Origin of the sequence: Rubripirellula tenax (assembly GCF_007860125.1) — a bacterium.
Classification (GTDB): Bacteria; Planctomycetota; Planctomycetia; order Pirellulales; family Pirellulaceae; genus Rubripirellula; species Rubripirellula tenax.
This window is the reverse complement of record NZ_SJPW01000002.1, coordinates 746,363-804,033: the sequence shown is the minus strand read 5'-3', so window position 1 is coordinate 804,033 and position 57,671 is coordinate 746,363. Positions and strand designations below refer to the sequence as shown.

54 protein-coding genes, 2 tRNA genes and 2 rRNA genes (1 of these 58 cut by a window edge) are annotated in these 57,671 nt (G+C 56.3%); 17 read left to right on the top strand and 41 right to left on the bottom strand.

Going from position 1 to position 57,671, the window contains the following annotated elements:
• The 20 genes from rplO to rpsJ all read right to left on the bottom strand — a co-directional run.
• Positions 1–460, bottom strand: partial view of a 50S ribosomal protein L15 gene (rplO, locus tag Poly51_RS08805; RefSeq protein WP_146456380.1) — the 5' portion only. Its footprint begins 38 nt before the window's first position; the window shows 460 of its 498 coding nt (coding positions 1–460); it begins with the start codon at positions 458–460; its stop codon lies off the left edge, out of view.
• Positions 461–548: 88 nt separating this feature from the next.
• A complete protein-coding gene (gene rpsE / locus Poly51_RS08800; RefSeq protein ID WP_146456378.1) occupies positions 549–1,019 on the bottom strand; it encodes a 30S ribosomal protein S5 in 471 nt (156 codons plus the stop codon).
• A gap of 151 nt (positions 1,020–1,170) precedes the next feature.
• Entirely contained in the window at positions 1,171–1,533 is a 363-nt protein-coding gene (gene rplR / locus Poly51_RS08795) for a 50S ribosomal protein L18 (RefSeq protein ID WP_146456376.1), read from the bottom strand.
• A gap of 107 nt (positions 1,534–1,640) precedes the next feature.
• The gene (rplF, locus tag Poly51_RS08790; RefSeq protein WP_146456374.1) at positions 1,641–2,186 is read right to left on the bottom strand and encodes a 50S ribosomal protein L6; all 546 of its coding nucleotides are present in this window, start codon (positions 2,184–2,186) and stop codon (positions 1,641–1,643) included.
• Between the two features lie 96 nt (positions 2,187–2,282).
• Positions 2,283–2,681, bottom strand: coding sequence for a 30S ribosomal protein S8 (gene rpsH, locus Poly51_RS08785; RefSeq protein WP_146456372.1), 399 nt, complete (start codon positions 2,679–2,681; stop codon positions 2,283–2,285).
• Positions 2,682–2,708: 27 nt separating this feature from the next.
• Positions 2,709–2,894 carry a type Z 30S ribosomal protein S14 gene (locus Poly51_RS08780; RefSeq protein ID WP_146456370.1) on the bottom strand — a complete coding sequence of 62 codons (186 nt, stop codon included), beginning with the start codon at positions 2,892–2,894 and terminating at the stop codon, positions 2,709–2,711.
• A gap of 70 nt (positions 2,895–2,964) precedes the next feature.
• On the bottom strand, positions 2,965–3,540 hold the full coding sequence (rplE, locus tag Poly51_RS08775) for a 50S ribosomal protein L5 (RefSeq protein WP_146456368.1): 576 nt from the start codon (positions 3,538–3,540) through the stop codon (positions 2,965–2,967).
• Between the two features lie 84 nt (positions 3,541–3,624).
• Positions 3,625–3,975 (bottom strand): 50S ribosomal protein L24, encoded by a 351-nt coding sequence (rplX, locus tag Poly51_RS08770; protein WP_146456366.1) that lies wholly within the window; start codon positions 3,973–3,975, stop codon positions 3,625–3,627.
• 126 nt (positions 3,976–4,101) lie between these two features.
• Positions 4,102–4,470, bottom strand: coding sequence for a 50S ribosomal protein L14 (gene rplN / locus Poly51_RS08765; RefSeq protein WP_146456363.1), 369 nt, complete (start codon positions 4,468–4,470; stop codon positions 4,102–4,104).
• A gap of 63 nt (positions 4,471–4,533) precedes the next feature.
• Entirely contained in the window at positions 4,534–4,863 is a 330-nt protein-coding gene (gene rpsQ, locus Poly51_RS08760) for a 30S ribosomal protein S17 (RefSeq protein ID WP_146456361.1), read from the bottom strand.
• Positions 4,864–4,934: 71 nt separating this feature from the next.
• Positions 4,935–5,138, bottom strand: a complete 204-nt coding sequence (rpmC, locus tag Poly51_RS08755; protein WP_146456359.1) for a 50S ribosomal protein L29 — start codon at positions 5,136–5,138, stop codon at positions 4,935–4,937.
• Between the two features lie 114 nt (positions 5,139–5,252).
• Positions 5,253–5,660 carry a 50S ribosomal protein L16 gene (gene rplP, locus Poly51_RS08750; RefSeq protein WP_246114361.1) on the bottom strand — a complete coding sequence of 136 codons (408 nt, stop codon included), beginning with the start codon at positions 5,658–5,660 and terminating at the stop codon, positions 5,253–5,255.
• Positions 5,608–6,318: a 30S ribosomal protein S3 gene (gene rpsC, locus Poly51_RS08745; RefSeq protein ID WP_146456354.1), complete on the bottom strand. Its 711-nt coding sequence runs from the start codon at positions 6,316–6,318 to the stop codon at positions 5,608–5,610. The genes rplP and rpsC overlap by 53 nt, the downstream gene beginning before the upstream one ends.
• Positions 6,319–6,357: 39 nt before the next feature.
• Complete coding sequence (gene rplV, locus Poly51_RS08740) at positions 6,358–6,717, bottom strand: 50S ribosomal protein L22 (protein WP_146456352.1); 360 nt, start codon at positions 6,715–6,717, stop codon at positions 6,358–6,360.
• An 18-nt stretch (positions 6,718–6,735) separates the two neighbouring features.
• Entirely contained in the window at positions 6,736–7,008 is a 273-nt protein-coding gene (gene rpsS, locus Poly51_RS08735; protein WP_146456350.1) for a 30S ribosomal protein S19, read from the bottom strand.
• Between the two features lie 63 nt (positions 7,009–7,071).
• On the bottom strand, positions 7,072–7,929 hold the full coding sequence (gene rplB / locus Poly51_RS08730) for a 50S ribosomal protein L2 (RefSeq protein ID WP_146456348.1): 858 nt from the start codon (positions 7,927–7,929) through the stop codon (positions 7,072–7,074).
• 65 nt (positions 7,930–7,994) lie between these two features.
• Positions 7,995–8,339, bottom strand: a complete 345-nt coding sequence (gene rplW / locus Poly51_RS08725; protein ID WP_246114359.1) for a 50S ribosomal protein L23 — start codon at positions 8,337–8,339, stop codon at positions 7,995–7,997.
• Between the two features lie 22 nt (positions 8,340–8,361).
• On the bottom strand, positions 8,362–9,018 hold the full coding sequence (rplD, locus tag Poly51_RS08720; protein WP_146456346.1) for a 50S ribosomal protein L4: 657 nt from the start codon (positions 9,016–9,018) through the stop codon (positions 8,362–8,364).
• A 4-nt stretch (positions 9,019–9,022) separates the two neighbouring features.
• A complete protein-coding gene (gene rplC, locus Poly51_RS08715; protein WP_246114415.1) occupies positions 9,023–9,676 on the bottom strand; it encodes a 50S ribosomal protein L3 in 654 nt (217 codons plus the stop codon).
• 311 nt (positions 9,677–9,987) lie between these two features.
• A complete protein-coding gene (gene rpsJ, locus Poly51_RS08710; RefSeq protein ID WP_145173442.1) occupies positions 9,988–10,314 on the bottom strand; it encodes a 30S ribosomal protein S10 in 327 nt (108 codons plus the stop codon).
• Between the two features lie 231 nt (positions 10,315–10,545).
• On the opposite strand from rpsJ, the gene Poly51_RS08705 reads away from it, so the two are divergent.
• Both Poly51_RS08705 and Poly51_RS08700 read left to right on the top strand, forming a co-directional pair.
• Positions 10,546–11,007, top strand: a complete 462-nt coding sequence (locus tag Poly51_RS08705; protein ID WP_146456343.1) for a DUF2752 domain-containing protein — start codon at positions 10,546–10,548, stop codon at positions 11,005–11,007.
• Positions 11,008–11,188: 181 nt separating this feature from the next.
• The gene (locus Poly51_RS08700) at positions 11,189–11,875 is read left to right on the top strand and encodes a hypothetical protein (RefSeq protein WP_146456341.1); all 687 of its coding nucleotides are present in this window, start codon (positions 11,189–11,191) and stop codon (positions 11,873–11,875) included.
• A 26-nt stretch (positions 11,876–11,901) separates the two neighbouring features.
• Here the strand turns inward: Poly51_RS08700 and Poly51_RS31210 are convergent, their stop codons facing one another.
• Positions 11,902–13,611, bottom strand: a complete 1,710-nt coding sequence (locus Poly51_RS31210; protein WP_246114358.1) for a di-heme oxidoredictase family protein — start codon at positions 13,609–13,611, stop codon at positions 11,902–11,904.
• 153 nt (positions 13,612–13,764) lie between these two features.
• Between Poly51_RS31210 and Poly51_RS08690 the strand changes: the two genes are divergently transcribed.
• The 4 genes from Poly51_RS08690 to Poly51_RS08675 all read left to right on the top strand — a co-directional run bounded on the left by Poly51_RS08690 (position 13,765) and on the right by Poly51_RS08675 (position 16,296).
• A complete protein-coding gene (locus tag Poly51_RS08690; protein ID WP_146456339.1) occupies positions 13,765–14,058 on the top strand; it encodes a hypothetical protein in 294 nt (97 codons plus the stop codon).
• Positions 14,059–14,322: 264 nt separating this feature from the next.
• Entirely contained in the window at positions 14,323–14,616 is a 294-nt protein-coding gene (locus Poly51_RS08685) for a hypothetical protein (protein WP_146456337.1), read from the top strand.
• Positions 14,617–14,741: 125 nt separating this feature from the next.
• Positions 14,742–15,530, top strand: a complete 789-nt coding sequence (locus Poly51_RS08680) for a hypothetical protein (RefSeq protein ID WP_146456335.1) — start codon at positions 14,742–14,744, stop codon at positions 15,528–15,530.
• A 397-nt stretch (positions 15,531–15,927) separates the two neighbouring features.
• A complete protein-coding gene (locus tag Poly51_RS08675) occupies positions 15,928–16,296 on the top strand; it encodes an STAS domain-containing protein (protein WP_146456333.1) in 369 nt (122 codons plus the stop codon).
• An 11-nt stretch (positions 16,297–16,307) separates the two neighbouring features.
• Here the strand turns inward: Poly51_RS08675 and Poly51_RS08670 are convergent, their stop codons facing one another.
• The 5 genes from Poly51_RS08670 to Poly51_RS08650 all read right to left on the bottom strand — a co-directional run bounded on the left by Poly51_RS08670 (position 16,308) and on the right by Poly51_RS08650 (position 20,338).
• Positions 16,308–16,646, bottom strand: coding sequence for a hypothetical protein (locus Poly51_RS08670; protein WP_146456331.1), 339 nt, complete (start codon positions 16,644–16,646; stop codon positions 16,308–16,310).
• A gap of 75 nt (positions 16,647–16,721) precedes the next feature.
• The gene (locus tag Poly51_RS08665; RefSeq protein WP_146456329.1) at positions 16,722–17,696 is read right to left on the bottom strand and encodes an SGNH/GDSL hydrolase family protein; all 975 of its coding nucleotides are present in this window, start codon (positions 17,694–17,696) and stop codon (positions 16,722–16,724) included.
• A 34-nt stretch (positions 17,697–17,730) separates the two neighbouring features.
• Positions 17,731–19,179, bottom strand: a complete 1,449-nt coding sequence (locus tag Poly51_RS08660; RefSeq protein WP_146456328.1) for an anthranilate synthase component I family protein — start codon at positions 19,177–19,179, stop codon at positions 17,731–17,733.
• Positions 19,176–20,012, bottom strand: a complete 837-nt coding sequence (locus Poly51_RS08655; RefSeq protein ID WP_146456326.1) for a TatD family hydrolase — start codon at positions 20,010–20,012, stop codon at positions 19,176–19,178. The genes Poly51_RS08660 and Poly51_RS08655 overlap by 4 nt, the downstream gene beginning before the upstream one ends.
• A 62-nt stretch (positions 20,013–20,074) precedes the next feature.
• On the bottom strand, positions 20,075–20,338 hold the full coding sequence (locus tag Poly51_RS08650) for a hypothetical protein (protein ID WP_146456324.1): 264 nt from the start codon (positions 20,336–20,338) through the stop codon (positions 20,075–20,077).
• Positions 20,339–20,608: 270 nt separating this feature from the next.
• On the opposite strand from Poly51_RS08650, the gene Poly51_RS08645 reads away from it, so the two are divergent.
• Positions 20,609–22,147, top strand: coding sequence for a HEAT repeat domain-containing protein (locus Poly51_RS08645; RefSeq protein ID WP_146456322.1), 1,539 nt, complete (start codon positions 20,609–20,611; stop codon positions 22,145–22,147).
• Between the two features lie 22 nt (positions 22,148–22,169).
• Entirely contained in the window at positions 22,170–22,595 is a 426-nt protein-coding gene (locus Poly51_RS08640; RefSeq protein WP_146456320.1) for a hypothetical protein, read from the top strand.
• Between the two features lie 58 nt (positions 22,596–22,653).
• On the opposite strand, the gene Poly51_RS08635 is transcribed toward Poly51_RS08640, so the two are convergent.
• Positions 22,654–27,822, bottom strand: coding sequence for a DNA repair ATPase (locus tag Poly51_RS08635; protein ID WP_146456318.1), 5,169 nt, complete (start codon positions 27,820–27,822; stop codon positions 22,654–22,656).
• A 283-nt stretch (positions 27,823–28,105) separates the two neighbouring features.
• Here Poly51_RS08635 and tnpA point away from each other — a divergent pair, with 283 nt between their 5' ends.
• Complete coding sequence (tnpA, locus tag Poly51_RS08630; RefSeq protein ID WP_186775426.1) at positions 28,106–28,558, top strand: IS200/IS605 family transposase; 453 nt, start codon at positions 28,106–28,108, stop codon at positions 28,556–28,558.
• A gap of 19 nt (positions 28,559–28,577) precedes the next feature.
• Here the strand turns inward: tnpA and Poly51_RS08625 are convergent, their stop codons facing one another.
• The 5 genes from Poly51_RS08625 to Poly51_RS08605 form a co-directional block, all read right to left on the bottom strand.
• On the bottom strand, positions 28,578–30,557 hold the full coding sequence (locus Poly51_RS08625; protein ID WP_146457278.1) for a flotillin family protein: 1,980 nt from the start codon (positions 30,555–30,557) through the stop codon (positions 28,578–28,580).
• 41 nt (positions 30,558–30,598) lie between these two features.
• Positions 30,599–31,312 (bottom strand): OB-fold-containig protein, encoded by a 714-nt coding sequence (locus Poly51_RS08620; protein ID WP_146456314.1) that lies wholly within the window; start codon positions 31,310–31,312, stop codon positions 30,599–30,601.
• 129 nt (positions 31,313–31,441) lie between these two features.
• Entirely contained in the window at positions 31,442–32,968 is a 1,527-nt protein-coding gene (locus Poly51_RS08615) for a DUF1598 domain-containing protein (RefSeq protein WP_186775425.1), read from the bottom strand.
• Positions 32,969–32,997: 29 nt separating this feature from the next.
• Entirely contained in the window at positions 32,998–33,738 is a 741-nt protein-coding gene (locus Poly51_RS08610; protein ID WP_246114356.1) for an arginyltransferase, read from the bottom strand.
• 226 nt (positions 33,739–33,964) lie between these two features.
• Positions 33,965–35,374 (bottom strand): DUF1598 domain-containing protein, encoded by a 1,410-nt coding sequence (locus Poly51_RS08605; protein ID WP_246114355.1) that lies wholly within the window; start codon positions 35,372–35,374, stop codon positions 33,965–33,967.
• A 293-nt stretch (positions 35,375–35,667) separates the two neighbouring features.
• Between Poly51_RS08605 and gnd the strand changes: the two genes are divergently transcribed.
• Entirely contained in the window at positions 35,668–37,146 is a 1,479-nt protein-coding gene (gene gnd / locus Poly51_RS08600; RefSeq protein WP_146456308.1) for a decarboxylating NADP(+)-dependent phosphogluconate dehydrogenase, read from the top strand.
• Between the two features lie 215 nt (positions 37,147–37,361).
• On the opposite strand, the gene Poly51_RS08595 is transcribed toward gnd, so the two are convergent.
• Positions 37,362–38,060 carry a DNA alkylation repair protein gene (locus Poly51_RS08595; RefSeq protein WP_146456306.1) on the bottom strand — a complete coding sequence of 233 codons (699 nt, stop codon included), beginning with the start codon at positions 38,058–38,060 and terminating at the stop codon, positions 37,362–37,364.
• Between the two features lie 91 nt (positions 38,061–38,151).
• Between Poly51_RS08595 and Poly51_RS08590 the strand changes: the two genes are divergently transcribed.
• Positions 38,152–41,514 carry a DUF4347 domain-containing protein gene (locus Poly51_RS08590; protein WP_146456304.1) on the top strand — a complete coding sequence of 1,121 codons (3,363 nt, stop codon included), beginning with the start codon at positions 38,152–38,154 and terminating at the stop codon, positions 41,512–41,514.
• Positions 41,515–41,584: 70 nt separating this feature from the next.
• Here the strand turns inward: Poly51_RS08590 and Poly51_RS08585 are convergent, their stop codons facing one another.
• Positions 41,585–42,010, bottom strand: a complete 426-nt coding sequence (locus Poly51_RS08585; RefSeq protein WP_146456302.1) for a hypothetical protein — start codon at positions 42,008–42,010, stop codon at positions 41,585–41,587.
• Positions 42,011–42,405: 395 nt separating this feature from the next.
• Between Poly51_RS08585 and Poly51_RS08580 the strand changes: the two genes are divergently transcribed.
• The gene (locus tag Poly51_RS08580) at positions 42,406–42,621 is read left to right on the top strand and encodes a hypothetical protein (RefSeq protein WP_146456300.1); all 216 of its coding nucleotides are present in this window, start codon (positions 42,406–42,408) and stop codon (positions 42,619–42,621) included.
• A gap of 9 nt (positions 42,622–42,630) precedes the next feature.
• On the opposite strand, the gene Poly51_RS08575 is transcribed toward Poly51_RS08580, so the two are convergent.
• The 5 genes from Poly51_RS08575 to Poly51_RS08555 form a co-directional block, all read right to left on the bottom strand.
• The gene (locus tag Poly51_RS08575; protein WP_146456298.1) at positions 42,631–43,620 is read right to left on the bottom strand and encodes an SPFH domain-containing protein; all 990 of its coding nucleotides are present in this window, start codon (positions 43,618–43,620) and stop codon (positions 42,631–42,633) included.
• A gap of 138 nt (positions 43,621–43,758) precedes the next feature.
• The gene (locus tag Poly51_RS08570; protein ID WP_146456296.1) at positions 43,759–45,081 is read right to left on the bottom strand and encodes a diaminopimelate decarboxylase; all 1,323 of its coding nucleotides are present in this window, start codon (positions 45,079–45,081) and stop codon (positions 43,759–43,761) included.
• An 8-nt stretch (positions 45,082–45,089) separates the two neighbouring features.
• Positions 45,090–46,607, bottom strand: a complete 1,518-nt coding sequence (locus Poly51_RS08565) for a hypothetical protein (protein WP_146456294.1) — start codon at positions 46,605–46,607, stop codon at positions 45,090–45,092.
• Entirely contained in the window at positions 46,607–47,893 is a 1,287-nt protein-coding gene (locus Poly51_RS08560; RefSeq protein WP_186775424.1) for a sugar-transfer associated ATP-grasp domain-containing protein, read from the bottom strand. Before Poly51_RS08560 ends, Poly51_RS08565 begins: the two co-directional genes overlap by 1 nt.
• Before the next feature lie 174 nt (positions 47,894–48,067).
• Entirely contained in the window at positions 48,068–48,700 is a 633-nt protein-coding gene (locus Poly51_RS08555; protein WP_246114354.1) for a PEP-CTERM sorting domain-containing protein, read from the bottom strand.
• A gap of 475 nt (positions 48,701–49,175) precedes the next feature.
• On the opposite strand from Poly51_RS08555, the gene Poly51_RS08550 reads away from it, so the two are divergent.
• The gene (locus tag Poly51_RS08550) at positions 49,176–50,588 is read left to right on the top strand and encodes a PQQ-dependent sugar dehydrogenase (protein ID WP_146457272.1); all 1,413 of its coding nucleotides are present in this window, start codon (positions 49,176–49,178) and stop codon (positions 50,586–50,588) included.
• On the opposite strand, the gene Poly51_RS08545 is transcribed toward Poly51_RS08550, so the two are convergent.
• Both Poly51_RS08545 and Poly51_RS08540 read right to left on the bottom strand, forming a co-directional pair.
• On the bottom strand, positions 50,585–51,136 hold the full coding sequence (locus Poly51_RS08545; protein ID WP_146456290.1) for a Uma2 family endonuclease: 552 nt from the start codon (positions 51,134–51,136) through the stop codon (positions 50,585–50,587). The genes Poly51_RS08550 and Poly51_RS08545 overlap by 4 nt on opposite strands.
• 81 nt (positions 51,137–51,217) lie before the next feature.
• Positions 51,218–53,170, bottom strand: coding sequence for a redoxin domain-containing protein (locus Poly51_RS08540; RefSeq protein ID WP_146456288.1), 1,953 nt, complete (start codon positions 53,168–53,170; stop codon positions 51,218–51,220).
• Positions 53,171–53,525: 355 nt separating this feature from the next.
• On the opposite strand from Poly51_RS08540, the gene Poly51_RS08535 reads away from it, so the two are divergent.
• The 4 genes from Poly51_RS08535 to rrf all read left to right on the top strand — a co-directional run bounded on the left by Poly51_RS08535 (position 53,526) and on the right by rrf (position 57,648).
• Positions 53,526–53,599 (top strand) — tRNA-Ile (locus Poly51_RS08535).
• Between the two features lie 83 nt (positions 53,600–53,682).
• A tRNA-Ala gene (locus tag Poly51_RS08530) sits at positions 53,683–53,755 on the top strand.
• Positions 53,756–54,428: 673 nt separating this feature from the next.
• A 23S ribosomal RNA gene (locus Poly51_RS08525) occupies positions 54,429–57,340 on the top strand.
• Between the two features lie 199 nt (positions 57,341–57,539).
• Positions 57,540–57,648: ribosomal RNA gene (gene rrf / locus Poly51_RS08520) — 5S ribosomal RNA — on the top strand.
• Positions 57,649–57,671 lie beyond the last annotated feature (23 nt).

Sequence of the window (57,671 nt, the reverse complement as noted above, 5' to 3'; positions counted from 1 at the left end):
TCGGTGTTCGCTTGGCGACCAGCTTGTTGATCGTTCCGCCAGCGGCTTGAATCTTTTCTTCGGCCGACTTGCTGAACCGGTGAGCTGTGACGTTGAGCCTCTTGGTCAATTCACCATCGCCGAGAATCTTCACCTCGTCAAACGTACCTTTGGCAAGATCCTTGGCGGCGAGTGCTTCCAAGGTGACATTGTCACCGTCGTTGAACGCTTCGTTCAAACGGTCAACGTTCACCGCGAAGACGACTTGGGCCCAGCGATTGTTAAAACCACGCTTGGGAACACGACGGATCATCGGCATCGCACCACCTTGGAAGGTTGGCTTGCGGCTGTAACCGCTGCGGCTCTTGTGTCCGTTGTGACCACGTCCGGCTGTCTTGCCGGTACCACTGCCTACACCGCGACCGATGCGTTTGCGAGGGCGTTTCTTTTGAATGCCGCGGTGGACATCGTTAAGTTGCATGACGAAAACCGATAAAACGTTTGTCTGTGATTTCAGTGGCGAGTCATCAGAGGCGAGATGTTAACCGCCTCTTTTCGGACTCAGTGGATTAAGAAGTCAGTTCTTCGACGGTCAAACCACGAAGTGCGGCGACTTGGTCGACCGTACGCAGTTTTGATAGTGCGTCGACGGTCGCTTTGACCAAAGTGACAGGATTGTTGGTGCCGTACGACTTAGTCAGAATGTCGTGGATTCCGGTAGCTTCGCAGACCGCACGTACCGCTTGACCAGCGATGATACCGGTACCTGCACCCGCAGGCACCAGCAACACTTGTGCAGCACCGTACTTGCCGGTGACTTGGTGAGGAATCGTGCCTTTGACCAAAGGGACTTCGATCAAGCTACGGCTAGCTTGCTTCTGTGCCTTTTGAACACTTGGTGGAACTTCGTTGGCCTTGCCATAGCCCCAGCCCACACGTCCGCTGCCGTCACCGACGACGACCATAGCGGCGAAGCTGAAGCGACGACCACCTTTGACCACCGCAGCACAACGCTTGATTTTGACGACGCGATCGAGCATGCCGTCTGGAACGGCAGATTCTTCTTGCTTACGCTTTCCGCGTCCGCCGCCGCCACCACCGCCGCGATTTTGTGATGAATTACTGATGGTATTTATCCTCTTTCAGGACTTTTCTTGATCGTTGATGGGGAACGCGTGAATCTTCGGTGAGCTAAAACTGCAAGCCGCTTTCGCGGGCAGCCTCGGCGAACGCCTTGACGCGTCCGTGGTATTTGTTGTGACCGCGGTCCATCCGGACAGCAGTGATTCCGACGGCACTGGCTTTTTCAGCGATCATGCGACCAACCGCGGACGCACCATCGCAATTGCCGCCGACGGAAACCGAGGCACCCTTGTCGCGAGTGCTGGCGCTGGCAAGGGTCTTGCCGGCCAAGTCATCGATCAACTGAACACTGAAGTGTTTGAGCGATCGGTGAATACACATGCGAGGATGGTCGGCCGAGCCACGCAGTTTGTTGCGCACGTGGTTTCGTCGGCGGAGTCGTTTCTTTTGGATCTTTCGGTTCTTGTCCATTTTGTGTCCGATCGATTGTGGATCGGCCTAAGCAATGGTTCGTGGGGCGACTCGTTTTCTTGGCGAGCCGCGGAATTGTGTTTTTTCCGCCGCAATCGGTGGAACGCTTACTTGGTTGCCGACTTACCGGCCTTGATCTTGACTTGTTCGCCCTGATAGCGAACACCCTTGCCCTTGTAAGGCTCGGGTTTGCGGAGCGAACGCAATTCAGCGGCGAACTGGCCGACCGATTGCTTGTCGCATCCCTGAATCACGATGTGTGTTTGATCGGGACAGGTCACGTTCAAGTCGCTGGGGATTTTGCGATGCAACTCGTTTGCGTAACCGACCCGAAGTTGAATCGTATCACCTGAGATCGCAGCCAAATAGCCGACGCCTACAATCTCGAGCTTCTTTTCATAGCCCTTGGTCACGCCTTCGATCATGTTGGCGATCACTGCGCGGGTCAAACCGTGCAGCTCGCGTGATGTTCGTTCGTCATTCTGACGAGTGACGACAAGCGTGTTGTCATCTTCGTTGACCGCAACGGAGACTTCGGGGCGATGTTCGAAAGTCAGCTTGCCCTTGGCGCCTTCGACTTCGATCGTGTTGCCGGAGAACGATACTTTCGCACCATCCGTTACTGGCACCGGCTTATTTCCAACGCGACTCATGTCTAATGCTTTGTTTCAATCAGGTATTGATGGTCTTCAAATCGGCTCGCCGGATGTGCGGCAAGCATCACTTCAATGCGTCTAACGACTCGCCGACTAAGCGACTTCGCAAAGCACTTCGCCGCCCAGGTTGTCACGTCGAGCTTCCCGGTCGCTCAATACACCACGGCTGGTGCTGATGATCCGGATGCCGAGGCCACCAAGAACTGGCTTGAGTTCTTTGCCGCGGCTGTAAAGCCGACGACCGGGCGAACTCACCCGTTTGATCGTTTGGATGACGCGTTCACCGTTGGGGCCATACTTCAATTCAAGTCGAAGCGTTGCCGTCGGGTTTTCTTCGTCAATCTCTTTCCAGTCCCAAATGAAACCTTCGCGTTTAAGAACGTCGGCGATTCCCTTCTTGAACCGACTTGTCGGGATGTCCACGTAGGGCTTCTCGACGCGTACGGCGTTGCGGATTCGAGTCAGCATGTCGGCAATTGGATCAGTCATCATAATATTGTCAGCTCCCCTGTTGGACCTTTACCAGCTGGCCTTACGAACGCCTGGGATCAATCCCATGTTAGCGTTCTCACGGAAACAAATCCGACACAGCCCGAACTTCCGGTAAACCGATCGAGGACGCCCACAAAACTTGCAACGGTTCTCTTTACGAGAACTGAACTTTGGGGGACGCTTCGACTTCGCGATTTTCGATTTACTTGCCACAGGGTGACTCAGGTTTCTTGTTACAGGTCCAAAGAATATTGTTAAAATCAATCTGCAATGTGCAGTTCGATCAAGCGGCGTCAGTCGCCTTTTTCTCAGCCTTGAACGGCATGCCGAACAACGCCAACAGTTCACGAGCTTCGTCGTTCGTCTTTGCCGACGTGACGACCGTGATGTTCATGCCTTGAGGCCGCGTGAATTTGTCAGGGTTCAATTCGGGGAACACCAACAATTCGGTCAGACCGAGTGTGTAGTTGCCGCGACCGTCAAAGGCCTTGCGATTGATTCCGCGAAAGTCACGAACCCGAGGTAATACGATCGAGACCAAGCGGTCCATGAACTCATACATTCGTTGGCGACGGATGGTCACCATGCAACCGATCGGCATGCCTTCGCGAAGCCGAAAGTTCGCAATCGACTGGCGAGCGACTGTCATCACTGGTCTTTGACCAGCGATTTCCGTCATCGCTTCGAATGCAAGATCAAGAATCTTCTTGTCACCAATCGCTTGGCCGACACCCATGTTTAGGGAGACCTTTTCCAGCCGAGGAATTTGATGAGAATTTTTGTAGCCGAACTTCTCAGTCATCGCTTGGCGAATGACATCCTCGTAACGGACTTGCATGCGGGGTTTGTCGGACATCAGAAACAGTTTTCGGTTAGCAGTGTTCAGTGTTCAGTAAAACCGGAGTTCAGTAAAACCGGATGGCTTTGCCGTGAAGTCCGGCCTCTACGCCTTGGCGGCGTGTTGAGCTCGAGCCGGCGCGATTTTTCCGAGGCTGTTGCCACTCTTCTTTGCGAATCGTTCTTTGCTGCCGTCGGCAAGGAAACGAACACCGACTCGCGTCGGTTTGCCCGATTGTGGGTCGACCAACATCACGTTGCTCGCCGCAATCGGCATTTCTTTATTCAATCGTCCGCCTTGCGGATTCTTCTGGCTACGTCGCACGTGTTTCCAAACGCGACCCGCACCTTCGACGACGATCTTATTTGCTTTACGGTCGATCTTCAGGATCTTACCACGATGCCCTTTGTCGGCACCGGCGATCACTTCGACTTCGTCATCAATTCGGAAATTCATAGCGGGTGTGTATTAGGTAACAGGTTTCAGGTAACAGGTATCAGGTATCAGTTGAGGGAGCGAAGACAGGACCAGAGTGACCAGAGAAAAATGTTCTCTGCCACCTGTTCACTGCCGCCTTTTCACTCAGACCACTTCGTTGGCGAGCGAAACGATTTTCATAAAGCTTCGATCACGCAGTTCGCGGGCAACCGCCCCGAAAATTCGCGTCCCACGTGGGCCTTTGTCTTTGTCGATCAAAACGACTGCGTTACTGTCAAACTTAATGTAGCTGCCGTCGGGACGACGGGTCGGCTGTTTGGTTCGTACGATGACCGCACGAACGATCGCCTTCTTCTTCACTTCGCTGCCCGGAATCACGCTTTTGACGCTACAGACGATGATATCGCCCAGTCCGGCAACGCGGCGACGACTGCCACCGAGCACCTTGATGCACATGACTTGGCGTGCACCGGTGTTGTCGGCAACGTCGAGACGAGTTTCTTGTTGGATCATTTTCGTGTGTCTTGTTTAAACTTCGATGTTTCGAACGCAAGCATCGGCATTGGCCGACGATGACTACTCCGACGCTTCGCCACCAGCAGCTGCAACAGCTTCCAGTTCCGCCTGTTTACGAGCCGCACGAAGAGCGGCAACGTCAACTTCGGTGCTCTTTTCGAGCACACGAACCAAACGCCAACGCTTCAGCTTCGACAGCGGCTCGGATTCGATGATTTCAACGCGGTCACCAGTACCCGATTCGTTGTTCTCATCGTGTACATGGCACACGGTGCGGCGACGAACGTACTTTTTGTACTTCGGGTGTTTGACCAAACGGGCAATTTCGACACGACGAGTTTTGCTCATCTTGTCGCTGGTCACGATTCCGGAGACGACACGCTTAGGCATGGAACTTGAGTCCGAGGTTTCTTTATCTAACGGTTGATTTGATTACTTGGTTGTCTTTGCCAACCGTCGTGCTACTTCGTGGAAGCGGCAACGCGTTGGGTTTGGATCGTCTTGATCCGAGCGATCGTGCGCCGATTCTTCATGATCTCGCTGGGCGTGTTGAGACGCTCGGACTGAGATTGGAATCGCAAGCGAAACAACGTCTGGGCGGCTTCTTTCGAAGTCGCCTCGAGCTGCTCGTCGCTCATCTCGCGAAGTTCACTGATGTTGCTCATGGCAGGATAGGTATCAGGTTACAGGTATCAGGTTTCAGGAAAAAAATGACAGGTACGGCGGGAATCGGTCGGCTTGGCCTTCCATATGATCCCTGACGCCTGTTACCTATGCACTTAAGCCGGACGGCGTTCGACGAATCGAACTTTCACCGGCAACTTGCTCGCCAATCGAGCGAAACAGACCTTGGCCTGTTGTTCTGTCACACCACCGAGCTCATAAAGGATCGTTCCCGGCTTCACGACCGCGGCCCAGAAGTCAGGCTCACCCTTACCTTTACCCATCCGAGTTTCCAGCGGTGTGCTGGTCACGGATTTATCGGGAAAGACTCGAATGTAGAGCTTGCCTTCGCCACGGACGTATTGCTGGGCAGCAATCCGACCCGCTTCAATTGTTGTCGCTTTGATCCAGCCGGCGTCCATAGATTGGATACCATAGTCACCAAAGACGACCGTATTGCCGCGAGTCGCACTACCTTTTATGCGACCTCTTTGGCTTTTTCGATGCTTGACCCGTTTGGGCATCAACGCCATCGGTTTCGTCTCCGTAAGTTCCTTGGTTGATCCACACTTGAATCCCGATGTGCCCCTGTGGCGTCATCGCTTCGGTGAATCCGTAATCGATTTTTGCTTGCAGCGTGCTGAGCGGAATGGAGCCAGCAATCTGTTTTTCGCGACGGGCCATTTCTGCCCCGCCCAGTCGACCGGCCAACTGGACTTTGATGCCTTTGGCACCCGCATCCATGGTCGTTTCGAGTGTTCGTTTCATTGTCCGGCGGAAACTCGACCGCTTGGACAGTTGTTGAGCGACGTCGAGTGCCACCAACTGAGCTTGCAACTCAGGGCGTCCGACTTCCTCGACCTTCAAGTTGATTCGGCGGCCGATCAAGTTTTGCAGTTCAGCCTGCAGAATCTCAATCTCTTGGCCCTTCTTGCCGATGATCAAGCCCGGACGAGCAACGAACATCATCACGCGGACTTCGTCGCGAGTACGTTCGATCTCGATCCGGTCGATTCCGGCGCTCTTGTACTGGGTTTTCTTAGGGTGATTCGTAATGAAGTTTCGCAACTTGCGATCCTCCACCAACAAATCGGCGAAGTCTTTTTTCGACGCATACCAACGACTCGTCCACCCGCGAGTGACGCCGGTGCGGAAAGCGATTGGATGTACTTTTTGACCCATGGGGGACTCGTTGTCTTCGAAGGGGTTGGGTGCTTAGATTCAGACTTCGTCAATCGGCGTCAACGCGACGCGGATATGACTGCTTCGTTTTTTGATCATGAACGCGGTGCCGCGGGCTCGCGGACGGATCCGCTTGAACATCGGACCGGCGTCGACGCACACTTCGGTCAACACCAGTTCTTCAATGCGGTGGCTGCGTCCGCTGTTTTGATCAGGATCTTGTGCGTTACCAACAGCGCTTTGGATCACTTTTTCAAGCATGCGGGCGCCACGCTGCGGCTGATACTTGAGTGTATCAAGTGCTTCGTCTGCGTACATGCCACGGACCAGGTCCGCGACCAACCGGATTTTCTGGGCGCTCATTCGAGCGCCTTTATGGGATGCTTTGTAAGTTGCCATTTCTCTTCGATGCAAGAATTACTTCTTGCCTCCCTTGCCGCTGTGACCTTTGAACGTCCGAGTCGGGGCAAACTCACCTAGTTTGTGGCCAACCATGTCTTCCGACACCGCCACTTTCACGTGTTTGCGACCGTCATGAACCATGAACGTCTTGTTGATGAACTCGGGGACAATCGTGCAAGCACGTGCCCAAGTTTTGATCGGTTCGTTTTTGCCGGTTTCCGCCTGCTTCTGCACTTTGAAGAACAGCTTCGGATCGACGTACGGGCCTTTTTTAAGACTGCGACTCATGAGGGATCGGTTTCAGGTTTCAGGTTTTCTGGATTCAGGTTAACGACAGTGACCGGTTAAGGATCAATGAAGTTTCAACTGGCCATAGCGACGACTCTTGCGGCGACGAACGATCGAGCTGTTGCTGGCCTTTCGTCGTTGACGAGTCGAGCCGCCCTTGGCGCTCTTGCCCTGCGGGCTAACTGGGTGACGTCCACCCTTGGTCCGACCTTCACCACCACCGTGCGGGTGGTCGATCGGGTTCATCGTGGTACCGCGAACGTGCGGACGACGACCGAGCCAACGTGCTCGGCCGGCTTTCCCAAGGCGAACCTTCATGTGTTCGGTATTGCCGACTTGGCCAATCGTTGCTCGACAGGCACTTGGAACTCGGCGGATTTCACCACTTGGCAAAGCCAACTGAGCCCAATCGGATTCACGAGCCATCAGGGTCGCCTGTGTTCCTGCCGATCGACACATCACCGCTCCGCGGCCGGCGCGAAGCTCGATGCAGCAAACGGTGGTGCCAAGCGGAATGTTCTTCAGTGGCAGGCTGTTGCCGACAGTCGGCGGAGCGTCGGGGCCGTTTTGTACTTTGTCGCCTGCCTTCAACCCCGCTGGAGAAACCACATAAACCTTTTGGCCGTCGGCATACTTCAACAACGCGATGCGAGCCGATCGGTTTGGGTCGTACTGGACCGAATCAACGATCGCGACCATGCCATCTTTGGCGCGACGGAAGTCGACGACGCGGTACATTTGCTTGTGACCACCGCCGCGGTGACGGGCTGTGATCTTGCCTTGGTTATTGCGGCCACCAGTCTTCTTTTGCCTCTTGAGCAGCGACCGTTCGGGCTTGTAGCCCTTGGTCAAATCAGCGAAATCGCTGACCGACGCATTTCTGCGTCCGGCGCTGGTTGGCTTGTAGATTCGAATGCCCATGGCGGGATAGCTATTAGGTTTTAGGTATTAGGCGTTAGGTAAACGACGCGGCAGACTCAATCGCACTAGAAGAAATCGATTCGATGATCTTCGTGCAGTTGAACGATCGCCTTCTTCCAGTCGCTGGTGCGTCCGTAGCGAGTTTTATAACGACGCAACTTGCCCTTGCGGGTTTGCGTGCGAACTTTCGTGACTTTGACGCTGAACAGTTCCTCCACCGCACTTTTGACGTCCAACTTCGTGGCGTCGCGGTGGATTTGGAACGCATATTGGTTGTTTCGTGACGCTCGGTGAACACCTTTTTCGGTGACCAGCGGACGCAGCAACACCTGGTGAGCTTCGAGCTGGATGCCCGATTGGCTTTCGGTTTCAGCTGGGGTTTTGTTCTCGGCCATTTTCTTCAACTTCACTTATGGATGGTTGGGGCAGGTGTTACTTCGCGTCCGTCGCATGGACGTTCGTGCTGAAGCTGCCATCTTTGATCTTGTCCAACGCTTCGCGGGTGATCAGCATTCGCTTCGGCTTCAAAACCGACAATGCGTTGAGTTCGCGGACCGGTTGGATTGCGACACCCGTGATGTTGCGACCGCTCTTATAGACCATTGGATCCATATCGCCCGTCGCGACTAACGTGGTGGTGTTCTCGAGGCCGAGGGCCTTCAAGACGCCTGCCATTTTCTTGGTGGCGGGAGCGTCGAAGCTAAGCTTGTCAACGACAACCAATTCGCCATCATCGATCTTCGAGCGAATAGCCATGCGAGTCGCAAGCTTCAGGGCCTTCTTGTTCAGGCGATAGCTATAGTCACGCGGCTTGATCGTTCGAGCGACACCACCGCCAACGCGGACTGGCGATCGCCTGCTGCCGGCACGGGCGTTGCCGGTGCCTTTCTGGCGGTACATCTTCTTCGTCGTTCCCGACACTTCACCGCGGGTGCGGGTGTTGTGCGAACCCTGGCGTTTGTTGGCCTGATACATCACGACCGCGTCGTGCAACAATTGCTTGTTGATGCGATCAGCGATTTGATCGGTATCGATTTCGTATTTGCCGACTTCGCTGCCGGATTCATTAAAGACAGTCAATGATGCCATGCTATTAGCCCACCTTGTTCGTTTCGCGGATCGTGACGAATCCACCGTTGGGGCCTGGGACTGCACCGCGGACGAGAATCAGATTGTTCTCGGTATCAACGCGAACCAGTTCCAGGTTTCGTGATGTCGTTTTTGCATTGCCGTACTGGCCGGCCATTCGCTTACCCTTGAACACGCGACTAGGGTACGCACTCATGCCGGTACCACCAGCGTGCCGGTGGCACTTCTTTACACCGTGCGAAGCTCGCTGGCCCGCGAAATTGTGCCGTTTCATGACGCCCGAGAAGCCGCGGCCCTTACTGGTGCCGGTGACGTCAACCTTCTTGACTTCGGCGAATTGATCGACCGTAACGACGGCGCCCACTTCAAGACTGGTCTCGCCGCGGAACTCGCGAACATAACGTTGCGGTTCACAGTCGGCCTTAGGTGCTAGCTCAACACCGGAAGTCGAACGCTTTTTCGAACGCTTGCTTTCCAGCTTGGCGACGTGGCCACGCTCGGCTCGCTTAGCCAAGCGACGTGGCTTATCTTCGAAACCCAACTGAACGGCTTGATAGCCATCGCGATCTTCGCTGCGGATTTGCAGCACATGACAGGGACCGGCCTGAATCACGGTCACGGGGACTGCCCGGCCGTCTTCCAAGTAGATCTGAGTCATCCCGACTTTGCGGCCGAGGATTGATGGTGACATAGCTTCTCTTCGCCCCGTTGTTGCGGAGCGTCCGTCGTTCGTGTTGAATTCCAAGATTGCCTGTGCCGAACTATCGATCGCGATGCGCCCCCTGGATTGCTGCTTAGTGATTTCAATGGATCACAAAGCGAATCGCAATGGGGCCTTCCCGCGAACCGAAGTTATCGACCAGGCTTCCGTTCATCCGGAAACCACTCGTGAAGTAACTTCGCGTTGGTGCTAGCTGGCCAGCGACACAGAGGACCGCCAACCAGCCTGTAAAAAACTTCCAGCCTAAACTACCGAGCTGATGCCTTGATTTTGATATCCACGCCAGCCGGAAGGCTCAATTTGTTCAATGCTTCGATCGTCTTGGCAGTTGCCTGGACAATATCAATCAAACGCTTGTGCGTTCGGATCTCGTACTGTTGACGAGACTTCTTGTTAACAAACGGACCCGACAAGACCGTGTAACGCTCGATGCGAGTTGGCAACGGAATCGGTCCGTGTACCTCGCTGTGCGTTCGCTTCACCGTGTCGACAATTTCTTGCGCACTCTGATCCAGGACGGCGTGATCGTACGCTTCCATACGAATCCGAATGACTTCGCTTGCTCCAGCAGACACTGATGGATGACCGGTAAAATGAGGTGTTGTAAACTGGGTCCGCTGACGACGTAGATGCGGAGGGCGAGGCTTTTCGGCCACCGTCCGGGCTCAATCGTCAGCTCGGGCAAGACAATCTCGCCACGAGAGAGCGGAAAATGTACGGTCGCGTGCCAAATGCGTCAACGGCTGTTCGGCTTTTGAGAAGAAAAGTTTTTGTTTCCACGAAAATGCCAAGGGACATTTAGGCAAATGCTTGAAAATGGGGAGGTTCAGCCTGCTTTTCGTTCCGCGACGGCACCGATTTCGGGATGGCCTTTGCGGTTGATGATGGGCTTGGTAGCGATTGTTCCGTTGACGCTGATCGGTGTCGCGGCCAATTTGACGCCGGATGTCGATGGTTTGGGGACTCACCAGCAATTGGGGTTGCCGCCATGCACCATGCGCGTTGTTTTCGGAATTCGTTGTCCGGCATGCGGAATGACGACCGCTTGGTCGCACTTCGGCCGTGGCCAATGGCCGAGCGGCTTTTCCAGCAATATCGCGGGTTTCTTGCTTGCTGCCCTGGCCGTCGCCTTCGCCCCGATCGCGGTCCGCGCGGCTTGGACGGGGCGAATGCCCGACCGCAAGATCCAGAATCTTGCGACGTTGGCGCTGGTGATGATCGGCGCGATCGCCACCGCCCAGTGGCTGGTGTTGGTCACATTGAAGTAGTGGGCGGAGGATCAGACGCTAGTGGAGTCAGGCGCTAGGTAAGTATCGGATCTGTTTGGGCGAAATCATGGATTTGGCCAGCAAAGTTGACAACTTGGTGTGGTCATTGGTTGTCAAAACTTCGTATGACGCACGCGTTGCATCGCAACCTTAGCGCCAAAATCCGAAGGAATCTGTCACCATGTCGATCACGAAAATTGCTGTGAGCCGCACTCGCCGACGCCATTTTTTGCAAACGGCGATGCTCGTTTCGGCTGGTTCCCTGGCAATGCTTCAGTCGGGATGCCTGGGTTTGGCATCGAATCTGATGCACGCCGTCGGAATGGACATGATTCCCGCCGAGTACGAGGGTTTTGAGGGCGCTTCGGTAGCCGTCATCACGATGACCGACAGCAGCCAATATTCCAACGATGTGGCGGCTCGAGAGTTGAGCCGGCGCGTTGGCGAAGTCTTGGTCAATCGAGTCAAGAAGGCGAAATTAGTTCGCGGTGACTTGGTCGAGCAATGGCGTGACCAAAACGGTGGGGACTCGGTCGACTACGCTGCGATCGGAAAAGGCGTCAATGCGGAACGCGTGTTGGCGATCGACCTGCGTGATCTTCGTCTGCGTGACGGGGCAACGCTGTATCGCGGCCGCGCCGATGTATCGATGCAGGTGATTGATGTCGAAACGGGGAACATCGTTTACTCGAAATCGCTCGACGAATACATGTATCCGACGTCGACGGGCCAACACACCAGCGAAACAACGGAAACGCGATTCCGAAAGCTCTATCTCAGTATGTTGGCCGACGAGATCGGCCGTTCGTTCCACCCCTATGACATGAACGAACGGATTGCAATCGACAGCAGGATCGCGAGTCAGTAGCCGCAAATCAGCAATCGACGTTCGATTCAGTTCGAGCTTCCCAGTAGCGACAGCATGTCAACGGAATCTTCGGCTGGGGTTTCGATGGGCGCCTTCAACGACTCCAGAAACTGGATCAGCGATGTTCGGTCAGCCTCGCTAAGTGATCGATACAGCGTTGCGGATGCTTCGCCCTCGCCATCGTGCCAACGAATGGCCGCGTCCAATGTTTCGGCTCGGCCGTCATGCAGGTACGGCCCGGTGTCGGCAACGCCCCACAGCGGAGGTGTTCGCCATTCGCGTTGCAAAACGTCCCAGTAAAGTTGGTTCCCTTGGGCAACCTGTTTCGGCAAATCGCCTCGCGGAAACATCGGTTTTTCTGGTCGTTTAAACGGATATGGCGTCGGTGTGCCGCCGCTGCCGTAGTACCCGGAAACCGATGAGCCCAGCCGAGCAAAGGATCCACGGGTCGTTCGGAAAAGCTGCAAGGTCGGGTCGCTCAATTGGGCGATGACGTCATTGGTGGGGCGGGACGCGAAGCGTGGTAATTGCATGACCGGCGCCGTGAATTCTTTTCCCGGCGATCCCAGTGCGGCCGGCGACGGAGCTTGCAGGTAGACGCCCATGTCGTGCAAAAGCAGGTCACTGTAGATGCCCGATGCGGGCATCATGTTTGCAACATGACATACGTTACAGCCGATGCGGTTGAACACACGGCGGCCCGTATGCGATTCGGGAGTCGACCGCGGTACCGGTGGCGGAGGGATCGAGGCAACGTAGTCGTGAAGCGATCGAAGTTGGTGTTCGTTCAGGTCGTAGCCGATGCTGACATAGGTTTCGTCTGCGGCATCCGCCGGCTGATCGAACGAAGGAACTTGCAGTCCCAATTCGCCGGCGCACGCGCCTTCGACAAAGGCCGCCAAGGTCGTCGTTTGGCCTCGCCAGCCGAATTTTCCTGCGCCGACACGGCCGGTCACTTTGCCACCGCTGCGGCGGGCTTGCGAGAGTGCGACGCCCCGCAGTTTCGCGATGCTGACGCGGTCGATCAGCGACAGTCCGAAAAGCGGCGGTGAATTTCGCTGACTCAAATAGAAGTCGATGCCGCCGAATCTTCCCGCGATGACCGGTCGATCGCCGATCGTCGCGGACGTGCGTTGGTCGCCGTTGAACCATTCGTCATCGATGCCGCCGGGGACGTGCTGGGCGATGTCGCTTCGTATCCGATCGTAAAAAGGTCGGCTGCTGTGATCGTGAACGACAACGTCCATCGCCACCGCGCCCGAGGGTGATACCAGCGACGGGTGAAGCGTTTGAAGCTGTTTGGCGGTTAGCTCCTTTAGGTCCGGGTCTGTTTCCACATCATCCGTTTGCCGGTTTCGCAGGCGAAACGCTGCGGATTTGGTGATGAAATCGCTGCGTGGATCCAGTGTCAGCAGGGTTACGTTGTGTTCGACGCCCGCGGCCCCGCCACCGACATGGCACGCCGCACACGAGGTTGCATTGTGCATAGGGCCGAGTCCGTCGCCGGGCAACGAGACCAGCTTCCGTGCATATTCGATGTCTTGTTCGTCGCCGCGCCGTGGAATCGGCGCAGGGTCACGAGAGGTCCATTCCCGCTCGAATATTTCACGCCCGCGTTCGATGTTTTTTTTCTGCGGCGTCGGCTCAGCGGCCCAAGTCGGCGTGGTAACCAGCGTTAGAGTCGTGAGCGTAAAAAATGCTCGAAACGAGCACTTCCCAAGGTTCATGCGTCGCATCGTGTGGCTTCCCGAATTCGAGTGATCGCCTAGAAGAGACCCTTGTTATTACGAATCGCGGTGGCCGACGCAAATCTTTTCTGCCTTGATTTTGTGTGGGGGGGCAAACTATAGAAGACCTAGTCTTTGAGTCTTAACGCAGGTGAGCTTTTGATGTCGCGTTTCTTTTTCGGAATGATTGTCGGTGCTTCGTTGCTGTTTGTGGCGATGCACTATCACGTCGTTCGCGGAAAAGATGGCGTTTTCTTGGTCACCAAGATCAGCAACAATTTGTCCGACGTCTACGTCGATACGCGCCAATTCACGTTGACAGATTGGCAACAGCACAAGCCGCTTGCCGCAGCGATCATGAAAAGCAATCAAACGCAATTGCTAGAAGATTCATCACTGGGCAATTTTCGAAATTCGCTGTCCGGTTTGGTCGACGGCCTGTTCGGCGATCGGTAGTTATCGCCGGGGTTCTTCGTTCTTCCAATCGATAAACGCAGCATGACCATCGCGGTCCTTGCGATCGGTCTAGATTCTAAACGCATCGAGAATCTTGCCGGCGGTGTCGATTCAATTCTTTAGGCCAAACACGTCGCCGGACACTGAGGTTGTCGCGATCATCAATCGCGAAATTCGCCTCGCCCTGGTCGGCCAAGTCATGCCGAATCCCCCCAACCTCACTCAAGCGCCCCTCCCAGCGGCCTTTGAAGGAACTGATGTCTCATGTCGATGTATCGCAATCGTTATTTTCTAGCCGGCATCCTGTTGATTCTGCTCGGTGTCCAATTTCGGATGGTTGACAGCTTTTTGTTGAACGAGTCGACCACTCGCGCACTGGCTCGCGTCACCAAGAGCACGCCTGTGGCGGACAACTCGAATATGTCCATGTTTTTGATGCAGGTCCATCCCAAGCCGATGAAGCGAGTGACACCGCCGCGATGGTTGGGTTTGGCGATGATTGCCGTCGGCGCGGTCATCAGTTGTCATGCGGTGGCCATTCCCCGGCATCACGGATAGGCGATCGTCATCCCCGTCGCCGCGAAGGAACGCGAAAAGGCGAAAAAGTTCGATCCTTCGTCATTGCGCTGGATCGGAATCTGCGTCCCTTCCCGATTCCGCCTCCGTACCCCCTTCGCCAATTTATGTTTTTGTTACCCGTGATCCTCTGGTGGGCAAAAGAGCCGATGAGATTCGCAGTCGGTCGATACAAACGCTTCATCAGTGCCGTCATCATGGTCGCGATCGCGATGACGGTGTCTCACCGTTCGATCGCAGATGATCGAACAGGGCGAGGCGCCGAAGGCGATGCAGCTCGTGCCCTAACGTCGGAGCAAGCAGGGCGCAAAAGTGATAGCAACGCCGTCGTGATTCGCGAGGGCACGATGATTCCGGCAACTCAAGGCCGTGTCGTCATGCTCGGTCGTCGCTGGGCATTTGTTCCCGACCGCGCCCAAGACGGTGACGTCGCGAGCGATCAGGACGTCGCCCAAGGCATGCGTTCGACGCGGAGTGGTTCGTACGGTCGGTCTTTCGCAAAGCTGAAAACGCGACCGAACGTCGAATCACCGAACGTCCGAAATTTGCCCGCGTCGAATTCGTCTTCTTCTTCTTCTTCTTCTGCCGGGCAACGAGATTGGCAACGCGGCGGTGCATCCACGGTAAGCGAAACGCCTCGTCAAATGTTCGGCACGATCACGTTCGCGGCAATGCGAGACGATGGTGTCGACGCCACTTCCGAAACGGCGGGGGGCTTCGTGCCCCTAAATCCGTCGCAATTCGTACTGGTCGAAAATCTTAGTCTGCAACGCATCGTCGAAGCGATCCGAGATGACGCGTCCGACGATCGATGGATCCTATCGGGCGAAGTCACCGAATTTTTCGGCGAGAATCGTCTCTCGGTACGAACAGCCCAACGCTCCAATTCGAACTAGGTTCCAGTTCCCATCAGTGCTTCGACAGCATTGAAAGTTGGGCGTCGCAATCGTCGCCCGGCTCGCCAGCATTGGACGTCTTCAATGTCGCCATGAGGTCCGGCAACTCCATTCGCGTTGATCGCGTCTTGGGGGCGGGTTTCGCCCCTTCGTCGGCCAAACGATCGACGCGCGTTGCAATTCGATGCCTTGGATTCAGGATAGGAGAGCGAATCCGTCGGCGAACGCATTGTGATTTCGGATGGTCGCCCCGCACCGCAAAAAAGTTCGCTTGCTTCGATTAGACGCTTCGCCCGGTCCACGTCGGGCGTGAACTTCGCATTGCGAAAAACTCGTATCTAAGTTAGATTCCTTGGCTGACTCAAAGATTGATTCATTCTTTTCTCCAAAGGTCATCATGAACAGCAACGAACTCATTCGTGTCCGCGTTCATGGTGCAGAGACCACGGTGACGTTTTCTCCGGACGACATCAACCGGACAGATACGGCACGTCAAATCTCTTCCGATTTTGGCGACTGGATCGAAGGCACGCAGTACGACGACTGCCCGCTCGATAGCGTCGTATTGGATTTTCGCGAGATCGACCGCATCGGATCCGCAGGTTTGAACGGGCTGATCGGTATCAATTCAAAAGCACGCAGCCATGGCGTTCGCTTGATTCTAAGCAACGTGCAGGAATCCGTCCTCGATGTGTTCGCGCTGACGCGATTGGAACGCATGTTCGAATTTCGGACCCGCGATCGCGGGATCGTCACCTTCGGCTAGCGCGACCGTCGCTATTTGTGTTTCGGCTCGGACTTCGGTATCACCGTGATGGTGTGCGTCACCGGTTGCATTGCCGCCACGATGGCGTCAGCGAGAGGTTGTCGGATCGCTTCGGTCCGTAGAACCGCCGCTTCGATGTCTTCGCGTCCTTCTTTGCCGTGGAAAACTCGTTTGATCTGTTCGGTTTCATAAGCCTGTTTCGCCGCAACCGCACCGTCGACTTTCGCGAACGGTTTCGTGAATGGGTTGGTCGGGAACACGTCAGCCAAATTGATTCCGGCGGCCAATTCTGCTCGCGTGAAGGTCTTCGTTTGGTCGCCCCATTGGACGTCCGCCGATGCGGTTTCCAAGCCGCTGACGGAGAAGACGAACTGGTTGAGTTCCTCGAAAAACGGAACCAGCTTGGTTCCGGAGCGGATCGTGTTCTAGTCGTCCAGCGATCCGACGGCAACGAACGGATAACGCGAGCTAGTGACTTCGATGGTTCCGGGGTTCGTCAATGTTGCAACATGCCCCTCCGAAGCGGACACCGTGTCATCGCTGAAGTTGACGTGGAATGTGCCGATTTTTCCGTCCACTCCCATAGCTCGTAAATACGCGTGCGCCATGATCACATGACCAGCCCAACCGGGATGGATGCCATCGCTGCCGGCGACTTCGAAAGGGTTATCGGGTTGATCGTATTGCTTGCCCGCTAGCACCTGCGCTTTGTACATGGGCCAAAACACATCTGCGAATCGAACATTTTCCGTGTTCGCGATGTCGACGCAGATGTCTCTGAGCGTGCAAAGATGCAAGTTGTGTTCTTCTAGGGTCCCGTTCTTCGCATCTACCCACGACGCGATCTTGCCCGCGCAACCCGGCGAACCGACCACCACTTCGGCGCCGGACGCTTTCAATTTTCGAACGATCGCAGTGTAGTGATCTCGGTACCAACGGCCGTTGACCCAATCGAACGGTCGATAGCGGGCATCGTTCATTCCGTACGACAATGTGGCGACGGTCGGCGAAAATCGCAGCACATCTTGTTCAAGTCGGCGTAGCATGCCGTCCGTCTTTTCGCCACTCCATCCGTACTGGCGAGTGGTGATTTCAAGTTGTGGATAGCAGACCGTCAAATACGTTTCGATCATACGCGAGTAACGTTTTTGCTCGGTGATCGAATCACCCAATATTGCAAGGCGATCACCCTTGCGCAGCACCATCGGACCCGGCGTGGGTGCCTTCATCGGATTGAATTCGTCGAATGCCTCGTCGTCGGGTTTCGATTCGTACAGGTAGGGACCGAATTGGATCGGTTGGGATGCCAGTTCGTCGGCCAACGCGATGAGCGACGTCATTGTCATTGTCATCCCCAACATTCCCAAAACGAATGGCGTAACAAGTCTCGTCGAAATCATCGGTTGTCTCCTGGAATTGGTTGTTTGAAACCCTTTAGCTACTCTCGATCGCTCGCATCATCCCTTCGGCCTTGGACCACGTCTCGTATTCTTCGGTATCCGGAACGCTGCGTGCGGTGATGCCGCCGCCGACGGGGATTTGCCAGTACCCATGCGCCGCCGTGATCGTGCGGATCAAGATATTGAAGTCCGCTTGGTCACCCGCACCGATGTAACCGATCGAACCACAGTAGGCACCTCGCGGATGCTTTTCCAATTCGGCGATCGTTCGCATCGCTTCGATTTTGGGAGCACCGGTCACGCTGCCGCCGGGAAAGCATGCTCGCAGCAAATCCACGATCGATCGCTCAGCGGACAATCTGCCTTCGACCACGGACACCAGATGCTGCACAAACTCGTACCGTTCGACTTGGCAGAGTTGGCTGACGACGACCGAATCGTCTTCGCAGACTCGCGAAAGATCGTTTCGCATCAGGTCGACAATCATCACGTTTTCGGCGCGGTCCTTTTCGCTGGCAAGTAGCTTCTGGGCCAATTTTAAATTGACGTCGTCGTGCCCGGTGCGTCGAACGGTGCCCTTGATCGGGCGAGTTTGCACACGACGCTGCCGCACTTTCAAGAAGCCTTCGGGTGAACTGCTCAGCACTTGAAAGTCACCGCCGTCGTAATAGGCACCCAGGGGTGCCGGGTTGGACCGTCTCAGTCGCAAGTACAGATCCGGTGACGGCCGGTCGGCTCGGCGCAGCAGACGCTGGGCCAAGTTGACTTGAAACGAATCCCCGTCGCAGATTCGTCGTACGATCTCGGCGACTGCGTCACAGAACCCATCACGCGAAAAGTTGCTGGTGACGCCTGCGCGATCGGTTGCAAACTGGTCATTGATGGTTGCTTCTGGGGCGACTTGGGCTTCCGTCGCCTTGGCCACCGAGGGCGATAGCGGTTGGCTAAGCAGCGTCTTGACGTCGGCAATCTTCTTTCGCGCACATTCCAACCGTGCCGATGTTTCGGGCGATGGTACGCCGGGTGATGGAAACCCTTGTGCGACGATCCACGCCTGGCCGGTAACATGGTCTACGGCGATGGTCCAGTCATAGAATCCAACAGAGATCGACGGTGTCGGCAGGTCGTTCTTCGCCGCCCGCCCGACCGGTTCCAGCCACGCGGCAGCCTCGTATCCGATCAGTCCTGCGATGCCGCCTTGAAACGGCGGCAAATCGGCTCGGAAATCACTCGGCAAGTCTCGGCACCACCGTTCCAGCGTCGGCCACGGGTCGGTATCGTTCTCTGACGCAACCAGTTGTGCGATGGGGTCGCATGTCAGAAACGAATATCGCCCCAGCGGTTCGCCGTCACCATCGACGGGGCCGGTCGATGCCGAATCCAGCCATAGACATCCGGGTCGGCGGCAAAGTCGCTCGAACGCATCGATCAGTGAAAAATCGTCCGGCAAGGCTTCGGACAACGGGAACGTGTCTTTGCTCACGAAAGCGAACCGGCCTCGCCGGAGTCACGCTCGACGAACCGAAAATTCTCGCTCTTTGAAAAGAACTCGATCGGATTGCCGTAGACGACCTTGCGGATCAAGGACTCGGACAGACCCCGGCGTCGCATTTCGAAGATCAGATCCGGCACCGCCGTCGGTTTGCTCGGTCCCCAGTCGCCGGCAGAGTTCGCCAGCAATCGTTCGCCGCCGAATCGTTCGATCATGTCGGCCGAACGCTCGGGCGTGCATTTGGTGACGGGATAAAGCGTCATGCCGGCCCAAAAGCCTCGGTCCAGGACTTCGCCAATGGTGTGTTCTTCGACGTGATCGACCAGGACACGCGACGGATCAATCCGCGAATCGCTGCACAACATGTCCAGGATCATCCGCGTGCCTTGGTACTTGTCTTCCAAGTGCGGTGTGTGAATCAGGATCAGCTGGTTGTATTCGACGGCCAAGTCGAGGTGTTCCAAGAAGATGGTGGCTTCGTTCTTGGTGTTTTTGTTCAGCCCGATTTCACCGATTCCCAGGACGTTGGGCTTGTCTAAAAATTCGGGAATCATGGCAATCACGTCACGCGACAACGAAACGTTTTCGGCTTCTTTCGCGTTGATGCACAGCCAAGTGAAGTGTTGGATGCCGTACTGGGCCGCCCGACGCGGTTCGACATCGGTCAACTGGTGGAAGTAGTCGCGGAATCCATCAACGCTGCCACGATCAAACCCAGCCCAAAACGCCGGCTCGCTCATCGCCACACATCCCATGCGGGCCAGCGTCGCGTAGTCGTCGGTGATCCGAGAAACCATGTGGATGTGCGGATCGATGTAGTCCATGAGAAGAAATTGCAGGCGAAGGGGGAAGGTAAAGATGATGGATTAGGAAGCGTGACCGCCCGTTAAAGGTGCATCGTCGTTCGCCATTCGGGTTGATAGGTCCGAGAAAAAAGCCGCTGCAACTTTTCGGCTCGGTCGGGACCGTCGCCCACGCAGATCTCGATCGCCGCGTCGACTTGGGCGCGTCGGTTCACTTGGGCTTCCGAGAGACCACCGGTTTGTTCCGCGGCGCGGTCAATTCGGTCCAGCGTCGCCGCAACGGCCAGCAGTTTTGCGCGTACGTCCAAGAATGACTCTTCCAGGATTTGGTCAGCGGTGCGGGGCATCTTTGAATTCGGTTGCGTGGGACAGAAGCAGGACCAGGGAGCCTGATTATAGCCGCATAACATGCTCCTAAGAAACGCGGCCGGTCGGATCGAGGGGGGAATAGATTCGGTCGTGCCATTTGGGACGATTGGTCCGCCTTGTCGCGATGATCAAGCTGCTTTCCATGGTAACGGAGGCGGTACGCGGCAGCCTTTCAACCTAGGGTTTCGTGTCGACGAGCGATTCGCTGCATGTCCGTCGGCAGGCCCTCATTATGACATACCGGAACGATGCAAAGCCTTTCAACCACATTCGAGACGCTCGCGACAACGCGAAACGAAGCTGCGATCGATGTGTTGATTGCCGTTTTGGATGACGCCGACAAGCATCTGCGCCGACAAACCATCCAGGCGCTGGCGATGCGCCAAGGAAGTCGTGCGTCGGAAGTTCTGCTACAGAATTGGCGGAAACTGCTGCCCGATGACATCGACCAGATTCGTCGACACAAAAATTTGATGAATCAGACGATCGTCGCAGGCCTAAAGGCCGGTGGCGAGTCGGTCCAGACATCGATCGAGGCGGCTCGGAAACTGAATGTCTTGGAAGCCATCGACGAATTGGTCTTGCTGGCCGAATCGAGTGCTTCACGCGAAGTTCAAACCAAGGCCGGGGCGGCCGTGCTTTCGTTGGTCGCTCCGCTGGGACGCGACGCTCGCGAAGACCGATCACCGGCGACGGTGCGTAAACCTATTTTGGCACGACTGAGTGATTCGGTGCGACGCTTTTCGATGCACCGCAACGCTACCTTGGTCGAAGCCTTTCTGTTGGTGTCGACTTGGGGCGATGGCGACCTTCGAGCGATGATCGCAGAAGATGGTCCCGCGTTGAATTTGATTTGCGATCGATTCGCCAAAACCGAAAACCAAGGCGTCATTGACCTGTTGGCCGGTTTCATTCGTCGCAAGAGTATCCATCCCCGTGTCTTAGAACGGATGCAAACGCGAACCGACGCGGTCTTCCGTGACGCGCTGTTGGGTTGCGTTGGAACCGATCCGTCGGGCAACGTCATTCGAAATTTGGGTGACATGGGAATGCCAAAGTGCTGTCACGGCGGCGAAGACTTGGTCGTTCAACTTGCCGCCGAGCGGCGTGCTGCTCTGGTCCATTTGTACATCATCGCCAACCGAGACCACTTGGAAACGTTGCACTTGATCACATCGGTGGTTCGTCAAGGCGGTCCCGGATGCGTGGCAGCTGCAGCGATCGGACTGGCAAGATGCGAAGTTCCATCCATCGATTTGTTGATGCGTGCGGCGGTTCCAGTTGCCGATGACGACCGCGAAGCAATCGCTAAAGATGAGAACGCCAAGCTGCTTAGCGATTTGATCGAACTGCTAGAGCACAACGAACCTGCGCTCGTGCGTGGTGTCCAGCGAGTCCTGGCACCGCTGCACGCCGACGCCATGCTGCACAAATTTCACAATCTGCGTCCGCGCAGCCGTCGTCGTCTCGGTCGTGTCGTGATGATGATTGATACCGGCGCGGTACAACGCGTTCGCGATGCGTTGCGGCACCCCGTACTGGCCAACCGTTTGGAAGCAATCGCGATGGCCGATGCGCTGGCGATCGTCGATTTGTTGTCGGATTCGTTCACGCACATCTCGCGGGAAGATCACCAAGAAGCACGCATGAAAGCAGCTCAGGTGATGGCGGATGCCGAAGGTGATGAAACGCTTCGGCTGCTTGAACAAATGATCAGTATGCCCGCCAGCGCCGTTCGTGACACCGCCGTCGCAGCACTTGAGCGACGACAACGAGCCAAAGCCTAACTGCCAACAAACCACTGCCATCATGCCAACTTCATTCCTAACGCTGATCTCGTCGACACTGTTGGCCGAAACGACAATGTCCGACGTCAGCCTGAACTATCGCGAGGAAGTCGTACCGGACGGTATCTCGATGTTCTGGTATGCGCTGATCCCTATCGCGATCACGATCGTCGCGGGCTTGATCTACCAATTCGCCGATCGACCGCCGGCGATCGTCAACACGCCACTGGGTATGTTGCACGAATTGTGCCGTGTTCATCGGATCAAGGGCAAGTCGCGTGAGTTGCTTGAAGCGATCGCGGAATCCGCCGCAATCGAGCATCCCGCGATCATGTTTCTCAGCGCGAATCATCTGGATGAAACCGTCGAAAAGGCCAAGAAACGCATGACCTTCGACAAAAAGCAATCGAGCACCTTGGGGATGGTCCGGCGCCGCATGTTCGCCTAGTCGACGCCCGTTTCTATCAGGGCGCGTTCTGCCATTCACAAGTGCCGATTCCGCCTGCTCAGGACTTGTCGCCCTCAAACGTCTCTTCGACTTTCGCGTAAGTCGCGATCATGGATTCCAATTGCTTCGCCAATCGATCCAAGTCGCGGCCATTGTCGATGGATTCCGATAGCATCGGCCGCAGCCATTCCTGCATCAGGTGGAATTGGCCCTTGATCAGTTCCGCCATCTCACGCGGCACTTTGTATTGAACCAATACCTTTTGCTCGGGTGGCGCGAGGGCCTGTTGTTCACTGATTTTTTCCAGTTGTTTGCCGGTGACCGCTAGCGTTTGGGCAAGCTGGGTCCCGGTGTTGGACAGGCTCTGGCGAACGGAATCGATTCTGGCGTCCATGCGATCTTCAGAGCTGTTGTCTCGCGCGGCAATGGCTTTGGAAAGGACCTGGCGAATCGATTCCAATCCGTCTCGCATCGACGCGAGTTGACGCATCAATTGGCCTGCCTGATCTTCGCTGTCCATGCCCTGCATGCGGACGCTTTCGACGAAGGCATACTTGATTGCATCCCATCGCTCCTTCTCGTCGACGGTCAGGATGCCCATCAGTTCTTTAAACTTCAAGACGTTGGCTTCATTGTCCGTGGTCAGCGTTTGCGCGTCTTGTTCATAGGCACTGACGATCAACGATTGCAGTTCGCGATCGTTCATCACGCTGGCCACGTTCTCAGCCATACGGTTCATGTTCCGGTAACTACCCTGCAACTTGAACGGTGGCTCGGTGCGATAGGAATCAGCCTGCGCCGCAGACCGAATGTAGGCCCGATTGACCTTCAGCACGACGTCGCGGATGCGTAGTAGCTTGCGCATCACCTCGAACATTTCGCGGACTTGATCCATCGACAAGTTGCTTTGCAGTTCGACGCCCTCGAGAGAGTCTCGGCCCGCTGCTGCGATGATGGCTCGGGCGTCCTCGGGTGCGGCCGTCGATAGCGGTGCCAAAACGGTGTTGCTGGTCAAACAGTTTTCTAGATAGCTCATTTCGAACGCTTCCGCCGACTCGCCGATGATCTCGCCCAAGTTGTAGACGTCGGCCCGGTTGGACAGCATGTCAGGAACCTGGAAACGGTCGCCCGATTCGGTGTACGGGTTCCCCGCCATGACGACCGCGACACGCCGGCCACGCAAATCGAATGTTCGCGTCTTTCCATTTCGAACGCCCTCGATCTTTCGAGTCGCATCGCAAAGCGAAATGAACTTTTGCAGCAATTCGGGGTGTGTGTGCTGGATGTCGTCCAGGTACAGCATCACGTTGTCGCCCATTTCGAGCGCCAAGTTCAATCGTTCGATCTCTTCGCGCGCAGCCGCGTTGGGTGCTTCGGCCGGATCCAGCGACGTAACGCCGTGGCCGATCGCGGGACCATTGATCTTCATGAACACGATGCCCAATCGATTAGCGACGTATTCCATCAACGTCGTTTTCCCGTAACCGGGTGGCGAAATCAGCAGCAGCAATCCCATTCGGTCGGTTCGTTTATCTTCACCGGCGGCGCCCATCTGTTTGGCCAGGTTGTCGCCGATCAGCGGCAGATAGACTTCATCAAGCAATCGGTTGCGAACGAACGACGTCAAGACGCGCGGCTTGAACTCTTCCAGTCGCATGTCGCGCCGAGCCGCATCGACCAATCGATTCTTGGTTTCATGCAGGCGACGGTACCGGGGAACCACGTCGGCGCGATAGCCTCGTACTCGGTCCAGAAGTTCGTGAAAGTGAACGGACATCTTGGTGGAAGCGATCCGACGATGGCTGCCGGCCAAACCATCCAGTGTCGTCGCAACGGTTGCATCGGCGACCTTCATCGCGGTAACACCACCCGAAACGAGGATCCACGCCAATTCGTCGCGATAACCGATCGCCGGGTCGGCCGTGTCGTCGTCGGTGTGTGATTCCAAGAACGCATCGGCCCAGTTGCGTGCCAACACAAACGAACGCGCAGGATCAGCGACTTTTTCGATCGTCGCAGGTGACTTTTCGGTGAATGTTTTGAACAGGGTCGCCGCTCGCTTGCTGGCCACGGGTTTCTTCGGCGCATGGGTCAGTTCGTCAAACAGGTATTCGGCGATTCGCAGCGGTGTCACTTGCGGTCCGAACAACGGCCCCCAGATCGGTTGGTCCGCTTCGGCCATGTCCATCAAACGTCCGCGAAACTCGGCCGCCGGCTTTGCATTGGGGTACGCGATGGCAAGCTTTGCGAATCCGCCGATCCAATCGACCATCGCGGTGCGATCCTTGGCCGCAACCAATTTTGTGAACCACAGTTGGGCCGCCGCACGAACGGACGGGGAATGTCGCAGCAATCCGATCTCGCGATCCATGTCCACCAAGGCTGATAGAATCGCCGACGCGTCGGAATCGTGAACTCCTTTGGCATATCCTTCGTCATATCGGCCCGACATCGCTTGGCCGATTGAGGTTTCGCCGCTTTCGAATAGGTCCACCGCCAAGTATTCGGCGCGGTAAACGTCGGCGTTTTCGCTGATCAGTTCCTGGTTCCACAAATCCTTGGATGCCGCCAAGTCTTCACTATGCAGCGGTTCAAAGAACTGGGTTCCGGTGAGGTGCAGACACATTTCGCCGCCGCGCAGCACCGTCGTCAGGTCGAGCGGTTGGGTGTTGACGGCGAATCGCTGCCTACCCAGTCGGATGATGTCTCCGCCGTCTTCGTAGAGATCTTGCCGATCTTTCAATTGACGCGTCGCGTCCTCGCGAATCGTCTTCATCCGACTTTGCAAGTCTTCGACACGGATGGCGTCGTCGAGATCGCCCAGTTGAGCGATGATGTCGCGAACTTTTTCGACCATCAAATCGCCGGCGAAGTAGGCGGCGATCTCGTCCGTCGATTCCATCTTTCCGACGCGAGAGTCGATGCCCTTCAGGATTCGCCCGGCCGCGGAAGCCAGCGATTCGGCACGGCGGTTGCGTTTCTCGACCAGTTGAACCTTGCGCGATTCGAATGCTGCGTAGACGTCGTCGCGTCGCTGGGCCAGTTGGACAATGAAGTCATCGAACTCGGCGAACCGTCCTTCGAGTTCTTCCAATTGAACCATCACCTTGGTCAGATACTCGTCGCACTTGGTCGGCGAGTCGCTGACGTCTAGGTATCCCGACACGGTTTGTTCAAGCAGCTTCAGTTGCGACGCAAACTCGGCCTTACCTTCGACGCTGGTCAGTTCGCTAACCCGGGCCTTCAGCGAACTGCGAACGCGGTTCAACGATGCGAAAACGTTGCCGATCGAGTCGATGATCTCGGTCCGCTTCGTGGTGTCGTCGATCTTTAGGTTGCTGACCGTCTCGGTCAACAATTCAAGCTGTGAACTGGCTTCGTCGATTTCTTCGCCAAGCTTCTTGGCGTCGGCAACCGTTTTGACTTCGCCGACCTTTTCGCCCGCTGTCGCCACTCGTTCGATGTAGGGATCGAGCGAACCGGGGGTTAATAGGAAGTCGACACAGCGGCGGCTGAGGCGATCGGATCGCTCGGCGGTTTCCTTTTCTAACGCTTCGATGACAGATTCGTCGACGTAGCGAAGTTCTTTCAACCCCAGCGCGTGCCCGCGTTGTTCGCGCAGCGCCGCAAGCGATCCAACGAAATCGTCGATCGACTCGAAGCGTCCTCGCTCGATCGATTTTATGAGCGCTTCGACTGCGGTTTGAACTTCGTTCGTTCTCGCGGTGGTGTCCCGGCGAACTCGAACCACTTTTTCGAATTCTTCAACGGCCGCGCCGGCTGCCTGCCGGATTTTTTGTAGCGGCTCGGACAGTTTTGCTGTTTCGTCTTTGTCGATCCAGAAATAACTGTCTAGAACGTCCGAGGATTTCTTGCCCAGGTCGACGTACAGGCCTTCGTAGGAATCGTCTTTTTCGATCAACTGCAACAGTTCATGGCACTCGGCCATTCCGCGAACGATATCCTTGTTGCCAATTTTGAACAGCATCGAATCGGTTTGGTTCTCCGGCACATAGCTAGTGTCGGTGAACGGTGTTTGCCAAATCTGAATCGCATGATGTTTCGTTGGCTCGTCTTGATTGCGAAAGACGACCATTTCGCCACGATGGAAAAACGTTTGGCCGCTGGATACCATCGGCGTTTCAACGCTCTGGCGAATCAAGTTGTATCGCAGCTGAACGTAGGTGCCCGATTGTGGGTTGTAAAACAGATAGAGGTAGTCTTCGCCGTTGGGTGCCGCGATCGTGCGTTGATACCGCATGTCGGACAAGCCGTGGTCGAACTGCTTGAATTCGCCGGTTTGCAGGTAGTACCCGCCGGGGAAAATGATCCCGTGATCGCCGGGCAACATCACACAGCAGCTTGAAATTTCGTCCAATCGCATCGCCCGGCTGAGCTTGCCGTTGAAGACGAGATAGCGAAAGAGTTCCTCTTGGTAGGGTTTGATCTTCAGCAGTACTAAGTTGCCGACGATCGCATAGTAGATCTCGGCGTCGTCCAGTGTTTGGTCAGCATGGTCGACGGGTTCGGCGTAGATTCCTTGACCCGAATTGGTGTTGTTTTCGACCTTGACGGTTAAGTCACCGCCGACCGTTTCAACGAACACACGATTGTCGATTGAAATATGGGGGTGGGCGCCGTAGTGGTGTTGGTCACGAGTCGTGCGGGTCCATCGGAATTCATGTTGCGGCGGATCTTTGACTTCGTGGTCGCTGCGATTGTCGATGTACTCGATCGTGTCCGGTGTGACCCGCCATTTGAACGACTTGATGTCTCGCTCGGTCTTGCCGACTTGGAAAACCATGTGCAACATGGGCCCGACGCGAAAGAACCGAGCGAATCGGGTGTCTTTATAAAATCGGTACAGTTCGTGGAAGTCGTTGTTGAATCGATCGTCGCCGATGACGTCTAGGTTGGCTTCGTGGAACTGATTTTCGCGAAGTTCATAAACCGAAAATACGTCGGTCAATTCGATCGCGGTTTTCAATCCGAATTGAACGTTGTATCCGAATAGAAACTGTTCGCCGATCGAAACGATGTCTCGAGGGACACAGTTGTGTTCGGTCGTCACGCGTTCGGTGGCAATCAGTGCCGTTTCGATGTTGCCGAACACTTCGGCGCGATCAGCATTAAGCTGTGACAATCGCTTGCGAAGTTCGGTGGACGCTTCACGAAGTCGATTGCGCAGGACTTCGTAGGTGCCAGCTGCAAGTTGGGTTTCAGTCATTGCGCCCACCTCGGCCCATTGGTCGAATAAGGACACGTGTGAACAGACGTGTAGCGGCAAGGGAATTTAGTCGCGTAGCGACAGTGGATGGTAGCCAGGGGCGCAAGCCCTTGGTGCCTGAATCGCGCCGATCGAAAGCCCCGTAGGGGCGACGGATTGGATGCTGGATACCATCCGCCGCTGCTACGCAGCTAAAATTCGCGAGTATTTTATTTTCCTGGGGCTTTCGCCCCAGGCTACCTTCCGTTGCCGCTACGCGGCATTTTGTTTCAGAGCGATCAGCATGGCGAACACCTTTTACCAATTGCGAGCACACTTGGTCTTTAGCACACAAGGTCGTCGACAATTTATTACGGAAACGATCGCCCCTCGGTTGCATGCCTACCTGGGAGGAGCATTGCGTGATGAGGGCGTTGCACCGCTTTGCGTCGGAGGCTATCTCGACCATGTTCATTTGTTGATTGGTTTCAAACCCGTGCATCGACTCAGTGACCTCGTTCGAACCGTGAAAACCAATTCGTCCAAGTGGTTGAATGAGCAAAACGCCAGTTTGCACCGGTTTGCGTGGCAACGCGGCTACTCGATCTTTTCGGTCAGTCATTCGCAAGTCGGTGTGGTAAGAGCTTATGTTGCCAATCAAGTCGAACACCATGCAAGGTTGACGTTTGAGGACGAACTGCGGTTGTTGCTCAAACGTCATGGCATTGAATTCGACGAAGAATATCTGCTGGATTGATTCCGCGAGAGGGAATCAATTACGACGTTTTGCCATTGCTCTTCGGCTTTGCCGCCTGAGCCAGCAACCGTCCCGCCTTCTGGTCCGCCACGTTGGCTGTGCCGGCCATGCTTAATAGGCTGGTCAGCTGACTTCGGACATCATCGGTCTTGCTCAAGCCCATCATCTTGGCGATTAGCGCCGCGATCGATAGATCTTTCACGCCGTCGGTATCCAAGTTGAATTGCTTGACCAACGATCCGAGTTGGTCGCGGAAGTATTCCGCGTTGCCGTCGAAGAACGTGTCTTTGATGTCTGTGGCCACCTTGCTGTTGTAGACAAAGCGGTCGATCGCTTTTCCGCCCTTGACGGCCGAAGTGATCTGTTCAAAGAACTCGCCGTCACCGCCGACAATGTCGATGCGGGCACTTCGCAGAGCGTCGCCGACCACGCCGGCTTGGCTTTCCGCGATACCGCGTTGGGCATCGATGGCTGCGATCTCGACTGATTTTTCTTTCTCAAGCCGCAACTTGAATTCTTCGTGGTCCTTGCCGACGCTGTCGAGTTGTTTCATCGCTTCGGCCTTCTCGGTGATACCGATTGCTTCGCTGCGATACTTTTCCAGTTCGACATTGGCTTCGGCGAGGCCTTGTTTCTCGCTGGCCGATGCCTTTGCTTCGATGACCTTGGCTTCGGCCAGTCCGCTGGCGGCTTGGGTTGCCATGGTTCCGTCGGCCAACATCTTGGCACCTTCGGTGTCTTTTTCGGCCGCATCACGACGCGCTTCGGCATCGATGCGAATTTTTTCGGCCAACAACGTCGCCGAGTCCTTTTCGGCTTGGGCCGCCTTGGTCACGCGAATCAATTCTTCTTCGGCCTTCATCTCGGCTGCCGTGACTTGAACCTTCTTCAAACGGTCGGCCTTGGCGATGTCTTCCGTGTCTTTGATGCGTTCTTTTTCTTCGACAACGGTTCGTTCGATTGCGACCCGTTCGCGAATGACTTCTTGGATATTCCGCTTTTCAACTTCGATCGCTTTCTCTTTCTCGATTTCCGCGACACCAACCAAACGAAGCCGTTCGGTCATTTCCAAGTCGCGGTCGCGATTGACACGTTCCAATTCGACTGCATCGGTTTTCTCTTTGTTGCGTTGGGCAACCAAGACTTGACGCAGTTTGTTCTCTTCGGCCACACCGAGTTCTTCTTCGGTTTGGATCCGTGCGCGTTCTGCTTCGAGTCGTTGTTCTTCTTGAACTTTCGCTGCGGCGGCATGTTCACGCGAGGTGATCTCAGCGATTTCTCGTTTTTGTTTTTCCACCGCTTCGACGCGTTGTCGCTCGAGCGCCAGGATGGTTTCTTCCGCTTCGACGTCCTGTTTCTTCAGCGTCTTTTCTTTGTCACGGGTGAACTGGTTTTCCTTGACCTTTTCGTTCGACGTCAGTTCGGTGATCTTTTTGATCCCTTCGGCGTCCAAAATGTTGGTCGGCGAAAGCATTTCCAGCGGCGTTTGTTCCAGGTAGTCAATCGCCGCGTCGTCGAGCACGTAACCGTTCAAGTCGGTGCCGATGACTTTTAGAATCTCGCCCTTGAACTTGTCGCGTTGATCGTACAAGTCGATGAAGTCGAATTGCTTGCCAACGGTCTTGAGCGCTTCGCTGAACTTCGCGTCGAAAAGTTCTCGCAGCGTTTCCATTTCGCTACAGCGTCGGGCGCCAATGGCCTGCGCGACTTCGCCCATCTCTTCGGGGCTATTGTTAACGCGGACAAAGAAAGCGACCTTGATGTCGGCTCGGATGTTGTCTTTACAGATCAATCCCTCATGGCCCTGGCGTCCGATCTCGAAGCTCTTCAGCGACAAGTCCATGAACTCGAAGCGATGGTAGAGCGGGATCACGAACATGCCCTGGGCCGAGGCGACTTTCATCGTCGGTCCCCCGGTGCGAACAATGGCTTTGTCTGGTCCGACGACGATGTAGCATTTTTTGATCGTGATCACGATCGCGAAGATAACTAACGTCATGATGACCAGGGCGACAGCTATGCCGGTCAATACTTGTGGGTTCACGAGGTTTGCTCCGTTAAAATTGAGGTGACTTGGTAGACTCGCTGCTGCGGATCAAATCCGATGATGCGTACTTCGATGCCTTTATCGATGTGGGCGCCATCGGTACGTACGTTCAACAGCAGCGGGGCTGCGTCGGTACGAAATTTGGCTTGGCCGGATGTGGGCGTTGCTTCGGGGCTGATGATTTCGCACGTCGATCCGATCAATCGTGTTTGGTCGTACTCAGGCGTTGCCACGAAGTGCTTGATCAAAGGTTGAGTGACCACCTTGGCAATTCCCGTCGCCAGCACGGCGTTGCGGATCGTCAACAGTGTCGATACCACGACAGTCGGTTCGTAGCGGCGAACGTCGAATATGTGCCAAAGCATGTAGGAGATGATCCAGAAACCAAGCGTGAACACGCCGCCCCAGATCACGATGGGGACGCGGCCGAAATTGGTCCAGCGGATGGTTGCGGCGCCGATCCCTTGGACCACGTCCAATCCCAGATCACCCACGTGTGCATCGACATCGGGTACGTCGAAATCCGGCACATCTAAATCGGGGACATCCAGATCGGGCATGTCCAAATCAGGCATGTCGACATCCAGATCGACTAGTCCGATCAGCGCAAACACCGTGTAGATCGCCAACAGGCAAACGAGCAGGGACGCCGGCCAGATTGGACCGACGAACATGTTTCCGGCGAATTGAAGGATGGATTCAGACACGATGACGAGTAGCCTCGAAGAGGGGAGCCTATCAGCTTAATAGCGAGGCTCGATCAGCTCGTGTCGGGGGCGCGGTTTAGGTGGGGATTTTTGGGTTTTCGGTCCCTTTATCCCTCTTTCAACCGGCTGCTACCGGTCCCACCACCAGTTTTGGATGATTCGGGGGCGGGATGACGGCACATTTGACATCGATTGCAGACTGGGATAGTCCGCGACCGAGGACGCCAGAGTTGCTCTGCCGTTGACCGCAACACCACCGCTGGCAATCAGCACATGGTGCATCGTGCGGCCGTGACGGATCTTGTGCAGCACGGCGATCGATTCGACTTGCGTCGGTGTCCGCATCCACGTTTCGCCCGACGAGGCCGAGTCTGCTAAGTCGCCCATCAGTGCTTGATATTCGTCGGTTTTTGCGAATCGACGCAGCAGCTCGGCCACCGACGCGGTTTGGAATACGGCTTCCAGCGATCCGTACACCGGATAGGTGCTGCGGATGTTGTGAAAGTTCTTGTTGAAATCGGCGACAAACATTTCGGTGCGGAAGTCGGTTGTCAGGTTCCCACGCGCGCCGTCGGCCATCGCACGCTCGTTTTCGCCGGACAGACGGATCGGGGTGCCCGCGATCTCGAAGACCGTTTGATCGCGATCGGCTCGGGCGACGCGAGGTGAAGCGGTGAACCACAATCGCAGCAACAATCCATCGGGCGCGCCGCGATCGATCGTTGCTTCGGTCGCGTCCAAATAATTCATCGCGCCACGCGGCATCGGATGAATGCCAAGTGCCAGTTCTTTCATGTGTCGGTCGGCTTCGACCATCAGGTAACCCAGCGACGTGTCCCCGGGTGTCCCGAAGACTTCGACGCGCTGCATGCCTAAAGCTGTGGTCAGCGCCTCGGCTGCTTTGCCGATCGGCAGTTTGTCGCTTTGAACTGCTACGGCCACGGCGGCCGATCGCTGCAGGCCTTCGGTCGTCGGATCGATCGTGCATCCGAACGGAACGCCCGAGATTGTTGACGATAGACACGACGCCAAAAAATCGAATCGCAACGTGCCTCGCATCGACGCGCGATCGCGAGGGATGCCAGCGACGGTTTCGATACCACCGACGGGACCGGCAATCACGATGTCGTTGTTTTCGGCGTCCAAGAAGATGTACTTCACTTCGGAAAGACCGGCCATGTATTGCATCGACGGACTTGCCGGGGTTCCCGATGCCCGACGGCGTTGGTTCTCGAGAGCCAAGCGCTTTAAGGACACACATCGAAGCGTTGATGGTGCCATCCACGGATCGTCGACGGCGATTGTCGCTTCGCGGCCCGAAAGCAACATGGCTTTCAAATTGGCGGCTTGATCGTCACCGGCGGCAGTCTCGCAAACTCGCACGGTGCCGGCGGCGTCGACATAAATCCCTTGGGAGTACTCGCGCATCGTGCTGGGTCCGCCCAGCAGATCCCACGTGTCGGGAACGACGGTCGTTTGGATCAGTTCGATCAACGAATCGAAGTTCGCAAACGAAGCGCCGCCGGGGGCGAGTATGGAATCGGTTTGCGCGGCGTCGCCCGGCGTCGCATCTCGATTGCGGGACTCGTCTTGCGCGGCGATGGGGCTAAAGCAAGCCACAGCCAAACAGACCCATAACATCGATCGAAATCGCATCGGCAATTCTCTTGGAATAGGAGTCGTTATCATGAAAATTCGATCCACTGATCGCCCACCAATCGTTGTTGGGGCGCGAAACGAGCTTTGTAATTAAGGTGGGCGTTGTCCGCGACATACATGCCCAAATAGACGTAGCGACGGCCGTACTCTTTGGCCCACTGAAACTGTTTCATGATCGCATAGGTACCCAAACTGTACCGACTCGCGGCGGGATCAAAGTGTGTGTAGACCGCCGAGATACTGTCGTGCCCGATGTCGACAATGGCGATCGCGACCAGTTGTCCGCCGTGATAGATGGCAAGCTCGCGAGTCTCGCAACACGTATCGGCCAGAAATGCGCGATAGGTTTCGTTGGTGACTTGTTCGCCGTCGGAAGCCAAGTGCCGAGTCTGGCGATGCATGTTGAATAGCTTGATGCGATTTGCATCAACACTGGGCATGCCCCAATAGCATTCCAATTCGCGGTCGCCTCGATTGACCACCCGTCGCATCGATGAGGTCATCTGGAAAGTACCGACGTCGACGCGGGTCGGTTTGCATTCACTGCATTCGGGACATTCGGCGCGGTACAAAAAATCGCCGCTGCGACGATAGCCAAGTGCTAGCCATTCGTCGGTGACGCGAGGCGTGACTTTGCCGATCGGCAAACGTAGCGGCATCCGAGCAACCGTTTTGTCCAAGTACGGACATGGCTGCAATTGGTCTTGCACGACGACCAATCGGCAAGCCGTTTGCGTCGAACGGATCGGACTCTCGGGATGGCTCACCGGCTAGGCTCTGCGAAATGATTTCGACAAGACGAGGTGAAGACCGGGGCTGATCTTAGAAAGTGGGTCTACTGTGCGACAAAGTCCCGGCCAACATCCTTTCATCGTATCCGATGTGGCAATCCGATTGCCAAACAATTTTTCGGGCCGCGCAAAAGGAAAGCGGGCGAATCAGAACTACTGACTCACCCGCTTTGGTATTCTCAAACGGTGATGTTGACGGAACTCAGTCCCACCACCATTGGCCGTTTGCTAGATCGGCTGGGCCGGCCGATTGCTTGGCTTGTACGTTTTCGCCGTTCGCGTCGATCTTCAAATTTTCCTTCGACAGGGCGATCCGTGGTTGCATTTGCACTCCGCCGCCCAGTGGCGTCATCAGGGTGTTGCCCTTCCAAATGGCATTGACGGCGGTTTCGACTTGTTCGGGTGACGTGTAGGTTTCGACCGATACCTTGGATTCGTCCATCAGAACGCTGGCGTCCCAGGAAGCTTGACCATAGAAGTCTTGTTCTTGGATGTACGCGGCGGCGATCGCGACGTCGATCAATTGGCGAAGTTCGCCGTAAATGCGGACTCGCGACGCGATCAGGTTGAAGTTTTCGGTGAAGTCACGGCAAAACGCTTGGCTGGCCGCGTTGACGCGTCCGCCTTTGACTCGCTGGCCGCCGGCGGCGACTCGCTCGTTGGCACCGACCAATTGGACGCCGCGCTCTTTGATCTTCATTGCCAGCCCGTCTTCGCTGACGGCGACACCGTCATAGTTGGGTTGGAAGTACCAACGTTCCATTGCGTTGGCAGCGACGCTGGCGGGACTGGCCCGATCGACATAGCTTTGCAAGCGGACGGGAAGTTTTTCCAAGCCGATGCCGACCAGTTTCATGCGATAGTCGGCTTCGACCAAAACGCGGGCAAAGTGGGTGTCGGTCGGAATGCCCTGAAAAGTAACCGTTTGCAGTCCGAGGTTGTTCTTCAATCCCATCGCCAAGCGGTTGGCGTCGCTGGGTTGGACTCGGCCGCGTACCGATGACAGGAAGTTCTGCATCGCTTGCAGGCCTTCGGTAGTCGGATCGATCGAGACGCTGATGACAGACGTGGCTTTCTGACCAGGTGCATAAGCACGCATCGCCGTGACCATGTCCTCGAGCAGCACGACCGGGCGACCGGTTTCCATGCCGATCAAGCGGTCGGTCGGGTCGGCAAAGAAGCCTTCGGCCGGACCAGCAATCACAATGTCTTGAGTTTCGGGGTAGTAGAAGACGTATTCGACGGCCGTCAAACCGGCCAGCGCTTTCATCTCGTCTTCGATGCTTTGCCCGGCCGCCATTCGATCAGCGATAGCGGCTTCCAAGCGATTGAGCGAAATTTTTCGCAGTTTGCTCGGCTGCATCACGTTCGCTTCGCCGGCACCTCGTTGGGCCTTGGCGGCTTCGAAACGCTGGACGGCGACGCGGGGGTCAAACTGCTTCACTCGCAGAACACCCGTTGCGTCGACATCAATCCCTGCGATTGGTTGGCCAATCAAGGATGTGGTCTGATTGTTATTGCCACCGCCGGCCTGGGCATGCAGATACGGCGATGTTGCCACGGAAAGAGCGGCCACAGCGGTCAAAGCGAAGATGCGTTGGATCATGTTCATCGAATCATGTTCATCAAAGGGAACGCCGGAAATCGAACCGGAAATAGGGGGCTCGCGCAGCAATCCCGCGAGCTTTCCCATTGACGATAATCCGCCGCCGGCCATTGAGCAACAAAACAAGCGGGCCGATTAGGCAAACAAGGCGACTTTGCCCGGGAATTTCTGGTGGTGCCGGATTTGATGATTCTTTGCCCGCCCCGAACCGACGCGGGGTGCATGCTGTTCGCATGGCCTGCCAGAGCCTAAAATTCGCGGAAATCCTAACTGTCTTTCCCCCAACCTTGGAAAATATGATGAGCGGCGACTGTGATTTTGGTCTGATTGGTTTGGCGGTCATGGGTGAAAACCTAGCTTTGAACGTCGAAAGTCGCGGCTACAAGGTCGCCGTTTACAATCGCACGACGGAAAAAGTCGATGCTTTGATGGCCGGTCGGGCCAAGGGGAAGAACTTCGTCGGTACCCACACGATCGAAGAATTCGTCAAAGCGGTCGCCCGCCCCCGCAAACTGATGATGCTGGTCAAAGCCGGTCCTGCCGTGGACGCGCTGATCGAACAATTGCTGCCGCATTGCGATCCGGGCGACATCATCATCGACGGCGGGAACGAGCAATACCAAAACACCGAACGTCGCACGAAGCAAGTCGAAGCGGCCGGTCTGCTGTACGTCGGTTGCGGAGTCTCGGGCGGCGAAGAAGGCGCGTTGAAGGGGCCCAGCCTGATGCCCGGCGGTAGCGCCGCGGCGTGGCCCCATGTCAAAGAAATGTTCCAAGCGATCGCCGCAAAAGTCGGTCCCAACAACGACATTCCATGTTGCGAATGGTTGGGCAGCGGTGGTGCAGGGAACTACGTCAAAATGGTTCACAACGGCATCGAATACGGCGACATGCAGTTGATCTGCGAAGCCTATCAGTTGCTGCACGAACTGGGCGGGCTGACCAACGACGAACTTTATGACGTGTTCGACGACTGGAACCGTGGCGATCTGCAAAGCTACTTGATCGAAATCACCCGAGACATCTTCAGCGTGAAAGACGACCAGGGCGGCAGCGATCACTTGGTCGACAAGATCATGGACGTCGCCGGCGCGAAGGGAACCGGCAAATGGATGAGCCAACTCGCGCTCGACCTAGGCGTACCCAGCACGCTGGTCACCACCGCTGTGTTCGCGCGCGGTTTATCGGCTCAAAAAGACGCTCGTGTTCGCGCATCGAAGCGACTCAACGGACCGTCGGCAAAATCGAATCCTGAAATGCAGGCGATCGCCAAGTCGTTGGTCGGCGATCGTGCAGAGTTTGTCGAAGCGGTTCGTCAGGCGTTGTACGCGTCGAAGATCGTTTCGTACGCTCAAGGCTTTGTGCAGTTGCAAGCGGCTTCGGCCGAGCACGGTTGGGGACTCGATTACGGTGCGGCGGCCCTGTTGTGGCGTGGCGGTTGCATCATCCGGGCCAAATTCCTGGACCGAATCAAAGAAGCGTTCGACGCGGACGCCAATCTGGAGAACCTGTTGATGACGGACTTCTTCGAAAAAGCGGTCGAGGACTCGCAAGAGAAGTGGCGCAAAGTCGTTGCCGTGGCATCCATCATGGGCGTTCCGGTTCCGGCGTTTAGCACCGCGTTGTGCTACTACGACGGATATCGCATGGAGCGATTGCCTGCCAACCTGCTGCAAGCCCAACGCGACTACTTCGGTGCCCACACGTACCAACGCACCGACAAAGACGGCACGTTCCACACCGAGTGGATCCAATTGCGAAAAGAACCGAAAGCCTAGTTCGGGTAACCCTGCGTGGACCCGCGACGGTGCTCGCGGGACGTTGGCTGCAAAGCAGCCGACGAAGACACAAAGTACACCCTGCGAACGGATTCACAGGGCCACGCAGGGTGATTCAAAACGGGTAACCCTACGTGGACCCGCGACGCCGCTCGCGGGACGTGAACTGCAAAAGGAGTTCGGTTCCCTGTCACGGCGTGCCCGGGGGCACGTTGTCACTTCGGGTCTGCAAACTTCTTCTTCAAATGGTCGCTGGTCAGATGCTTCATCAGATCCATCGACTCGCATTGGTTATCGTCGCCATAATCGATCTCGATATGCCCGATCGCTTTCGCGGCGGCAATGGCGGCTTTGTTGAGTTTCTGATTCCGCTTGCCAATGCCTAGCAGCGCCGTCGTCATCGCTTCCTGCACCCACATCTCTTCGCCGGCGATCGTTTTACGAATTCGATTCACCAGGGCAATCAGATAGGCATCGTCCATCCCCTTCGGGTTTTTCTTGGACAGTTCATAAATCAATCCGTATCCGCATCGTCGACGGACGGGATCGGAGCTATGGGTCCATTGGTCCGCCAACTCAAAAGCGAACTTCGTTTTCGATAGCGTCGCATCGCATGAGGAAAAAACGTGCGACAACATCCCGTGGTGAAGTTCGTCCACCTGCTGCTCTGCCTGCTCGGCCGTCATTTCCTTGGGGTCGTCGATCAATAGACCGATGATCCGAGCCTCGTAGTTATCCGTCGCCCAGAGTTGGCCGGCCAATTTGCGATCCCGGCCGATCTCCTTGGCCAACTTGCGAACCTTCGTCAGGCCGATGCCGAAACTGGTCAGCCCGCGAGGCTTCTTGTTCCAGTGATCGATTCCTCGCTGGTCGCTGTTTTTCTTCAGCAACGCCAAGACTTCGGTTTTCTTCATCGAAGTGATACGCCTAACGCGAGATTGGGTAAGATGGGCGGTTTGTTTCTGTTCGGCCGAGGCCGAAGTCGACCCCAATGGAGCCCACATCGTGATTCGAAGCAACCGAAAAGCCGCTCCCGGAAAGTCCTTTCTTCGCCGCAGTCGTCGATGGTCACTTCAGTTGTTGGAACAGCGGTTGATGTTGGCCGGCGACGCCGGGCACGCCGTTGCGGCGCCTGTCGTGGGAGACTCAGTAGCGGATGATGCGGGGTCCGATGCCACGGATTCGATGACAAGCGATGACGGGACGATCGTCACAAATTCGTCGACACGGTCTTTGGTTTTTGTCGACCCAAGCGTACCCAACTTGGAAACGCTGTTGGCGGGCGTCGATCCGGCAAGCGAGTTGGTGTTGCTGACCCCCGACGCGCCGGGCGTTGAACAGATCACGCGAGCGCTCGCCGGTCGCAAGGATTTGCAAAGCGTTCACATTCTGGCACACGGTGCGTCCGGTTCGTTGCAGATTGGCAACTCGATCGTGACCGAATCGACTCTCGTCCAGCACCAACAACTCGTGCGAGAGTGGTCGCGTTCGATGGCGGTCGGCGCCGATCTGATGCTGTACGGTTGCCACGTCGGCCAAGGCGAAGCGGGGACACGCTTCGTCAATCGACTGGCCCAATTGACAGGCGCTGACGTCGCCGCGTCGATCGATGCGACCGGCGCCGCAGCAAAAAGCGGGGACTGGGAATTGGAACGCGTTGTGGGCTCGATTGAGTCATCGTTGGCGATCACCGAAGTGGGGCGGCAAGACTATCAAGCGACACTCGCGATCACGATTCGCGCTGCCGGAGTCACGAACGAAGAAACGATGGTGCTGCAAGTTGGCGGTGCAACGGTCGCGACGTTCAGCAACGTCGGCGGCGACGCGTACGCAGGACAGTTTCAAACCTATACCTACGACGTTGACGGCGTTAGCGCAGGTGACGTTCGCATCGCGTTCACGAACGACTTGTACGACGACGTCGCGGGCATTGACCGCAACCTGCGAATCGACAGCATCACGATCGATGGAACCACGTTCCAGACCGAATCACCGACCGTATTTTCCACCGGCACGTGGTTGCCCGCCGACGGTGTCGTTGCTGGTTTTCGCCAGAGTGAGTTCTTGCATACCGACGGCTACTTCCAATTCGCCCCGTCCACCGGCGGCGACGGATCGTTGATCCAAATTCGCGCCGCGGGGTCGACGGGTGAAGAGAGCGTTCAATTGGAAATCGATGGCGTCGTCGTCCAATCATGGGACAACATTGGAACGGCTGCGACGAACCTTTCCTACCAAGCCGCTGAAACCGTCACCGCCGACCGTGTGCGAGTTTCATTTACCAACGATTTGTATGATCCCGACAACGGCATCGATCGAAACTTGACCGTCGACTCGATCAACATCGACGGCGCATCGTTCCAAACCGAAGCGGCCAACGTTTACTCGACCGGTACATGGTTGCCAGCCGACGGCATCGTCGCCGGTTTCCGGCAAAGCGAAACGCTGCATACCAATGGCTACTTCCAATACGCCGCCACCCCCGTCGATCCCGACAACCCCGGGGCGATCAGTTTGACGCTCGATTCCTTGACGGTTGACGAAGGGTTGGGCACGTTGAACTTTGTCGTCTTCCGCGAAGGCGGCGCCGACGGCGCGGTGTCGGTGAACTACGCCACCAACGTGGGCACCGCCGACGGCAACGACTTTCAATCCGTTTCGGGAACTTTGACGTTTGCAGATGGAGTCACCGGCCAACAAATCTCATTGCAGATCGCGGATGACGATGCGGTCGAGTCCGATGAATCGTTTTCGCTGACCCTTAGCAATCCCACCGGCGGCGCGACGCTTGGCAGCATCGTGACGCAAGTGGTGACGATCACCGACAACGATGAAGTCTTTGCGGGGATCCTCTTCGAAGACAGCTTCGAGGGTTCGTCCAACTGGACCACCGACCCTGATGGCACCGACACCGCCACCACCGGGCAATGGGCCGCCGGCGCCGCACAAGCAACGTCCAGCGGAACGACAACGTTGCAATTGGGTCAAGGACGGACGGGTTCTCGGGCGCTGGTGACGGGACTGGCCGCCGGCAGCAGTGTCGGATCCTATGACGTCGATTCGGGCGTGACGACGGTTGTCTCGCCGGACATCGCATTGCCGACGGGCGCCGAAGTTCAGCTTTCGTTCGGCTATTACTTGGCTTACTTGAATAACGCCACAAGCGATGACTATTTCCACGCGTCAGTGATCGCCGGCGGCGTCGAAACCGAAGTCTACGCCGATCACGCGCACGGCGCGAATCAATCAGCCGCTTGGACCGATGTTATGCTGGATCTTTCGGCATGGGCCGGCCAAACGATTCAACTTCAGTTCGCTGCCGCCGACGCGTTGGGCGCCAGCCTGATTGAAGCGGCCGTGGACGATGTGGTGGTCGAAGTCTTGCCCGTGTTGCCGGGTACGATCACCATCGCCACGACCGGCGTGAACTTGGACGAAGCCGCCGGTACCGCGACCGTCGTCGTCCAGCGAAACAATGGCCGCGTCGGAACGGTCACGGTCGACTACGCCACAAACGTGGGCACCGCCGACACCGCCGACTTCACGCCGGTCGCTGGAACGTTGACGTTCGCCGACGGACAATCGGAACAAATCGTCACGATTCCGATCATCAACGATTCGATCGTCGAATCGCTCGAATCGTTTTCGTTGGTGCTTTCCAATGCGACCGGGGGTGCCGTGATCGGCAGCGACAATACCGCCGTGATCACGATCGCTGATAACGACAGCACGACACCAGATTACTTACCCGATTTGACGCCGATCGCATCGACGTTGTTGGAAAACTTGAGCATCGACCGCAATGAGATTCCCGGTCGGACGTTGCTTCGCTTTTCGACGGAAGTTGCCAACGCGGGTGACGGACCTTTAGAAATTTGGGGCGGATCGACATCGGGCAACTCACAACAGGTGTTCCAACGCATCTATCAAGCCGATGGTGGCTATCGCGATCAATTGGCCGGTGAGTTCGTCTATCACCCAAGTCACGGACACATCCATTTCGAAGGTTTCGCTACCTACGACTTGGTGTTGACCGATGCCAGTGGCAACATTGTCGCCAGCGGCGGTAAGACCAGTTTTTGTCTGATCAATATTCGCCAACCGCTTCCCACAGTGACAGCCGACGCAGGACTCGTTCACGGTCGCGGCGGCAACTCTTGCGGCAATGTGCAAGGGATCAGTACAGGCTACTCCGACGTGTACTCGGCATCCCTGGATGACCAGTGGATCGATGTGACGAATGTTGCCAACGGCCAATACTGGTTGCAAATCACGACCGATCCAGAGAACAACATCCAGGAAACGGACGAAACCAACAACACGCAGCGCGTCGCCGTGACCCTAAGAGATGGTCAGATCATTGGGTGACATGGATTGATCCGACCGAAAATGGGGTTGGCCCGAACGCAATCGGACGGGTGGAATCGGGCCGGCCGTTCTAGCTGGCCAAGACGCTTAGGAACTGGATGAACGCCGAATCGTCATCTTGATTTCGATGATTCAACGCGTTTCGAACCAAGCCTTGCAAGGCATCGCGATACTCGCGTTCGGAAACGTCTTCACGTTGGCTGATCGCTTCAAACCGCTGACTCAGCAATTGGGCTTCCGCCGAGCTGGGGGTTCCACCAGTCAAGCACGATCGCATAGCGGTGAGGACTTCCGAGTCCCGGAAAGTCCTTTTGTCGTCCAACTTCAAAATTTCGACGATGCACAAGCCTGTCACGTCGACTCGGTTGGTCGATGACGAGTCCTCGTCTCCATAGGCTACCGCCGAATTGGCGGTACTTGCCGAGGCCAGCGGTCGCCGAGCCCGACGTCGGTCGGCTGCCTTGAGTCGTCGCTTCAAATCATCATTTTTCGACATCACTTGGCTCGTTTTTTCCTTCAGCGGCGGGCAAAGTCGCGCAATCCGCTACGTGGAGCGAGATTACACCAGGTCAGTCGGGACGCCGTTGGCTTTGGATAGCGGAGTACCGGACACCATTAAGAAGCGTAAACGGTAAACAGAGACCGCCCTTCCGTGCAGGGCAAATTCCTGAATTCTTCTTTTTCTTTGAAGATTTCGGATCTCGCCGTCACGGTTCTGCTTTGTGACCTAGGGTTCAGATGCGAGTGATTTCGCGTGCCGGGGGTTCCAAGGTCGGAAAAGTTGAAACGGGGGAACTGTTTCAATTTCCAAACCGTTCGTGCAAGGGACGTCCGAATCGATCGGAGTCCTAGCATGACGGCGAAACCCTTTGCCAGTCGAGACTCCGTCTCATGATCGAATCCATCGGTACTCCCGTCCGTCCGTGGGTGAGTCCGCGGAAGGCGTCGCCAACGTCGGCCAAAGAAGTCAAAGTCCCCGAAGAGAACCTTCCCTCCGGGCGACCGCCTGAGCCTGTCAAAGCAAAGAATGCGGCCATCGAACTGGTAAGCCGGGCCATACAACTTCAGCAACAGCTCTCAGGCATTCACATCGACTATGAAGCCTGACGTGTCGAATCAAGCGCCCGCTTGAATGACCGGTTGGGTGTGTCGGTCACTGCAAAGCACGACAAGCAGATTCGATACCAGCGCCGCCCGTTGTTGCGGATCCAATTCGACAATCCCGTCTCGTTTGAGATGGTCCAAAGCCATTTCCACCATCCCAACGGCACCGTCGACGATCTTCGTGCGGGCCGCCACGACCGCGCCGGCCTGTTGGCGTTGCAACATTGCCGCCGCGATTTCGGACGCGTAGGCAAGGTGGCTGATGCGAGCTTCCAACACCGTGACGCCTGCTTTTTCAAGCCGCTCTTGAATGTCTTCCCGCAACCGGCCACAGATCGCTTCGGTGTTCCCTCGCAGCGATTCCTCGTGATCTTCGCTGTCGTAGGGGTATCGCGTTGCCAGGCTGCGCAGCGCCGCTTCGCTTTGCACTTCGACAAAGTGTTCGTAGTCATCGACTTCGAACAGGGCTTCGGCCGTGTCGGTGACTTTCCAAACCACAACGGCCGAAATTTCGATCGGGTTACCGTCACGATCGTTCACCTTCGAAGGCCGGCTAGCTGTTCGAGATTTTGACTGAATCACTGTACCCGATTGGTTCTTTTGCTCGGGTGTCGATGATGAACCCGTTTCAAAGTTGCGAATCCGCAGGCTGACCTTACGTTTGGAATAGAAAGGGTTGACCCAAAAGAAACCGGACTCTTTGACCGTCCCTTTGTATTCGCCGAACAGCAGCAGCACGCGAGAATCATTCGGGGCAATTGCCATCAACCCAAACAGACTGATGAACGCCACCGGAGCGCAAGCGATCGCCAACAAAATCATGAATCCGCCGATCCCTCCACCCATGGCGACGCCTATGATGAACATCAGGATGCCCAACAAAACCAGGCCCAAAATGCCGAACAACGGGCCCCAACCCGCCATCGGTCGAATCAACTTTTCGGGATGAACCAAGACCGTCGGACGATCGGCCGTCGGTGCGAAAGAATTTGTGTCAGTCATGGGGGCACCATCGATGGAGTAGGAAGCGTTCGGCCGAAGATGCTCGGCCGCTCGGTAACCAGAGGGCACCACTGTGACGTAATCGAGGCGCGCCAACAAGAAAATCACGTGCAGATCACGAAACGGCCTCGAAAGAGGCTAAATTTCGCCCGCCGACCAAAACCGGGCGATGCCGCCAGGGCTTTCCGCCGCTCGCAACAATCGGGTCGACCTTGCTTCGCCGTCGTACCCGATCACGTCGGGGATCCCGCGGCTGCAATGGCGCGACCACATGCTAAGCGTGTACGCGCCGCAATCGCGGATCGCGATCCAGTCGCCCACTCGGGGGCGAGGCATCGCAACGTTGCGAGCCGGAATGTCGCCGCCGAAACACAACGGGCCACCGATGCTGATGCGATCGTCGGGTTCATCACGCAGGCGTCCCGACGCATCCAGCACTGCGTATTCGTGCGACCAGTCCTGTGGCCGGTACACCGGACGGACCAAGAAATCGGCGCCCAAGTGAATCACGGCCATGCACGTGGCTTCCCCCGCGTCGCCGGCTGGTAAATCCCGCACATATTCGACGCGGCTGAGCGCCAGCCCGCACCCGGCCTGGACACTGCGGCCGAATTCGGTGACCAAGCGAACGTTGCCGTCGAAAAGCGTCGGGACTCGGCGACCCAGTTCGGCGGCGTAGGCATCGGGCGACGCCGGTTGATGATCGTCGTCGTAAGGGGCGGGCAATCCGCCACCGATGTCGACGACCGGGACGGCGCGGCCGGTGTGCGATTGAATTTCTTGTCGAAGTGATTCGATTTTCTCGGCCGCGTCGCACAACTGTTCCATCGGGCAACCTTGCGAACCGACGTGGATGTGCAGCCCCACAAGCCACGCGTGCCGCGCGAACGCGGCCAAAATTTGTTCTCGATCGCGCGAGATTGACACGCCAAACTTTGACCCGCGATTGCCCACGCTGGTGTGCGAGATCGAGCCCGCGCCGACCTCGGGCGTGACGCGCAGACCGATGGTTGACGTCGGCTTTGCATCCGAAGGCGATGCCTTCAAAATCAGAGCCACACGGTCAAGTTCGTCGAAGTTGTCGACGTTCACGTGAATGCCCCGCTCGAGCGTCTGGCGGATTTCGGCAACCGTCTTGGCTGGCGAATCAAAGATGATTCGATCGGGCGGACACCCCGCCGCCAATGCCAACGTCACCTCTTCGATGCTGGCGGCTTCCAAGCCCGCGCCCGCGTCCACGGCCGCACGCAAAATTTCGACGACGGGGTTCGCCTTGATCGCAATCGCGTGCAGCGTGCCATCCGGAAAAGCGTCCTGCAACATCGCGATTCGCTGCTGCATCCGAGCAACGTCATGCACGATGACAGACTTGACATCGTCACCCAGAAAGCCCTCCGACGCCAATTTCGCGAAGATCGATTCGATCTGTGGCGGTGAAATTCGTTGATGAAATGCACTCATCGTCTAAGTCATGGGTTGGATGACACCTTGGATCGCGAACGAGCAGCCAATCGGCTCGATCGGTGGCAACGGACCGAATCGCCCAAGGCGTCAATCCGTTCGGCCATTATGGCAAGCCGCGACGTTAGGCCTGAATCCCCATCGTCGCCGTTGGCCACGTCAATCATCAAGGGGGCACCCAGTGCGACCCGAAGCACGTTGCGGCCTCCGCCGATTGCGACGGGCTGGCCCAGATACCAGCCATCCCGCACAAGGCTCCGGTGCAACGACTTGAGCGAATCGCTGTTCTCGCCCGGAAATTCCAACGAAAACACGGTCGGACCGTCCACAATGCCGGGCAAAACGTCGATGTCCACAAACGGCTCCAACAGCCCAACGGAATTCGAGCCGTAGAAATTTTCGCGGACAGCAACACGGAACCGGTCCGCAATCCTCTGGCGAGTCGTCGGCGGGATGTTGAAAAAAGACTCGATTTCAGCCGCTGCGCCTGCCCATCGAATCAACAAGCCGACGTTCATCCAATCGTCGTTGGCTCCGAAGTTCACGTCCCATCGCTCGGGCAAACTGCCGCGACAAAAGTAACTTGCCAATTCTGCCGGACAAGTGCGAATCGCCGACGCGTCGACGCCGGACGGTGCCAGGAGTGCTCCGGCAAACGGCGCGCCGCCAAAAAACTTCGATCCCGTGACGGACACCCAACACCCGCGATCGAGTGCGTCTTGATACGCATCGGCCGCCAGCCGTCCCTGCGCAGCATCGACGACCAACATCACTTGGTCGCCCAGGGTCCGCTTCAAGCGATCGATCAGCGACACCGACGGTGCGTGGATGCCGGTTTTGCTGTGCGCGACCAAGTGAACCAACACGCGATGGCCATGCGATGCGGCTTCAATCACGTTGGCAGTCACCCGGTCGTCGATCTCGATCATCGACAACGGTTCGCCCGAGGGATCGCGGATCGGAATCGATCGCACATCGACTCGGCCAGCCAACAAGCGGTTCACCGCCGCGCCGCGAACCGCGACGCTTCCGTCGGGCAGCAACGTGTCCGCGTGGCATCCCGATGCTGCCATCGATGTGCCGCTGCCGACTTCGCCGGCGCCGACGATAATGTTGGTGATCCGGCAATCGCTGTTCGACGCCATCACCGCCAACGGCAATAGTTCGACGTCTGTGCCGGAGGGCGTTAATGCGATGTCGGTGGATGGTGACAACTGCAAACATCGCCGCAACGTCGCTCGTACGTCCGACAAAATCTGGGATCCGGTTTGCTTCGGGTCGGCCGATTGCTTCAATTTTTCGAGCGTGCGTCGTGATGCCTTGACCGCTCGCCACGAAGGTGACGAACAAGTACAGGACCCCAACGGCATGGCGCCATCGGGCACGACACCGGCGCCGTACGGGTTGGATCCGTCGGGGCCGGGAATCAGCCGTCGATCGCTGCCCGTGGTGGCCAACGTTTCATAGGATTCGCCGTGCCACGTGGTGTCACCACGCAGCATCGACGATGGGGCGAATCGCGTCACTACACGACCGAATGGTTTGAGACGACGGGTGTGACGGTGATCGGCGCGATCACGGGCGAAGCCGGATTCGCCTGCTGGGGTGCCGCGTTTGCGGCGGACGCGTCATCTTCGATGTGGACCCCATCATCAAGATTAACGACCGAGACCGGTTTGCGTCCGTCCTTCTCCCACGCTTTGTGTTCGGCGACGGCGTTTAGATATCTCGCGTCCAACAAGCCACTTTCGAAGCAGAGTTGTTCCATGATCGGGTTGCCACCGTCGGCTTCCAATTCGACCAAGATCGGTCCCTGATCGGTCAGCGCGACGTCCCAGCCTTGGAACGGACAACGCGTCAATTGTGTGGCGGCTGCCAGCACGGTCTTCCGCATTTGATCCCACTGGGGGAATACCATGTCGGTGAAACTGACGCCGGTGCCCGGGTGTGCATCGACGGGGGCGATGCCGTTTTCGCTGCGCAGCATCGTCTTGATGACACGGCCTGATTCGGCGTCGATGCCCGCCAACATGTTGCCCGCTCGCCAAAAATTGTCGGCTACGTTGGCCGAAGCGGGGATTTTCCAAGCCGCCCGGTGCAACGTGCAGCCACGTGAATCGTTGATCACGAACATGCGAACCGAGCTGACGCACGGACCGATGCGAGCTGAAATTTCTTCGTGGGGCAGCAGCAACGTTTGGAATAAGTAGTTGCGTCCCAACTTGCTGATCATGCCCGAGAACGTGTCGACGGCAATTCGTTCATCACCCACGACCACAACATCGTTGGCAGAATCGTAGCCGGTGATTTTCGCCGTCCCCAAGCTGCACCCGGCATCGAACGGTTTGCCGAAGATCGGATATTGGGCATCGTTGCGAAGAAAGCGACCGATATCGGCGCGATTGCGAAGTGAGATGACGCCAGCGGCCGTTCGGTGGGCGTGGACCATCGCTTGAGTTTCGGGGACCGGCAAACCGAGTCCTTTCAGCATCGCCGTCATCAGCGGTTTGTCGTTGGCCAGAATGGTCCAAGGGCTGTCGACCATCCGGCCGCTGCCGCCCAGGAACGACTTTTTGATTTCCGGCGAGTAGCGACGGTCGTCATACAGGCCGTACAAAAAGTATTCGTCGGCGCTGATTTTGCCGATGCCGCGACGAAGCTTGGTCATCTCAAGGAACATGCCCAGCATGCCCTTGCCGGCCGCTTTGGCTTTGCGAAAGCCCTGGATCAAATCGGAAGAAGAAGAGTCCGAGTAATCGAACTGAAACGCAGGTTCGGCCTGCGAAACGTCGGCATGGTTTTCGGTCGACATCGAGTGGTTCCTGGGGGGAGTGTGTTCACTCCATCCCATCGACAAACCATGAGTCCAGAAACCAGCAAGATTGAAGATAGACGATCTGTAACGATCGTCTCGATTGCGAAGGCCTATCCGATCAGGCCTAGGCGCCCATCACCAAACCAGTAACGGGCAACCAGAAGTCCGCGACTAAACGCGTTGCTTACGACGACGCCAAACCATCCCAGCCCCACCAACCGCGGCAATGCCCATCATGGCGAGGGAGGATACTTCGGGGACGGCTACTGCGTTATCTGTCACACGAATGAAATCGATCTCAAAAAAGTTGCCTGAGGTCTCCGATGCCGAGTTTGAAAACGCGCCTCCGATCGGATCGATCCGAAAATTGCTGATCGTCGCGTCGCCCAAGCTACTGATGTCGGCAGTTACGGTGAAAAAATTGTCTCCAGATGCTGCGAAGCTAAAACCTGAGTTAACGATCGTCCCATTCACCTGAACAATCAATCCCGTGGTATTGAAGGCAGGTTCACCGGTTGCGCCGATAAATCCGTCAGTGACATCATCAGTCTCACGGACCCGGAAAGTAACTTCGGACCAACTCGTACCGATTCTCGTCAAGCCTGCCGGATTCAGCACGAGTTGCGGGTCGTTGCCCGTTGCCGTTCCTACCAAGGAGCCCGAATTGGCCATAAGGCCGCTGATTTGGTTATTCGTGTTTACCGACCAACCCTCAGTGCTTCCGCCACTGAACTCAAAATTGGCAATCAAATCCGCAGACGCAAATGAAGGTGACAAACAAACTAGCGCCGCAAAAATCGCCAAACGCTTGAGGTGGGAGTGCATATGTTCATTCCAGGGAGTGTCAGAATAACAAACTAATCACGCAAGGGGTTGATAATAGTCTGGAACCCTGGGGCAAACCTTAACGATTGTGCAAGTTTCCAGCACAATAGTGCCGTCTCGGTCATCTTTCTTTCCCAAATTGGCCGGCACCCGCTCTAGGGAGTGGGTGTTTCGCCATTTCGGGCAACCCTTCGTGGCCCTGCGACTCCGCTCGCAGGGTGCTGACCCAGCCACCGTGAACTGCTTTGCAGTTCACGGCCCGCGAGCGGAGTCGCGGGTCCACAAAGGGTGGCCCGGACCAGCCCGAAAGGGTCTCTCGTCCGGCGGCAATGAAGCCAATATAGCCACTTTTTGCTTGGGGAATCGACGTCGAACGTTACAATCGACGGCCGCGTCCGCCGGACGCAGGGACGTTCGCCAAAACCTCTTCTCTCTCATCTGGAAGGTTTCCGAAATGTCGATCCGTTTTTTGATCGCTTCGGCGATGTCATGCTTTTGGGCCAGTTCATTCGCGACGGCGGCGGTGACCGCTCGGATCGAAACGTACGCAACGATCCCCGGCGGCAACGCGCGGATGAACACGATGACGTCCGACCCGGCCGGTCGACTGTTCGTCAACGAACAAAATGGCGGTCTGTTCACCGTCGACCGGGCGACTCGCAACGTGTCGACTTATTTGAATCTGGCCGACAGCACCCAGTATCCGCAAATCGGTTTGACCAGCAGCGGCGAACGCGGTTTCCAGTCGTTTGCGTTCCATCCCGATTTTTACAATCCGGCGGCCGCCGGGTTTGGAAAGCTGTACACGATTCACAGTTCCACCAACACCAGCGTGACGCCCGATTTTGATCCGGGCGACAGCACCGCGTTCCACACCGTTTTGCTGGAATGGAACACCAGCAATCCCACCGCCGCAACCTTTCAACCCGCCTCGGTCGGAACACCGTTTCGCGAAGTCGCTCGTTTTAAGCAGCCGTATTTCAACCATAACGCCGGTCAATTGGCGTTCAACACATCGGTGGGCCCCGGCGATCCCGATCGAAACAACCTTTACATCGGGATGGGTGACGGCGGCAGCGGCAACGATCCTCAAGACAACGGCCAAAATCCGGGTAACCCCTACGGCGCGGTGCTAAGGATCGATCCGTTGGGGAACAATTCGGACAACGGCCAATACGGATTGGTTGCCGACAATGTGTTTGCGTCCGACGGGGATGCGACAACGATCGGCGAAGTGTTCGCATACGGGCTTCGCAATCCCCAGCGTTTTGGATGGGACGATTTGGCCGGCGACATGTACATCGCCGACATCGGACAGAACTCGTTCGAGGAAATCAATGTCGGCGTCAACGGCGGAAACTTCGGTTGGGACATCCGCGAAGGCAGCCAAGGCGGCACGCTCGCCGGCGCGATCGATCCGGCGGCGGAGTATGCGCACGACGGTTTTCTGGCCAATCCGATCACCGGTTCGGTGGCGATCACGGTCGGCGATGTCGTCCGTGGCAGCGAGATCTTCGACTTGAACGGGAAGCTGTTGTTGGGCGACTTTCCCAACGGAATCATCTATACGCTGGACGTCGACAACGATCCGCTCGGTGGCGGATCGGCCGGGCTGAGTGAACTGATTCTGGTCGACGAAAACGGTCAAACGGTGCGTCTGATCGATTTGATCCGTGGCACACCGGGTAACACGACTGCGAACCGAGCCGACCTGCGTTTCAGTTACGGAATCGACGGCGAGGTGTTCATCTTGAACAAGCGAGACAATGTCATTCGCCGCCTGGCGGTCGCCGTCCCCGAGCCCACGTCGCTGGCGATGGTTGCTGTCGTCGCAGCGGTTTTCACGCTACGGCGTCGCCGCCGCTAGAGGATGAACAGATCCGCCAATTTCAGCTCAGCGGCTGGACAGCACGTCGGCCGCACCGCGCCATCCACCTCGACTCGCCGCCGGTTCGAATAGTCATCCAGCTCGGGCCCCGTGAACACCTCGATACAACGATCGGCAATGTCGACGATCCAATACTCGGGGATGTTCTGCGACGCGTAGATTGCCAGCTTCTCGCCTCGGTCGAATCGAAGGCTTGAATCCGCCACCTCGATCACCAGCAGCACATCATTGCCGGTCGGATGACGATGGGCGTATCGACCGGGCTTGAGCCAGGTGATATCTGGTTCCGGTCGACTGTCATCTGCGTCAATGATGTTTTGGATGCTGACCACGATGGACGTGTCGCGTGTCGATTCAAAGGACCAGCGAGCCAGAAAATTGATGTAGTCGCAATGGGCTGGACCGGCTGGATTCATTTCTCGAAGCTCCCCGTGGATCAGCTCGATCCTCTTTTCGAACCCAACGAAAGCGCCCTTCGCGATCATTTGGTCGTACTGATGGGGTGTCAAGCGAAGCGACGTGCTCATGGGTATCGCTGGGATGCAAAAAGGGTACGGGAAGCGGGCCGCCAGCTCGCGACCCGCTTCTATCTTACACCGCCCGGCGACCTACTTCCGCTTCAGCATCGCCGTCAATTCTTCGTCCAGTTCGGCCGCACGCACGTTGTGTCGCACCACCTTGCCGTCGGGATCGATCAACATCATCGTCGGCAGCGTTTGCACGCCCAACGTTTTGGCCAAACGGCTGGATTCCAGCCCGCCCGGTTCGAACAATTGCACCCACGGAAGCGGCGTTTCGTTCAAGAAAGCGGCGGCCGAATCGGCCGTTGCATCGACGTTGACGCCGACCAATTGCAATCCCGCCCGTTGGTAACTCGCTTGCAAACGACGCAGCAATTTCATGTCCTGTTTGCACGGTTCGCACCACGTCGCCCAGTAATGAACCACGACGGGTTTACCACGCAGCGACGCCAGGCTGAACGGCTTGCCTTGGATGGTTTGGCCTTCCAGTTCGATCCGGCGACCGACGGAATCGAGACGCCGTGCGGCACCCGCAGCCTTCTCGCCGGCATCAGTACCCGGGAACGCAACGGCGACCTTCTTGTAGTACTCCAGCGCCTCGTCTTCCTTGTCCTCGAATTCCTTGCTGAGCGCCAACTGCAAGTAAGCCGCAGCCGTTTCCGCCGTTTGCGGATAGCGATCGACGAATCCGGTCAGCGATTCGAGGTACCACTTTTGTACTTCTGCAAAGTCTGCCTCGGGTGTCTGGCGAACAACGTATTCGGTGCTGATCGCGGTGTAGTCGGCATACGAGGCGAGGGATTCCTCTTTCATCGCGAATCGCGGAGCAACCTTGCGAAGCCGTTCCATTCCATCAGGATACGAACCGTTTTGAACCGCCAGTCCGATCGTGTCGACCAACTGGCGTACCCAGGAATCGCGAATGGCGTCCGAGTCCGCGTTGGCGATCAGCTCCTCGATCACATCGGCACGTTGTGCGTGGAGGTCCGCAATTTCGTTCGGTTTGGTCGCCGTGGACAATTTTCCGTCCACCGCTTCCAGAGCCGTGACCAATTTTTGGGTCATTTCGCCGATGCCGCCTGATGCCGCCATGTTGGCTGCACCCGAACCGCCGGGCGTGAAGAAGTTGCCAGTCGTTTGCGCGATCGGCTCGCCTTCGTTGCCGACCGACGGCAACTCGACCAATCGCCATGCGTCGCCCGATTGGATCAGCGTCCCGACCATCATTTGGCCGCCCTGTTTATCCTGTTCGTACATTGCAACGGCGTTTTCATAGACCGTCACGTCCTTGGTCGACCCGTCGGTGCCCTCGGGGACCACGCCGGGGGGCGAAGCCGCGAACTGGACCCAACGCGCGTCGGGGCCGACGGAAGTTTGGCGTTTCGCCAAAGCGGCGAAATCTCGGGCCGCTCGGTCAGCTTTTGCCATCAATTGCTCGGTCTTGGCCGGGCCCAATCCGAGCGACTTCAGCTCTCGTTCGCCGATCAGCAAGCGAGCAAAGCGGGCGGGGTCGGCGTCACGCACCGCGGCGACCAGTTCGGCAGAGACTTCTTCGGCCGAGATCTGTTGCCAACGGTCGATCTTGCCGTCTTCGTCGTCATCGAATCCCCAGCGGGTTCCGCCTGTTCCCAGCCATCGGTATTGGTCCGCCTTGCCGTTGAAGTCGTCATCGATGTCGCGGTAGATCTCGACGCCGAACTTGTAATAGCTCCACAGATCGACCTTTTTGTCGCCGTTGGTGTCCGCGAAACGACGCAGCATCATGCCATCGGGCGATACCACTTCCCATCCCGACCATCCCTTGCGATCGATGTCCGTGACCGTGCATCGATCGGCAACATCAGCGGAAACGACATCAAAGTCGACCCCGTCCTGGACCGGTTTCAGTCCCAGCGCAGAAGCCGCGCTGGGCGTCGCGGCCACGGCGTTTCCGCCGATCGCGGACCCCAGGCAAACACCCGCGGCGGCAGTAAACAGTCGAAAACGTCGAACCATTACGACAGGCAACGACAAATGATCCATCATCCGGTTGGGGCTCATCAGCAAAACTATCCATCATCTTGAAAGGGGGAATTCGGCAAGGCGTCCATTGTGCCGAACCTTGGCTCGAAAGAAAATGTCGATTCTTGAGTTTAGGCGGCCGATGACGATAACTCGCGGCGAAAGTTCACCCCGCTGAACCCGTTTCGTCGCTCGCGTGTCGAATTCCCCGTGAAGGGCAATTCTCAAAAACGATGCGAAAACGTCGGTTCTGAGGCCTCCTCGGCAGATATCTGATCACGAAGATCGAAATATCGAGTCAACTTCCCTTTACAGCGAAACGAGTTTCCGTACACTTTGCCGCTCCGATCACGTCTCCTTCACGAATCGCTCGCGAATGGGAAAGAAACGGTTCGGGCGTATAGCTCAGTTGGTTAGAGCGCGTCGCTGATAACGACGAGGTCCCAGATTCGAGTTCTGGTACGCCCATAAAAGAAGGAAACAGGGGACAGGTTTTAGGTCACAGGGGCTTTTCCTGTTGCCTAAAACCTGTATCCTGTCTCCTGATTCCCGGGGGTATAGCTCAGTTGGGAGAGCATCTGCTTTGCAAGCAGAGGGTCGTCGGTTCAAGTCCGTCTACCTCCACTCGGTTGGTTTCAGGTTCGGTTTTCCGGACTCGGATCCAACCAAAAATTGACTCGATCGGCCGCCTGTGCAACAAGCGAACCGATTCGAGTCACAAAGGCAAGTTTTTTCAAGAATTATGGCTCGATGGTCCTTGCGTCCGCGAGCCGAATTTGCGAAAACCCCGCCTCGAAGGAAACCAAGCGTGTCCGAGACGACCGCAAGAAAAGATTCTGAATTTCTTGCAAAGACTCGGTTGACGCGGCCAAGTGGCCACGGTACTCTTCGCCCCTCGCTAAGAAAACGACCGGCAAGCATCGCTCAAAGTTGATGCTTGCCGGCTGTTTTCACGAACAGCGTCTTCCGCGATTCGGTCACAAGCCGATAGCGGAAAACTGATATTTGACAATTTGGTTGTTTGGTAGTTGGCATCTAAATAAGAAGCAACTGCGACGCTTTGGGTGACGGACTCCGGTCTGTGATTCAAGGCAAGCAAATAGTTCTTTGAGAAGCGCGGCTGGCAAGAGATTGCTGGCCAATTGAATTCTAACAGGATTCTGTGCGAGCTTGGTGCCCATCATTGATTCGTCTTCACGGGCGTGTCTCTAAGGGAAGCATCAAGCACATGTGATATCGTTAATGTAGGTTACTAACGAGATTGCGGATCAGCGAAAGCTGAGTTCGGGATTTCGATGGCCAATCTATTAAGGGCACATGGGGGATGTCTTGGCGTTGAAAGAATGAAGGGCGTGGAAGTCTGCGAAAATCTTGGGGGAGCTGACAAACAAGTAATGATCCCGAGGTACCCAACTGCTGCACACTGAATACATAGGTGTGTTAGTAACAACCTGGTGAACTGAAACATCTAAGTAACCAGAGGAAGAGAAAGAAAAATCGATTCCGTCAGTAGCGGCGAGCGAAATCGGAATAGCCCAAACCGAGAGGGTTTCCCTCCCGGGGTTGTAGGACTCCAATATCTGATTGTGTGTTGTTAGTGGAATCTCTTGGAAAGGAGAACCACAGAGGGTGACAGTCCCGTACACGAAAATAAACACACACGGTAGGAGCACCTGAGTAGGTCCAGTCACGTGAAACCTGGACTGAATCGACGGGGACCATCCCGTAAGGCTAAATACTCTTCAACGACCGATAGCGAACCAGTAGCGTGAGTGAACGGTGAGAAGAACCCCTGCTAGGGGAGGAATGTGAACCTGAAACCATGTGCCTACAAGCGGTCGGAGCCCTATGGTCTAGCTTGCTAGAAAATGGGTGACGGCGTGCCTTTTGCATAATGATCCGGCGAGTTGTGGTATGCGGCTTGGTTAAGTTCTTACGGAACGTAGCCCAAGGGAAACCGAGTCTGAATAGGGCGAAATTGTCGTATGCTGCAGACGCGAAACCTGTGTGATCTACCCATGGGCAGGTTGAAGCGCGGGTTAAACTGCGTGGAGGACCGAACCCACTTAGGTTGAAAACTGAGGGGATGACCTGTGGGGAGGACTGAAAGTGTAATCAAACCAGGAGATAGCTCGTTCTCTCCGAAATATCTTGAGGGATAGCGTCGAGTAAATTAGTTACCGGGGGTAGAGAGACTGAATTGGATGGGGGCCCTTCCCGGGGTACCCCACTAAACCAAACTCCGAATACCGGTACCCGTACCTCGGCAGTCAGTCCCTGGGGGATAAGCTCCAGGGTCGAGAGGGAAACAACCCAGATCGCCTGCTAAGGTCCCGAAGGACCACTTAGTCACTAAGGAAGTTGAAGTGCCGTGACAGCTGGGATGTTGGCTTAGAAGCAGCCATCATTTAAAAAGTGCGTAACAGCTTACCAGTCGAGCATTTCTGCGCCGATAATGAACGGGAGTAAGTGGTACACCGAAGCAGCGGATTGTAGATTTATCTACAGTGGTAGGAGAGCGCCGATGATCAGATACGAGCCATACGGAAACGAGTGGTGTCGGGGTCATCGGGTGATTATGCCGGAATGAGTAACGATAAAACAGGTGAGAATCCTGTTCGCCGAAAGCCTAAGGTTTCCTGGGGAAGGCAAATCCGCCCAGGGTTAGCCGGTACCTTACCCGAGGCTGAAAAGCGTAGGGGATGGATAGCAGGTCAATATTCCTGCGCTAGGCATACATTCGATGCTGGGACGGCGTCCGGAAAGTGAGCGGTACGAATAGAAATGTCCGTAGCGACCACTGAGGTGTTGGGGGTTAAATTACCCGACATAAGCCAAGGTATAGCTCGAGAGCACTTAAGTTCTCGAAGTCATTGGAAGGACGTCCAAGAAAAGCAGCTAAGTTATGTGTATGTTTAACCGTACTAAAACTGACACAGGTAGGCGAGATGAGAATTCTAAGGCGCTCGGGAGAACGGTGGTTAAGGAACTCTGCAAAATGGCCCCGTAAGTTCGCGATAAGGGGCGCCCTTGGCGGTTCACGCTGCTGAGGGCCACAGAAAATCGGCTCTAACGACTGTTTATCAAAAACACAGGTCTCTGCTAACACGCAAGTGGATGTATAGAGACTGACGCCTGCCCGGTGCTGGTAGGTTAAGGAAGAGAGTTAGCTCCCTCGGGAGCGAAGCCCGCGACCGAAGCCCCAGTAAACGGCGGCCCTAACTATGAGGGTCCTAAGGTAGCGAAGTTCCTTGTCGGGTAAGTTCCGACCTGCATGAAAGGCGTAACGATTTGAGCACTGTCTCAACCACCGACCCGGTGAAATTGTAGTTGTGGTGAAGATGCCACATACCCGCGGTTAGACGGAAAGACCCCGTGAACCTTTACTGTAGGCTGATATTGGGTTGAGATATGTTCTGTGTAGGATAGCTGGGAGACTTTGAGATCGGCACGCTAGTGTCGAAGGAGTCGTCGTTGAAATACCAGCCTGGTCATATTTTAATTCTAACTTTGATCCCCTGAATCGGGGCAAAGGACAGTGTCAGTCGGGCAGTTTGACTGGGGCGGTCTCCTCCCAAAGAGTAACGGAGGAGTGCAATGGTACACTCAGCCTGGTCGGTAATCAGGCGTAGAGAGTAAAGTTAGAAGTGTGCTTGACTGCGAGAGATATAACTCGAGCAGGGACGAAAGTCGGTCTTAGTGATCCGGTAATCCCGAATGGAAGGGTTATCGCTCATCAGATAAAAGGTACTCCGGGGATAACAGGCTTATCGCATCCGAGCGTCCACAGCGGCGATGCGGTTTGGCACCTCGATGTCGGCTCATCACATCCTGGGGGTGTAGAAGCTCCCAAGGGTTTGGCTGTTCGCCAATGAAAGTGGTACGTGAGCTGGGTTCAGACCGTCGTGAGACAGGTCGGTCCCTATCTGCCGTGGGCGTTCAAAACTTGAAGAGGTTCAACTTTAGTACGAGAGGATTTAGTTGGACGTAGCTCTGGTGTACCAGTTGTCGCGCTAGCGGCACGGCTGGATAGCTAACTACGGAACGGATAAACGCTGAAAGCATCTAAGCGTGAAGCCCGCTCTAAGATTAGGTTTTGTAAGTCATTGCGACGAAAGTCCCCAAGAAGACGACTTGGTTGATAGGCTGGACGTGTAAGCTCGGTAACGAGTTAAGCTAACCAGTACTAACGGACGAAGGTTTGGCCATCGATATCCCGCACTCACCCTTGACGCAAGTCGAGGTACTGTTGGAATTCGTGGTCTGAACTGAAACGAAGTGAAGATGAAGAAGTTCAGGTCAGCTTCAAAGAGAATGGAACCGCTAATTAAATAGACGGATCCTTCGGGATCTGACAACTACCAAACAACTTGTCATTCATACGGTGAAACATCCGTATGGATGGCTTTCTGGCGACCATATCGCAAAGGTTATACCTGTTCCCATCCCGAACACAGTAGTCAAGCTTTGTGAGTCGATGATAGTGCCTACCAGTGCGAAAGTAGATATTGCCAGATTTTAAAAAACCTTCTTGTGACGA

Excerpts from the sequence above, each read along its gene's own strand:
- rpsE (WP_146456378.1), bottom strand. The coding sequence starts at position 1,019 with ATGCTCGATCGCGTCGTCAAAATCAAGCGTTGTGCTGCGGTGGTCAAA.
- rplR (WP_146456376.1), bottom strand. The coding sequence starts at position 1,533 with ATGGACAAGAACCGAAAGATCCAAAAGAAACGACTCCGCCGACGAAAC.
- rplF (WP_146456374.1), bottom strand. The coding sequence starts at position 2,186 with ATGAGTCGCGTTGGAAATAAGCCGGTGCCAGTAACGGATGGTGCGAAA.
- rpsH (WP_146456372.1), bottom strand. The coding sequence starts at position 2,681 with ATGATGACTGATCCAATTGCCGACATGCTGACTCGAATCCGCAACGCC.
- rplX (WP_146456366.1), bottom strand. The coding sequence starts at position 3,975 with ATGAATTTCCGAATTGATGACGAAGTCGAAGTGATCGCCGGTGCCGAC.
- rplN (WP_146456363.1), bottom strand. The coding sequence starts at position 4,470 with ATGATCCAACAAGAAACTCGTCTCGACGTTGCCGACAACACCGGTGCA.
- rpsQ (WP_146456361.1), bottom strand. The coding sequence starts at position 4,863 with ATGCCTAAGCGTGTCGTCTCCGGAATCGTGACCAGCGACAAGATGAGC.
- rpmC (WP_146456359.1), bottom strand. The coding sequence starts at position 5,138 with ATGAGCAACATCAGTGAACTTCGCGAGATGAGCGACGAGCAGCTCGAG.
- rplP (WP_246114361.1), bottom strand. The coding sequence starts at position 5,660 with ATGCCCAAACGGGTCAAGCATCGAAAAAGCCAAAGAGGTCGCATAAAA.
- rpsC (WP_146456354.1), bottom strand. The coding sequence starts at position 6,318 with ATGGGTCAAAAAGTACATCCAATCGCTTTCCGCACCGGCGTCACTCGC.
- rplV (WP_146456352.1), bottom strand. The coding sequence starts at position 6,717 with ATGGCAACTTACAAAGCATCCCATAAAGGCGCTCGAATGAGCGCCCAG.
- rpsS (WP_146456350.1), bottom strand. The coding sequence starts at position 7,008 with ATGAGTCGCAGTCTTAAAAAAGGCCCGTACGTCGATCCGAAGCTGTTC.
- rplB (WP_146456348.1), bottom strand. The coding sequence starts at position 7,929 with ATGGGCATTCGAATCTACAAGCCAACCAGCGCCGGACGCAGAAATGCG.
- rplD (WP_146456346.1), bottom strand. The coding sequence starts at position 9,018 with ATGGCATCATTGACTGTCTTTAATGAATCCGGCAGCGAAGTCGGCAAA.
- rplC (WP_246114415.1), bottom strand. The coding sequence starts at position 9,676 with ATGACTCAGATCTACTTGGAAGACGGCCGGGCAGTCCCCGTGACCGTG.
- Poly51_RS08705 (WP_146456343.1), top strand. The coding sequence starts at position 10,546 with ATGCTTGAAAATGGGGAGGTTCAGCCTGCTTTTCGTTCCGCGACGGCA.
- Poly51_RS08700 (WP_146456341.1), top strand. The coding sequence starts at position 11,189 with ATGTCGATCACGAAAATTGCTGTGAGCCGCACTCGCCGACGCCATTTT.
- Poly51_RS31210 (WP_246114358.1), bottom strand. The coding sequence starts at position 13,611 with ATGCGACGCATGAACCTTGGGAAGTGCTCGTTTCGAGCATTTTTTACG.
- Poly51_RS08690 (WP_146456339.1), top strand. The coding sequence starts at position 13,765 with ATGTCGCGTTTCTTTTTCGGAATGATTGTCGGTGCTTCGTTGCTGTTT.
- Poly51_RS08685 (WP_146456337.1), top strand. The coding sequence starts at position 14,323 with ATGTCGATGTATCGCAATCGTTATTTTCTAGCCGGCATCCTGTTGATT.
- Poly51_RS08680 (WP_146456335.1), top strand. The coding sequence starts at position 14,742 with ATGTTTTTGTTACCCGTGATCCTCTGGTGGGCAAAAGAGCCGATGAGA.
- Poly51_RS08675 (WP_146456333.1), top strand. The coding sequence starts at position 15,928 with ATGAACAGCAACGAACTCATTCGTGTCCGCGTTCATGGTGCAGAGACC.
- Poly51_RS08665 (WP_146456329.1), bottom strand. The coding sequence starts at position 17,696 with ATGATTTCGACGAGACTTGTTACGCCATTCGTTTTGGGAATGTTGGGG.
- Poly51_RS08655 (WP_146456326.1), bottom strand. The coding sequence starts at position 20,012 with ATGGACTACATCGATCCGCACATCCACATGGTTTCTCGGATCACCGAC.
- Poly51_RS08650 (WP_146456324.1), bottom strand. The coding sequence starts at position 20,338 with ATGCCCCGCACCGCTGACCAAATCCTGGAAGAGTCATTCTTGGACGTA.
- Poly51_RS08645 (WP_146456322.1), top strand. The coding sequence starts at position 20,609 with ATGCAAAGCCTTTCAACCACATTCGAGACGCTCGCGACAACGCGAAAC.
- Poly51_RS08640 (WP_146456320.1), top strand. The coding sequence starts at position 22,170 with ATGCCAACTTCATTCCTAACGCTGATCTCGTCGACACTGTTGGCCGAA.
- Poly51_RS08635 (WP_146456318.1), bottom strand. The coding sequence starts at position 27,822 with ATGACTGAAACCCAACTTGCAGCTGGCACCTACGAAGTCCTGCGCAAT.
- tnpA (WP_186775426.1), top strand. The coding sequence starts at position 28,106 with ATGGCGAACACCTTTTACCAATTGCGAGCACACTTGGTCTTTAGCACA.
- Poly51_RS08625 (WP_146457278.1), bottom strand. The coding sequence starts at position 30,557 with ATGACGTTAGTTATCTTCGCGATCGTGATCACGATCAAAAAATGCTAC.
- Poly51_RS08615 (WP_186775425.1), bottom strand. The coding sequence starts at position 32,968 with ATGCGATTTCGATCGATGTTATGGGTCTGTTTGGCTGTGGCTTGCTTT.
- Poly51_RS08605 (WP_246114355.1), bottom strand. The coding sequence starts at position 35,374 with ATGAACATGATCCAACGCATCTTCGCTTTGACCGCTGTGGCCGCTCTT.
- gnd (WP_146456308.1), top strand. The coding sequence starts at position 35,668 with ATGAGCGGCGACTGTGATTTTGGTCTGATTGGTTTGGCGGTCATGGGT.
- Poly51_RS08595 (WP_146456306.1), bottom strand. The coding sequence starts at position 38,060 with ATGAAGAAAACCGAAGTCTTGGCGTTGCTGAAGAAAAACAGCGACCAG.
- Poly51_RS08585 (WP_146456302.1), bottom strand. The coding sequence starts at position 42,010 with ATGTCGAAAAATGATGATTTGAAGCGACGACTCAAGGCAGCCGACCGA.
- Poly51_RS08580 (WP_146456300.1), top strand. The coding sequence starts at position 42,406 with ATGATCGAATCCATCGGTACTCCCGTCCGTCCGTGGGTGAGTCCGCGG.
- Poly51_RS08575 (WP_146456298.1), bottom strand. The coding sequence starts at position 43,620 with ATGACTGACACAAATTCTTTCGCACCGACGGCCGATCGTCCGACGGTC.
- Poly51_RS08570 (WP_146456296.1), bottom strand. The coding sequence starts at position 45,081 with ATGAGTGCATTTCATCAACGAATTTCACCGCCACAGATCGAATCGATC.
- Poly51_RS08560 (WP_186775424.1), bottom strand. The coding sequence starts at position 47,893 with ATGTCGACCGAAAACCATGCCGACGTTTCGCAGGCCGAACCTGCGTTT.
- Poly51_RS08550 (WP_146457272.1), top strand. The coding sequence starts at position 49,176 with ATGTCGATCCGTTTTTTGATCGCTTCGGCGATGTCATGCTTTTGGGCC.
- Poly51_RS08545 (WP_146456290.1), bottom strand. The coding sequence starts at position 51,136 with ATGAGCACGTCGCTTCGCTTGACACCCCATCAGTACGACCAAATGATC.
- Poly51_RS08540 (WP_146456288.1), bottom strand. The coding sequence starts at position 53,170 with ATGAGCCCCAACCGGATGATGGATCATTTGTCGTTGCCTGTCGTAATG.